Annotated in this window: 43 protein-coding genes and 1 pseudogene; 38 read left to right on the forward strand and 6 right to left on the reverse strand. The window is 42.1% G+C overall.

The window, feature by feature from the left end:
* Positions 1-5: 5 nt before the first annotated feature.
* A protein-coding gene (locus tag T320_RS14390; protein ID WP_156032790.1) for an IS3 family transposase occupies positions 6-1405 on the reverse strand; the annotation gives its coding sequence in 2 pieces (ribosomal slippage) (positions 6-937 and positions 937-1405; 1401 coding nt in all).
* Between the two features lie 187 nt (positions 1406-1592).
* Between T320_RS14390 and T320_RS09195 the strand changes: the two genes are divergently transcribed.
* The 15 genes from T320_RS09195 to trbB all read left to right on the forward strand — a co-directional run bounded on the left by T320_RS09195 (position 1593) and on the right by trbB (position 13502).
* Positions 1593-3092, forward strand: coding sequence for a Y-family DNA polymerase (locus T320_RS09195; protein WP_037355151.1), 1500 nt, complete (start codon positions 1593-1595; stop codon positions 3090-3092).
* The gene (locus T320_RS09200) at positions 3089-3277 is read left to right on the forward strand and encodes a hypothetical protein (protein WP_037355153.1); all 189 of its coding nucleotides are present in this window, start codon (positions 3089-3091) and stop codon (positions 3275-3277) included. The genes T320_RS09195 and T320_RS09200 overlap by 4 nt, the downstream gene beginning before the upstream one ends.
* A gap of 79 nt (positions 3278-3356) precedes the next feature.
* Complete coding sequence (locus T320_RS14645) at positions 3357-3521, forward strand: hypothetical protein (protein ID WP_156032792.1); 165 nt, start codon at positions 3357-3359, stop codon at positions 3519-3521.
* Between the two features lie 13 nt (positions 3522-3534).
* A complete protein-coding gene (locus T320_RS09205; RefSeq protein WP_037355156.1) occupies positions 3535-4098 on the forward strand; it encodes a hypothetical protein in 564 nt (187 codons plus the stop codon).
* A gap of 181 nt (positions 4099-4279) precedes the next feature.
* Positions 4280-4825, forward strand: a complete 546-nt coding sequence (locus T320_RS09210; RefSeq protein WP_037355159.1) for a S26 family signal peptidase — start codon at positions 4280-4282, stop codon at positions 4823-4825.
* 5 nt (positions 4826-4830) lie between these two features.
* Positions 4831-5307 carry a hypothetical protein gene (locus T320_RS09215; RefSeq protein ID WP_037355162.1) on the forward strand — a complete coding sequence of 159 codons (477 nt, stop codon included), beginning with the start codon at positions 4831-4833 and terminating at the stop codon, positions 5305-5307.
* 29 nt (positions 5308-5336) lie between these two features.
* The gene (locus tag T320_RS09220) at positions 5337-5804 is read left to right on the forward strand and encodes a hypothetical protein (protein WP_156032794.1); all 468 of its coding nucleotides are present in this window, start codon (positions 5337-5339) and stop codon (positions 5802-5804) included.
* Between the two features lie 180 nt (positions 5805-5984).
* Entirely contained in the window at positions 5985-6449 is a 465-nt protein-coding gene (locus T320_RS09230; RefSeq protein ID WP_037355168.1) for a hypothetical protein, read from the forward strand.
* Positions 6450-6458: 9 nt separating this feature from the next.
* Complete coding sequence (gene trbF / locus T320_RS09235) at positions 6459-7190, forward strand: conjugal transfer protein TrbF (RefSeq protein WP_197019403.1); 732 nt, start codon at positions 6459-6461, stop codon at positions 7188-7190.
* The gene (locus tag T320_RS14025; protein ID WP_081824810.1) at positions 7187-8218 is read left to right on the forward strand and encodes a TrbG/VirB9 family P-type conjugative transfer protein; all 1032 of its coding nucleotides are present in this window, start codon (positions 7187-7189) and stop codon (positions 8216-8218) included. Before trbF ends, T320_RS14025 begins: the two co-directional genes overlap by 4 nt.
* A gap of 15 nt (positions 8219-8233) precedes the next feature.
* Positions 8234-9547: a TraB/TrbI/VirB10 family type IV secretion system protein gene (locus T320_RS14030; protein WP_051608696.1), complete on the forward strand. Its 1314-nt coding sequence runs from the start codon at positions 8234-8236 to the stop codon at positions 9545-9547.
* 86 nt (positions 9548-9633) lie between these two features.
* Positions 9634-12117, forward strand: a complete 2484-nt coding sequence (locus tag T320_RS14035; protein WP_051608697.1) for a type IV secretory system conjugative DNA transfer family protein — start codon at positions 9634-9636, stop codon at positions 12115-12117.
* Positions 12118-12165: 48 nt separating this feature from the next.
* Positions 12166-12408 carry a hypothetical protein gene (locus tag T320_RS09255; protein WP_037355174.1) on the forward strand — a complete coding sequence of 81 codons (243 nt, stop codon included), beginning with the start codon at positions 12166-12168 and terminating at the stop codon, positions 12406-12408.
* On the forward strand, positions 12405-12551 hold the full coding sequence (locus T320_RS14650; protein WP_156032796.1) for a hypothetical protein: 147 nt from the start codon (positions 12405-12407) through the stop codon (positions 12549-12551). The genes T320_RS09255 and T320_RS14650 overlap by 4 nt, the downstream gene beginning before the upstream one ends.
* A gap of 3 nt (positions 12552-12554) precedes the next feature.
* Positions 12555-13502, forward strand: a complete 948-nt coding sequence (gene trbB, locus T320_RS09260) for a P-type conjugative transfer ATPase TrbB (RefSeq protein ID WP_051608698.1) — start codon at positions 12555-12557, stop codon at positions 13500-13502.
* Positions 13503-13776: 274 nt separating this feature from the next.
* Here trbB and T320_RS09265 read toward each other — a convergent pair whose 3' ends face one another.
* A complete protein-coding gene (locus T320_RS09265; protein ID WP_051608699.1) occupies positions 13777-14307 on the reverse strand; it encodes a GNAT family N-acetyltransferase in 531 nt (176 codons plus the stop codon).
* A gap of 216 nt (positions 14308-14523) precedes the next feature.
* Between T320_RS09265 and T320_RS09270 the strand changes: the two genes are divergently transcribed.
* From T320_RS09270 to T320_RS09330, 14 genes and pseudogenes are all read left to right on the forward strand, one after another.
* Complete coding sequence (locus T320_RS09270; protein WP_037355177.1) at positions 14524-14880, forward strand: TrbC/VirB2 family type IV secretion system protein; 357 nt, start codon at positions 14524-14526, stop codon at positions 14878-14880.
* 17 nt (positions 14881-14897) lie between these two features.
* The gene (locus tag T320_RS09275; RefSeq protein WP_037355179.1) at positions 14898-15164 is read left to right on the forward strand and encodes a VirB3 family type IV secretion system protein; all 267 of its coding nucleotides are present in this window, start codon (positions 14898-14900) and stop codon (positions 15162-15164) included.
* 12 nt (positions 15165-15176) lie between these two features.
* The gene (locus tag T320_RS09280; protein ID WP_037355181.1) at positions 15177-16205 is read left to right on the forward strand and encodes a hypothetical protein; all 1029 of its coding nucleotides are present in this window, start codon (positions 15177-15179) and stop codon (positions 16203-16205) included.
* A gap of 49 nt (positions 16206-16254) precedes the next feature.
* Positions 16255-18720, forward strand: coding sequence for a TraG/VirB4 family ATPase (locus T320_RS09285; protein ID WP_197019404.1), 2466 nt, complete (start codon positions 16255-16257; stop codon positions 18718-18720).
* Positions 18677-19201, forward strand: a complete 525-nt coding sequence (locus T320_RS09290) for a lytic transglycosylase domain-containing protein (protein WP_037355182.1) — start codon at positions 18677-18679, stop codon at positions 19199-19201. The genes T320_RS09285 and T320_RS09290 overlap by 44 nt, the downstream gene beginning before the upstream one ends.
* Before the next feature lie 37 nt (positions 19202-19238).
* On the forward strand, positions 19239-20018 hold the full coding sequence (locus T320_RS09295; protein WP_037355185.1) for a TrbJ/VirB5 family protein: 780 nt from the start codon (positions 19239-19241) through the stop codon (positions 20016-20018).
* The gene (locus T320_RS09300; protein ID WP_037355187.1) at positions 20018-21733 is read left to right on the forward strand and encodes a type IV secretion system protein; all 1716 of its coding nucleotides are present in this window, start codon (positions 20018-20020) and stop codon (positions 21731-21733) included. The genes T320_RS09295 and T320_RS09300 overlap by 1 nt, the downstream gene beginning before the upstream one ends.
* Complete coding sequence (locus tag T320_RS14855) at positions 21730-21996, forward strand: hypothetical protein (RefSeq protein ID WP_197019405.1); 267 nt, start codon at positions 21730-21732, stop codon at positions 21994-21996. Before T320_RS09300 ends, T320_RS14855 begins: the two co-directional genes overlap by 4 nt.
* Before the next feature lie 246 nt (positions 21997-22242).
* Positions 22243-22590: pseudogene (locus T320_RS14975) on the forward strand (M23 family metallopeptidase); the annotation flags it as partial.
* A gap of 36 nt (positions 22591-22626) precedes the next feature.
* The gene (locus T320_RS14980; RefSeq protein ID WP_369793441.1) at positions 22627-23904 is read left to right on the forward strand and encodes a type IV secretion system protein; all 1278 of its coding nucleotides are present in this window, start codon (positions 22627-22629) and stop codon (positions 23902-23904) included.
* On the forward strand, positions 23901-24722 hold the full coding sequence (locus T320_RS09315) for a hypothetical protein (RefSeq protein WP_037355193.1): 822 nt from the start codon (positions 23901-23903) through the stop codon (positions 24720-24722). The genes T320_RS14980 and T320_RS09315 overlap by 4 nt, the downstream gene beginning before the upstream one ends.
* A gap of 119 nt (positions 24723-24841) precedes the next feature.
* Positions 24842-25192: a hypothetical protein gene (locus tag T320_RS09320; RefSeq protein ID WP_037355194.1), complete on the forward strand. Its 351-nt coding sequence runs from the start codon at positions 24842-24844 to the stop codon at positions 25190-25192.
* A gap of 46 nt (positions 25193-25238) precedes the next feature.
* Positions 25239-25760, forward strand: a complete 522-nt coding sequence (locus T320_RS09325) for a hypothetical protein (protein WP_037355197.1) — start codon at positions 25239-25241, stop codon at positions 25758-25760.
* A 176-nt stretch (positions 25761-25936) separates the two neighbouring features.
* Positions 25937-27256 carry an ATP-binding protein gene (locus T320_RS09330; protein WP_037355199.1) on the forward strand — a complete coding sequence of 440 codons (1320 nt, stop codon included), beginning with the start codon at positions 25937-25939 and terminating at the stop codon, positions 27254-27256.
* A 126-nt stretch (positions 27257-27382) separates the two neighbouring features.
* On the opposite strand, the gene T320_RS09335 is transcribed toward T320_RS09330, so the two are convergent.
* The 3 genes from T320_RS09335 to T320_RS09345 all read right to left on the reverse strand — a co-directional run bounded on the left by T320_RS09335 (position 27383) and on the right by T320_RS09345 (position 28973).
* Positions 27383-27931: a hypothetical protein gene (locus T320_RS09335; RefSeq protein WP_197019407.1), complete on the reverse strand. Its 549-nt coding sequence runs from the start codon at positions 27929-27931 to the stop codon at positions 27383-27385.
* A gap of 138 nt (positions 27932-28069) precedes the next feature.
* A complete protein-coding gene (locus T320_RS09340; protein WP_037355203.1) occupies positions 28070-28549 on the reverse strand; it encodes a hypothetical protein in 480 nt (159 codons plus the stop codon).
* 52 nt (positions 28550-28601) lie between these two features.
* Positions 28602-28973, reverse strand: a complete 372-nt coding sequence (locus T320_RS09345) for a single-stranded DNA-binding protein (RefSeq protein ID WP_037355205.1) — start codon at positions 28971-28973, stop codon at positions 28602-28604.
* Between the two features lie 309 nt (positions 28974-29282).
* Between T320_RS09345 and T320_RS14655 the strand changes: the two genes are divergently transcribed.
* The 9 genes from T320_RS14655 (at position 29283) to T320_RS09380 (ending at position 45668) form a co-directional block, all read left to right on the forward strand.
* Complete coding sequence (locus T320_RS14655; RefSeq protein ID WP_156032798.1) at positions 29283-29426, forward strand: hypothetical protein; 144 nt, start codon at positions 29283-29285, stop codon at positions 29424-29426.
* The gene (locus T320_RS09350) at positions 29410-30678 is read left to right on the forward strand and encodes a zincin-like metallopeptidase domain-containing protein (RefSeq protein ID WP_051608703.1); all 1269 of its coding nucleotides are present in this window, start codon (positions 29410-29412) and stop codon (positions 30676-30678) included. The genes T320_RS14655 and T320_RS09350 overlap by 17 nt, the downstream gene beginning before the upstream one ends.
* An 86-nt stretch (positions 30679-30764) precedes the next feature.
* Positions 30765-31220, forward strand: coding sequence for a hypothetical protein (locus T320_RS09355; protein WP_197019408.1), 456 nt, complete (start codon positions 30765-30767; stop codon positions 31218-31220).
* Between the two features lie 2 nt (positions 31221-31222).
* On the forward strand, positions 31223-31390 hold the full coding sequence (locus T320_RS14660) for a hypothetical protein (RefSeq protein ID WP_156032802.1): 168 nt from the start codon (positions 31223-31225) through the stop codon (positions 31388-31390).
* The gene (locus tag T320_RS09360; protein ID WP_037355210.1) at positions 31365-33734 is read left to right on the forward strand and encodes a hypothetical protein; all 2370 of its coding nucleotides are present in this window, start codon (positions 31365-31367) and stop codon (positions 33732-33734) included. Before T320_RS14660 ends, T320_RS09360 begins: the two co-directional genes overlap by 26 nt.
* A 970-nt stretch (positions 33735-34704) precedes the next feature.
* Entirely contained in the window at positions 34705-39384 is a 4680-nt protein-coding gene (locus tag T320_RS09365) for an nSTAND1 domain-containing NTPase (protein ID WP_037355212.1), read from the forward strand.
* 34 nt (positions 39385-39418) lie between these two features.
* The gene (locus T320_RS09370) at positions 39419-41077 is read left to right on the forward strand and encodes an ATP-binding protein (RefSeq protein WP_037355213.1); all 1659 of its coding nucleotides are present in this window, start codon (positions 39419-39421) and stop codon (positions 41075-41077) included.
* A 24-nt stretch (positions 41078-41101) separates the two neighbouring features.
* Complete coding sequence (locus T320_RS09375) at positions 41102-44518, forward strand: RNA dependent RNA polymerase (RefSeq protein ID WP_037355217.1); 3417 nt, start codon at positions 41102-41104, stop codon at positions 44516-44518.
* A 4-nt stretch (positions 44519-44522) separates the two neighbouring features.
* Positions 44523-45668 carry a hypothetical protein gene (locus T320_RS09380; RefSeq protein ID WP_037355219.1) on the forward strand — a complete coding sequence of 382 codons (1146 nt, stop codon included), beginning with the start codon at positions 44523-44525 and terminating at the stop codon, positions 45666-45668.
* 423 nt (positions 45669-46091) lie between these two features.
* On the opposite strand, the gene T320_RS14260 is transcribed toward T320_RS09380, so the two are convergent.
* Positions 46092-46348, reverse strand: a 257-nt coding sequence (locus tag T320_RS14260; protein ID WP_197019409.1) for a transposase, incomplete at its 5' end; no start/stop codon positions are given.

The raw sequence follows: 46348 nt of genomic DNA on the forward strand, positions 1-46348 counted from the left end.
TTTTTTTACGCTGCGGCATGATGTAATCGGTAATCTACTGGGCTGAGCCACCCCAGCTTAGCTTTGATTCTGTGCTTATTGTAATATGTGATGTAATGCCGTATAGCTCGTTCAAGTTCTTCGAAGCTGTGATAGGTATGCCCATAATAGATTTCCTGTTTTAGCAGGCCAAAGAAATTTTCCATCACGCTATTATCCAGGCAGGTGCCTTTGCGAGACATACTTTGAAAAATTCGTTCTTCCTTTAATCGGCCTACATAGCTGCCCATTTGGTAAGCCCATCCCTGGTCGGAATGGAACGTTCGACGATAAGGGCAGTCGCTGGTAATGGAAATTGCCTTATCCAAAGCAGACATAATGCCTTGTGACGATGGCCGTTTGGTGATACTAAAGCTAATGATTTCACGATTATAAAGGTCAAGGAACGGGTCTAGATATGCCTTGCGTGTAAGAATATTCCCGTTGGTGTCCATTTCATAATACTTAAATTCAGTGGTATCTGTTGTGATTTTTTGATGTGGAATACATGTATCGAAGCGGCGACGCAGCCGATTGGGAGCAATACGCCCAATAGTACCTTTGTAGGAACTGTACTTGCGGCTCTTGTGGGAGAAAGCTTTTACCTGTAGCCCTAATTTCTGGACAAGGCGCTGAACCTTCTTGCGATTGACTAAAAGGCCCTCTTTGCGGAGCTTACCCCAGATTCGACGATAACCAAAGTCCTTGTTGTTCTGCCGAATAGCTTTGATTTTTGCTTCTAACTCAGCATCCGGATTTTGGCGGTCGAATCGCTGTTGCCAATACATGTAAGTAGCTTTAGGGAGTTTTATAACTGCAAGGATGTCTTTTAATTTGAATGATCCTCGGAGACTGTGGGCGATCCTTGCTTTCGCTTCTGCGCCTCTTGCTCCAGGCGCAATCTCCTCAGTCCTTTTAAATAAGCCACCTCAATACGTAGCTTGAGATTCTCTTCTTCTAACTGCTTAAGTTTCTCATCTTGATTCATATTGCATTCTGGTGTAATACTGGCTTTATCTGGCATCTTTGGCCGCCTGCCTTTCCGTTGCGGTTTGAGACCTTCTATACCAACAGCACGATAGCGTCGAACCCAGTTAGCTAAAAGGCCCGCAGATTTCAAATTAAGTCGAAGTGCCAATCCTTGGTAAGAAATCTCTGTACTTAAATATAACTCTACAGCATTTACCTTGAATTGGAAAGAATAGATTTCTTTTTTCCTTGACCGTTGAAGGCCATCTTTCCCCATTGCTCGATATTTCCCTACCCACTCTTGAATGAGTCTTTTGGCAGGGATTTCATATTTTTTTGTTAAGGCAGTATAACCTATATCCCCGTTCAAATACTCTTGGACTACTTTACATTTAAATTCTGCACTATATTTTGCCATAAAAAGACCCCCATAAGTTAGATTTCTTGGTCTAACTTATGGGGGTCTCTACAATTGTCAGTAGGGGCGGCTCTTTCTATATTAGATGAATCACAGGGATGCGAAAGCGGAAAGAAAAACATTCTTGCCAGAAGAAATGTTTCGTGTTACACTATATGTAAATAAATTACACATTGGGTGAAAGGCTATGAAGAGAGCAATTTGGATAGCTATTGACCTGAAATCGTTTTACGCGTCCGTTGAGTGCGTCGAAAGGAACCTCGACCCACTGACTACAAATTTGGTGGTAGCGGATGAGAGTCGGACGGAAAAGACAATATGCTTGGCAGCCACTCCCGCTATCAAAAAGTACGGTGTGCCAGGGAGAGCAAGACTCTTTGAAGTGGTGCAGAAGGTAAAAATGGTGAATAGTGGCCGTAGATACTTTGCGCCCGGCAGGAAGCTGACAGGAGAGTCCTGCGATGCAATAGAGCTTGAAAAGAATCCTAATTTGGCCGTTAGCTACATCGTGGCCCCGCCGAGGATGGCACTCTACATGAAATACAGTGCCCGTGTGTATGGCGTGTATCTACAGTATATTGCAAAAGAAGATATACACCCGTATTCTATTGATGAGGTATTTATCCATGCGGGGCCATATCTCGGCACTTACAGAATGTCAGCTCATGAACTGGCCATGAAGATGGTGCGGGAAGTTCTTGAGGAAACTGGTATCACGGCCACGGCAGGGATTGGCACCAATATGTATCTAGCCAAAATTGCCATGGACATTGTGGCAAAACATATGCCGCCGGATAAAGATGGGGTGCGCATAGCCGAACTGGATGAAATGAGCTACCGGCAACGACTCTGGGCGCATACACCCCTCACTGATTTCTGGCGTGTAGGGCCAGGTACCGCAAAAAGGCTTGAGAATATGTGCCTGTATTCGATGGGTGACGTTGCAAGAGAGTCAATGAGTAAAAGGGGAGAAGAAAGGCTCTATAAGGCTTTCGGGATAAATGCTGAGCTGCTAATAGACCATGCGTGGGGTTACGAACCTTGTACTATGGAGGCCGTCAAATCATACCGCCCCATGAGCACTAGCCTGAGCAGCGGGCAGGTTCTGCACGAACCATATACGCATGAGCAGGGGCGCCTCATTGTATGGGAAATGGCCGACCAGCTCGTATTGGATTTGGTGGCCAAAAAGCTTGTGACGAATCAGGTTGTCCTGGATATCGGCTATGACATAGAGAACATTGCCCGTGGCTATACAGGTGAGATACATATAGACCACTATGGCAGAAAAGTCCCCAAGGCGGCTCATGGAACCGTGAGTCTGCCTAAGCATACATCGTCCAGCAAGAAGCTGCTGCGGGAAACACTGGCCTTGTATGACCGCATAACAAATCCTGCGTTGCTGGTGCGTCGTGTCACGGTAACGGTCGGCAGGCTTATCTATGAAGACAGTCTGGAGAACCGTAGGGAGTCCGTGGTAGAGTTCAATCTCTTTGCAGATGTGGAGGCGGAGGCTAAAAAGGAAGAAGCCAACATGCGTGAGGAAAAGCGGGAGAAATCCTTGCAGCACACTATGCTGGCTATTAGAAGCAGGTTTGGGAAGAATGCTATCTTAAAAGCGGCAAATCTTAGGAAAGAGGCTCGCACAATAGCAAGGAACAGCGAGATTGGAGGTCATAGAGCGTGAAGATAACAAGAGACATCCGAGAATATAGAGACATCATAAATGTTCCTCGTCCGGAGCCACAATGCCATCAACGGATGCCGATGGCAAAGCGGGCTGCCCAGTTCAGCCCGTTTGCTGCATTGACTGGTTATGATAAAGTAGTGGCGCAGACCGCGCAGGAACATGAGGCCAAGATAGAATGGTAAAAGTCAAGACTGGTTTATAAATACTTCTCTGATATAATGAGAACCATATGTTGGCACTTTGCGACAGGAGGCGTGGATATTGGATTTAATAACAGAATATCTTCATTTTTACATTAATAATATAGGAAATAAAGCTAATATGGGGTTAGCAGTTTCAAAGTGGGAAGATGACTTATATTTTGTCAATAATTATCGTCTCAATAAGCAAAGGTTATATAAAATCGATAAAATTCGACAAGAATAAAGAGGGATAGTTTATGCTTTTTCGTCCTAAATACAATGAGAAGTTTCCATCATTAAAGTCTATGTATGAGACTGAAAAAGAAGCCATAGAACAGTTTTGTGAGGAGACTGGAATTCAGTGTGTATGGGAAAATGATTCATTAGAAATAAGCAATCAGCCTGAAAATTGGATTATCCAGCAGTCATTAATAGATGGAACGGTTTTGTTGTATCATAAGAATACGAAAAATATCCAGCCGCATCATAAAACATATTATGAAGAGATTGAAGGATACCATTTGCAGCCGATGTTTTATATTTCCATCATATACACATTGTGCTACATATATCTACATCGTTTATGTGTACTGCAAGAACATATACCTTTTGAAGAATTGCCTTCTGTTATGCAAGATTTTATTCAGTACTACGAAAAAGAGAAAGCTAAAATCCCCAAAGAAACCAGCCGTCAAAAAAGGCATCTGCTGCTAAAGATTCGGAAACAGTCTGAAAAAAAGGCTGCTGCTTCATCTGTTCAAGAGTTGCTTAACTCATTGGAAGATGACCCATCTGGAGTATTTAAGAATATGGGGGTATAAATAATCCTCTAATTAATCAATTCGATTCCAAGATAATTTTAAAAACATAATATACAGCACCAGAAGAAATCGCTCATGCGACAGTTTTGGGGGCATATAAAGGCATGAGGCATACAACGATTGCATGTTTGTGTTATTTTTCCTCTCCATCAACAGGGATAATTGATGGGGAGGCTTTTTTGTGTGTATTAAAAGAAAACGTGTAGTGCTGGGGATTTGTTTTGGTTGGCTGTTCATGCTAATAGGGCTTATTAGCATGGAGGGGAGACTGCCACAGTATTTGGTATATAACAGCACGGCAAGTGTGCCTGTAGGCTGGTACCTGTTGCTTACGCCAAATGACATAACAAAGGGAGATATGGTGGTTTTTACATTGCCTGAAAAGATGCAGACGTTGGCAGAAGAAAGAGGCTGGCTTCCCCGGAATACAAAACTGCTAAAACGTGTAGGTGCAATACCTGGTGAAATATATGGTGTAAATCAAAGCCAGCAGTTCTATGTAGGTGGAGTTTATTGTGGTCAGGCAAGCTCTGTGGATGGAAAAGGTCGTAAGATGCCTAGCTTGAGCCATGGTGGTCATGTTGTGGATAAGGATAGCTTTCTGCCGGTAGGCGATAATCCAAAATCCTTTGATGGAAGATATTATGGGACTGTACCACTAAGCTGCGTGGAATATAAAGCCGTAATGATATTGCCGACTGGTTGGCTGATTCGATTATGGAAGTAAGGTGTATGAGATTGGGGAAGATTAGGGCATTAGCAGAATATATAGTTCAGCATAAACCAAAGGCTCTTGGGGCGGTAATCCTACTGGAAATCATAGGGATAGTCGGAATGCTGTGGTTGAATAATAGCATCTCAAATGTGCAGTTGGAGGAAGATTATCAACGCTATATGATAAATCATGACGCAGTTATTACAGAACTGAACCGTGTAGAGCTGGCGCGACAGGAAGATTTAAAACCTGTGGAGGCACTATCTTCTATGCTTATGATCATGCCAGAGCAGGTAAAATGCCGGCATATTACAATCGGAAATTTCCATAACGGCGATTGGATTGTTATGGAAGTAGATGCAGCTGAACGCAATATGTTGGAAAGCTATTTAAGCAGTCTTCGGCGAACACCAAATTTTGCAGCCATGCGTGTAGAAGATTTGGTGAATGGTGTTCGCATAACAGTGCCTATGCCGGAGGGATTTGTGTGGTGATGAGATATTGTGATTGGTGGCTGCATACGATGAAATTCGGTGATGGCCGGAGAAATAGGCTACTTAAAGGTGCTTTGCTGGTAGTGATTTTGCTGGGAATTGTTTTTGTAGTCCAAGTTATGGACTATCGGGCGACAATAGAAAAAAATAATAAGATGGCAATAGAGATGGAGACTTACAGCAAGCTTGCAGCTAAAGTTAACGATTTATCTTGCCGTGCTGTACAGTCAGAACAGGTGCCAATGGTTTTAGGAGATATCATCCAAAAAGGAAAAGACTTTGGCCTTGTAGTTAAAGCCGGTGAGAAAACGTTGTATCAGGATGATACGGCCAGCATATACGAAATTCACCTCAAAGGGAGCTGGAAGAGGACAGCAATGTATCTGGAGAATATGCAGACAAAGGATGCTTTGCTGAGCCTTCGTATGCTGGATATGCAAGGCACAGATGAAAATCTGGAGACGAAGCTGCAGGTAAAGATTTATACAAAAGGGTGATGCGTATGTGGTTGTTCTGTGGCCTGGCCTTTTGGCTGCTGGTTAATGTCGTGATGGTCGCTGTCCTCATCGTGGCTATCCGTAGGATGAAGAGGCTAGAAGACTTGGCACGCCTCAATCTGAAAACACAGTGGGACTTTGAGGCATTATTAATAAATATATTAAAGTCGGGAGGAGAGGATGGTACAAGTGAGCCCAAGGAATAAATGGATAACCGGTATATTATCCGGTACAGGAGTTGGCCTTTTAGCTGGTATTTTGCTGTGTGGTGGGCAAAGTTCTTCATGCAATGAAGATGATTTTTCTGTAGCAGAGGCAAAACCGCTTTGGCAAAACAATCCTGCTCAAGTGGTGGAACTTGCAGACTACAGCCCCTTTGCTTCGGAGAAAAGTGTACAGGGGAAAACGGTCGCCGGAGCGGAGGAGAAAAGGAAAATCATAAATATCCCAGAGAAGCGGCAGATGGCTATGGCAAGGGTATATCCAACCATACCGCAGATTCCAACAAGACATAACACAGTAAATAATAGGCCGGAACAGAATGCCTCACCCAAGCATAGTGAACCAGAGAAGAATCATTACAGCTCAAAAATAGCTTTCATCGGGGGCGAGGGTATTGAAATTAAGAACAGTCAGGGGGAATAGGGATTGGATGTGAGTAAACTATTTCTAGGGTCGCAGGAATTTAACAAGGAAGAGCCGCAAAATCCCTGCGAGTATGGTCGAAAAGTCTGGGATGATATGAACGGTAACGCCCTGAGACAGAATCATAATTTGCGGATTATGTGCATGGGGCTTATGGGGGCTTTGGTGATTGCCACCATTGGCAATGTCTATCAGGCTACGCAAAGTACAGTGGAACCCTATATCATTGAAGTGGACAGCACAACTGGTGCTATAAGGAAGGCCGGAGCTATATCGGAAATGGACTATACGCCGGAGAAGCTGGAAATTGAGTATTTCCTGGGCAAGTTCATTCAAGACACAAGAAGCCTTCCTGTGGATGGGGAGGTCTATAAGCAAAGCTGGTATGAGGCCTATGGCTATATGACTAAGGATGCGGCGGCTGCCATGTCTGCTGAAATGGAAAAGCAGGATAAGGCCGGTGACTTTGGCAAGAAACGAATTAAAGTCACCATCAATTCTATCCTGCCAGTGAATTCGGGCAGTGATTCTTATCAGGCCAACTGGACAGAAGAGATATGGGATTTGACGACAGGTACCCAAAAGACCGTAAAGATGACTGGCATATTTACCGTCACAATAATTCAGGGCAAGGATAAGAAATCATTGATGGAAAATCCATTGGGCATCTATGTGAAGGATTTCAGCTGGTCAGAAGAAAACGTGGCAAAAGACGTAAAAGACAAGGCAGGGGATAAATGATGAATCGTCATAACTGGAAGAAAAACGTATTAGTATGGGGAACGCTGGGCGTGTTAATGCTTCCGGTGGGAGCTTCAGCACAAGATGCTGCAAATGAGTCCAGCACCAGTCAGGAACAGGCTACAGGAGCCACAAAACAGGAGCTGCATGAGAGTCATAAGGAACGACAACTAAGGGAGCGGGTTCAGGAACTGGAGGCTGAACTTGAAGAAAAGGCTCGGGAACATTTGGAACTACTCTCTGAGGTAGATGAACTGAGCTCACGGCAAAAGGCTATTGAGCGTGGCGACAGCCTGTCTCATGGCTATCCTGCTACCAGCAACTATTTGGTGGAACCTGGCTATAACGAAAATCTTGGATATACCCAGGATGCTATCAATGCTCAGGGGGATTCCACCATGGTGTTCAGCTACAGCCCCAGCCAGCTCTATAAAATCTATTGCAAGCTGAACTATCTGACAGACATTGTGCTGAAGGAAGGTGAGCAGATTACCTATGTCGGCGGCGGGGATACAGGCAAATGGATGCTGGATGCCTCGACCGTGGAGGGTACGCCGCATATTTATCTGAAGCCCATAGCCAAGGGAGCTATGACCAATATCATAATCAACACAACACACCATACCTATCAAGTGCTGTGCAGTGAAGGAGACTGGTATAACCCGATTATCAAATGGTCATATGGCAGCGAGAATATCATGAAGAGTATCGCCAGCCAAAAGGCTTTTGATAGGACGGTCAGCGGCGTAGTGCAGTCGCCGGAGAACTTGTCCTTTGATTATCGTATCCGGGGAAATGCAGCATGGAAGCCGGAGCATGTTTTTGATGATGGCCGCAAGACATTTATTCGTTTCAGCAAAAGCTTTAAGAAGCTGCCGGTGCTCTTTGTAAAAGAAAAAGGGCATAAGGAAGCGATGCTGGTCAATTACCATATCAAAGCCAATACTTTGGTGGTGGAGCGTACCTTTAGCGAAGCAGAGCTACGGATGGATGGCGAAAAGATAAGAATTACGAAATCCGGGAAATAATCTGGGGGTGGTGATTTGAGTTCGTTTCAGGATTTGAAGGATGGCCTGTCTAAAAAGATGACAGCCATAAAAGCCAGAGAAGGGAAGTCTGACCTTAACAACCCTTCCATGACTGAGGGGGTAAACGAGAAGGCTTACGGCATAAGAAAAAAGGTTATATATGGGATTGTACTCTTTCTCGTATGTGCGTTCATCGGCTTTTCCTATGCCAGTATGGGTGATGATGCGCCAAAAGAGAAAAAGCAAAACCAGTCGGAACAGGCTGCGGATGCCAAGAATATGGTAAACAGCGACCGGCAGCTGCAGCAGATGAACAACAAAGTGAAAAATCCAAATGGCATGAGTCCTAATGCGGCTCCGCCTATGGATGGCGGCAAAGGCAATAACAATACGGCACAGAATAATTCGCATGGCAATGGAGATCCGGCAGGCGGAAGCCGGAACGCGGATAACAACCAAAGTTATTCGGCTAAATACCCAGTGATTCCCCAGAGAAGTTACAGCAATCCGTACCCTGTTTTGCCACCAGCAAGTCCTGTGCAGGCTACAGCAGTGCAGCCTGCGCCTAAACAGGTAAAGGATAAGGATGAGTATGGTGCTGCGATTGCTTTTGCAGATGGCACCTATGGAAAAGGGAATAGCTCCGTTGAACGGCCAACGGGCACATCAGTGAGCGATACTGCAGGTAATAATAGCAATCTTAAACAAATGGCTGCGGATAACCGGGCCGTAACTGCATATACGGAGCCAACGCCTGATAGCTTGCAGGCGGGTACGGTAATTCCGGCAGTGTTGCTTACTGGAATCAATACCGATGTTGGTGGTCAGGTGATGGCGCAAATTGAAAGTGATGTATATGACTCCTTAACAGGCACCAGACGCCTGATTCCTGCGGGAAGCAGGCTGGTTGGAAGTATTGCCCAGGGGGCAAAAGAAGGACAGAACCGTGTAGCTGTTACATGGCAGACGCTCATACTGCCATCTGGAGGAAGCTATATGCTGGGCGGCTCTATGATAGCTGCAGATTTAGCCGGTTATGGGGGCATACCCGGAAGGGTGAATAATCATAGTGGCAGTCTCTTAAGAAGCGGATTTTTTACTTCAGCAGTGGCAGCATTAGGAGCTATTGCCAGCGGTAATACATCTACGACAGCAAATACGTATACTGCAGGCCAGCTGGCTGCACAAGGGGCTATGAGCAACCTTATGAATACGGCGTCGGCGCTTATTCAAAAGGGGATAAATAATTCTGGCATTACGATTACAGTGGAAGCCGGACGAGAGTTTATGGTCTATGTAACTATGCCAATCCAATTTAATCCATACTGATGAATAAAGCTGCCATATGAGTGTCGGGGTGCGTAAGGCACCCCTTTTTTACTAAGAAATAAAGCTGTGTGATGGGAGGGTAAAGATTGAGTACAGCGGTAAATGATATTGATGTAGATGCCAGAAGACATAAAGTCAAGGTGGTATTTATCCTGATGGCTGTATTTGCCCTGCTGGGCATGGAAGCAGCAACAATAAGCATCGCCAATGATTGTGGTTATGATAGTTCTTTAGGGCGCTGTCTGATGCTTGGGGATTACCATATCTATGGATTCTGGAACTACTGGCTCTGGAGCTATAGCAGAATTGGTTCGCTCATACCGGATATTATCCTGCGAGGAGACCGATGGTTCTATGGCTTCATGCTGGCCGGGGGCTTAATGAGCTGTGTTTATATAAAAAATGCCAGAAGGCTGATAACCCACGGATCGGCCCAGTGGGCCAGTGCCAAGGATATTGAAAAAGCAGACCTTACAGGAAATACTGGCGTAATCTTAGGCATCAATCCCTATACCCATAAGCTGATGCGGGATGACAGTTCGGCACATATATTGCTGCTTGCTCCCACGCGCAGCGGAAAAGGTGTATGCGTAATTATTCCTACCTGCCTCACCTGGACACATTCAATTTTTGTCACGGATGTTAAGGGAGAGAACTGGATAAAAAGTGCCGGGTATCGGAAAAAGTACATGGGACAGAAATGCATCAAGTTTGAGCCGCTTAATAATGATGGCAGTTCTGCCAGATGGAATCCCCTGTCCGAAATCCGCATGGAAACACCTTATGAGGGAAGTGACGTGGATACCATAAGCGGTATTCTCGTCAACCCAAAAGGTGAAAATAAGGATGGGGATTACTGGCCACAGGCAGGCAAAGCCCTGCTTAAGGCAGCGATAATCCATCACTTATACTGGTTTAAGAGGGAAAAAAGGCCGCTGCCGAATCTGACCAATATCCTGTCCTCGGTATCAAACCTCACAGAACTACTGGCATCCATGGGGTCTTATGCCCATATTACGGTGGAGGAATTCTTCAGAAGTCCCAATGTGTTTCAAATCTGCTATGGGGAAAACTATATCACGGATTTTTCCAGTTACAATACGGCACTTTCTGAACTTGCCGGTCGGGAGATACGGCTGACTTCCGTAGATGAGCTGAAATCTGAATTGAAAAAATATCCATTCAAGGGAGCAAGGGAGGAACGTCTGGAAAAGAAGATTACCCAGCTGGAGGATAGCCTATCCCAACTGGAGGCTGAGGAAGAGAAGATAAGCGCCCAGCAGGAAGAAGCCGATATGGCTTATGAAGAAGCTGACTTAAAGGCCGATGAAGGAAAGGCGCGGGCCTTGGAGCTTCAGGAAAAGCTTGCCAGAGGAGAAATAGCTGAGGCTGATTCCATAGCTGCTGATAATGAGGCGGGTAAACTCATAAAAGAAGCCATGCATTGCAAGGCAATGGCCGAGAAGGCTGAGCGTATGATGAAACAGCTTGCTCTGAGAAAGGCTGACCTAATGGAACAGATAGATGTTCTTAGGCAAAAGCTGGCCGGGGAAGAAACTAGCGACAGCGTGGATGGCACGGAAGAAAACCATAACAGTACTGGCGGGGAAAAGATTGATTTCAAGGACGGTGGCAAGCCGTGGTATAAGCTCTTGGTACATCCAAAGGTTCTGGAATGTGCCCAAAGCCTTCTTCCAAAGGTTAAAAGTGCCGGCGGCGAAATCAGCGGTATCCAGTCTACGGCAGCAACTTGCCTGAATCTTTATCAAGACCCGATTGTGCAGGAAAATACCAGTACCTCGGATTTTCTGGTCGAAGATTTGCTCAATCCTGCCCAGGCAGTATCTTTCTTTCTGGTAATCCCGCCTAATGACTTGGAACGGCTGACACCATTGGTGCGGCTGTTGATAAATATGATGCTCAACAGACTTATTCGGGATATGAAGGATGAGCATACTGCAGGTGTGAAAAGGCAGCGACTGCTTATGATGCTGGACGAATTTGCGCAATTTGGCCGGTTTGAAACCATAGAGACGGCAATGGCGGTATGTGCCAGCTACGGGATTAAGATGTGTATCGTTACCCAGACCATAACCCAGCTGTACAAAAGTTATACCAAAGACCAGGCGATAATGGGCAACTGCCATACCCAAGTTATTTTTACGCCCAATCAGGACGGCGGTGTAACGGCCAAAAACATTTCAGAGGCCTTGGGCAATGAAACCATCATTAGTGAGAATAAGAACGATGGTGGAGGCGGACTTTTCAAGGGCAGCACATCAAAATCGGGAATTGGCAGAAGGCTTAAGATGCCGGAGGAAATTGCCAGAATTCCTTTTGAGCGGGAGATTGTCATGTGTGCAAGGCATAACCCCATCTATGGGGAAAAATTGCTCTACTACAAAGACCATCGTTTTAAGGAGCGGGCAGCTATACCTCCGCCGGTCTATAGCGATACGGTACGGAAGGTAGCAACATTCCGCGATATTGAGACCATGACAAGGCCGATTATGCAAGAGATGCGCTTGGCTCAAGAAAAGGTTCGATTGGCTAAGGAAATCACAGAGTAGATTTTGTGGTGGGGTAATTTGTCGGTTTAGGAAGCAAAGGAGATAGCTATGCTTACAGAGGCAGTGAAGATTGTGTTCGATTCGAGATATCCAGATAAGATTCAGTATGAGCTGGTCAAGACAGAGATGGATATGCTGACACCAGCTAATGAGTTTAGCGCAGACGAACTGGAGGGGGCGATAGATTATTTTATCGACCATACGGATAATGACGAACTTAGGGCAAAATTTATTAAGGCCAAGGAAAAGCTCCCGGAATATCTTGCCTTGAAGAAAGCAGGAAAAGTATGAAGATAATTGGCAAAAAAGAACGCAGGGCGCGAAAGATTGCAAGCATTGAGAGTAAGCTCCGGGAACGCGGGATGCGGGTGCTCAGCGGCAAGAAAAAAGATAAAGTACATACGAGAAATTTTGCTGGCGGCAAGGGGGCATAAGTTGTGGCCAAAAAACAGGAAGCTATAAAAAGAGCCCTGGGTACACTGGAATATACCCTGGGCTTTGAGATTATGAATTTTTTGCAGGACAAGGACGTGAACGAGATTATTGTTAATCCCGATACAAAAATATGGGTGGATACCTTCTCCCAAGGGCGCGTGCTGACCGACTATACCTTGGATTCCGGGAAATCAGAGCAGATTATCTATCAGGTGGCGGATTTAACCAATACGGTTTGTTCGGCCAGTAAACCGACATTGGGAGCTGAACTTCCCGATGGCAGCAGATTTCAAGGATTCCTGCCGGATGTGGTAACAGCACCAAGCTTTATCATCCGCAAGCATACGGAACGTAAGCTCACGCTCGTAGATTATGTGAATGATGGTGTGCTTACCCCAAGGCAAAGGGATATTATCCTTGAAGCAATCCGGGACAGGAAAAACATCATTGCAGCAGGAGGAACCAAGACGGGGAAAACCACGTTCCTTAATGCAATACTGGCAGAGATATCTAAGAGCGATGACCGGATTGTGCTGCTGGAAGATACGCGGGAGCTAAAATGCGCGGCCAGAAATTATTTATCACTGAAGGTTACGGAAAACTGCAGCATGAACGATTTGCTCCATGATACTCTGCGGGCCACCCCGGATAGGATTGTAGTTGGAGAGGTTAGGGGCGATGAGGCATTGGCGCTCCTTGATGCGTGGAACACCGGTCATGATGGTGGCTGCTCAACGGTACACAGCAGTTCTGCCATGCTGACGCTTAGGCGGTTGGAACAGCTGGTTTCAAGGGTGTCGGTAACGCCACAGCAAGAAACTATTGCCGGGGCTGTGGATGTGATTGTTTATCTGCGGCGCAAAGGCACTGGACGAATCGTTGAAGAAATTCTGAGCATTGATGGATATGATGGGGAGAAAGGTCGCTACATTACCCACGAACTAAAATGATATTTCAAAATACTACTTTGGTAGTCGGGGGGCGTAATTGCTACCTTTGAGGGATTGTTTTCACTATCATCAAGAAGTAGAATAGCATTTTCACTTGGGGAAGTGATAACACATACATACACTTTCAAGAGTGGGGAAGCTCGCAGGTAAAGGAAATACGAATATAAAAACGCAGGTCGATGGCCTGCGTTTTTGCGTGTAAAAGAAAAAGTTGTAGGAGATATAGGTTAATTTAATCTGCTTTTGGAAGCGTATTATTCATGCTTCCAATATTCTAGGGAAGTTTTTTTTCAAAACGGAACATGCCTTCAGGGAACTGGTCGCCAGAAGGTTCATTTGTATCACGAGGGTCAGGATGATGACTGTTGAAGAATTCAACGATATGGAATCCGCAGCGGTTGACGTAAAAGTGGATGTTGCGTTTTTCAAAGTAAGGAGTTACCGTCTCCCAGACCTTGACGGCAGGATACATTCGTTCTATTTCACACCAGGCTGCATAACCGATTCCTTTGCTGTGAGCTTTAGGGGAAACAAACAGAATCTCCAGTTCCCCATGGCAGCCTTCTACTTTTACAATAATGCCGCCGACAGGCTGACCATCCTGCATGATGCGGTAGGCAGTGCCATTATCTATGGATTCCTCGATAGTGGCGAGGGAGATGATTTCATCATCTTCCTCAAAGTGATTGTCGCGGAGTCCGAATTCTATCATGGCTCCATAGTTGAAGGCTTCCTGATTATCACGGATGAACTGTTCCCTGTCATCTGCTTGCAGGGGGAGAAGTGATATCTTCATATTTTTCATGGTAATCACCTTGATTTCAGATTATATTTTACAGGTATATTATACTGACGGGGAAAATGAACTGTCCATAAAAGGATATTAACAAAGACAAAGAATTGACATCTCTAATGCTACGAACTTGCAAGTTGCATGTTTGTGGCATTTTTTTTTGCATGTAAAACCTAAAATGAGACGAGAAGAAGTGTTTTTCCTATATCTATGATGGGAGGAAGCAAGATGAATGCGAAGTATTTTGGGAAAAAGATGCTCAATAATGGCTGGCAGTTGGTTAATAAAAATAAGGGGATGCTGATGGGCATGGGGCTGATGGCGATTTCCAGCCAGTGCATGGCATCTACCACTATGCCATGGGATAGTGGTATCGATAGCTTGAAAGCCAATCTTACAGGGCCGCTGCCGCGTGCTGGTGCGGTTATTTCTATTGCAACGGGTGGTGCCCTGTATGCTCTGGGGCAAAGTGATATTTCACGGATGGCCATGAAAGGAGCCTTTGGTACTGCCATTGCATGCGGAGCTGCGACACTGGCCGGACTTTTTGGGGCAGACAATGTTTCCGGTTGTTTGTTTTTCTGATGTGAGGAGCGAGTTCATTGTCGAATGATAAAAAGCGGATGGAGTTTAAGTTGCCGTTGTTTAGTGCCCTCACAGAGCCAGTACTTCTTATGGGCGCACCGCCTTTTATGATTGTATTCAACATCTGTGTTGCCGGGGTTTTTGTATTGTCGTTTCATTTTTTCTGGGTTATTCCATTAAATATTGCCATCCATGCTGCAACGATTTATGTAACCAAGCAAGATGCAGATGCATTTGAATGCTTGAGAAGTTATATGCAGCAAGGCCGGACATATAACGTTTGATGGAGGTTAAATATGCTGGAAGATTATCGGCAGGATTACAGTAAGGTTTATTCCTGGCTATCTTGGGGCGGTCTTATATTGCCGGAAGTGGTAAGAAATAAGGATGGTTCATTGATGGGATTTATCCGCTATGGAAATTCGAGTGAAGAAACCGTGGAGGGTTTGCACTTAAATTTTCCTAAAGGCTGGAGCATATGGCTGGATCAGCACCATTTCCTTGGCGATGATTCAAACACCCTTTGCCTTTCGTGGAATCCAATCCACAAAAACAGGAACAGTTCTGCAGATAATCTCTATGAAGGCATTTGCAGAGGAGAAGAGGGTGATGCGGAGTATTTTCGTAAGGTGCTGCAGAGCATTGGAACTCAGATAGCTTCCTGTAAGGCTGGCAGTCATGTGCTGGAGCTGGAAGAAGTGCTCTCATACCTGAAAAGTACCTTGCATATGCAGGCCTGTGAACTTGCCATGCCTAAAATTCCTCTTTATCTGGATGCTGTGTTATCAAGGGATATGGCATTTAAGGTCTATTCTCCGGATGGCCCGGACAAAAACCGTCTAACCATCCGGGACAGAGAAATTGTGGTTGCAAGCATTAAGGAAAACCTATCTCAGAACACTTTGGATATGGTTCTAAGAGCATTTCGCCAAATGAACTACAGGTTTTGCCGACGGGTTTTGTTTATGCCAGAAGATAACCTTCAGCATGAACTAAGAAAGCTGACACAGAGCTGGTGCCCACAAAGACAGACCATTCGGGATTATATGCTGGCCAAGCAAAAAGGGAATGGCGGCATGATAAGCAACACACTGGTATTTGCTTTAGATAAAGATAACTTAAATGATTACCGGCAGTATATCCGTGAAATAATGGAGGCCGTAGAAATTCCTTTTGTGCTGGAGAGTTATAACAACAAGCCATGCTGGTGGGGAACTCTTCCGGGGATGTTCCGGGCTAACGGCAGGATACTTCCCAGTCATGTAAGAGACTGGCAGGATTTTTTATGCTTGAAAAGCAGGGGTGAAGTACGTGTACAGGCTTGATTTATTCAGGCGTAAAGGCAAAAGCATTGCCTCCCTGATGCCTTACGGAATGATTATAGACGTTAAAGGCACAGGAGTGGTCATCAATAAAAATGGCTCCTTTATGACCGTATGGAAATACAGAGGCCCTGATTTGGACAGCGCATTGCAGGAACATCTGGCAATTATTACAGCACAGCTCAATAGCGCCTTGATGGTGCTTGGCTCTGGGTGGGTTATCTATATGGAGGCGCAGCGTCTGCCGGATGCCACTTATGACAAAGATGTATGTTTTCCCGATGCGGTTACAAAACTCATCGATGATGTACGGCGGGATAATTTTACTTCTGGGAGGTTCTTTCGTTCCGAGTATTATTTTTCCCTTTGCTGGCTGCCTCCAAGCGACAATGAAGGCCGTCTAAAGTCGATGCTCATAGAAGGTCATGATGAGCATACGGTTACGGTGGAAGAGAACCTGCAAGACTTTATGGAAATGGCAGACAGCCTTTGCCGGATATTTAAGGAGCTGGAAATTCCTGCAAAACTCTTAGATGAAAAAGGGCTGGCTACCTATTTGCATAGCTGCGTATCCGATAACAGGCGGGTAATCAAGCCGCCTAAGGATGAATTCTGTGACAGCTATCTCTATGATGCGGACCTAATCGGTGGCAACGCTCCAAAGCTTGGGGAAAAACATCTGAAGATTGTGGTGCCGAAGGCTTATCCCAAATCCAGTGTGTTCGGGATGCTTAATAACCTGAACCGGCTGAATTTCCCTTATCGCTGGGTGACAAGATTCTATCTGCTGGATAAAACAGAAGCAATCTCGAAGCTGGATACCCGAAAGACACGCTGGAAGGGAAAGATGGAGTATTTTTCTTCCACGGTGAAGAGGCTTATCTTCAATTCACCGCCGCAGGCCAGCGATATCAATGAGAATGCCGTTGAAAAGGTAGAAGAAGTGCAGGAGGCGCTGAGAAGTGTAGATGCTGGAGACGTTGGCTATGGCTATTATTCCACGGAAGTAATAATCGCGGAGGCGAACTACGAAAGAGCCTGCTTGTATGCCAAGGCCGTGGAAGATGTTTTTAAGAGCCAGATGATGAAGCCAAAGATAGAAGATGTCGGTTCTGTGGATGCATGGCTAGGCAGCCTGCCGGGAAACTTCCATCACTATTGCCGCCGCATTTATGCATCTACGGGTAATCTGATCCACATGATGCCCTTATCGGATATATGGTCAGGGCAGAAACGCAATGAGCATTTATCGGGGCCGGCACTTATCTATACCCGCAGCGATGGGGCAACACCATTCCGCATGAATCTTCATGTAGGGGATGTTGGCCATACTTTGATTGTCGGCCCAACCGGTGCAGGCAAGAGCGTCCAGCTCAATATGATTTCCGCGCAGTTCCGCAAATATAAGAATGCTCAGGTATTCATCTTCGATAAAGGTGGTTCCAGCCGTATCCTTACGGAAGCTGTTGGCGGCAGGTATTTTGAACTGGCCAGCAGCAGGAATGGTCTATCCTTCCAGCCGCTGGCAGGGATAGATGACGATGATGAACGTATGTGGGCAGTAGGCTGGATAACGGATTATCTGGAGTCCGTACATGTAGAAGTCACGCCGGAGATGAGCAAATACATATCCGAGGCCTTATCTTCCATGAAGGCACTTCCTAAAGAGCATCGGACTATGCTTACCTTATGCACCAGTATCCAGAATCAGGAACTGAAGACAGCATTGAGGCCTCTTACAATCGAAGGAGATTACGGCAGCATCTTTGATGCCTCAGCAGATGATTTGGATTTTTCTTCATGGCAGGTTTTTGAGATGGAAAGCCTTATGAATAACACGCCAAAGATAGTTGGGACTACTCTTCTTTATATTTTCCATCGGATTGAAGAGGAGATAAAAATGGATGACCGTCCCTGCCTGCTAGTACTGGATGAATCTTGGGTATTCCTGGATAATCCTCAGTTCGCATCCAAAATCAGGGAGTGGCTGAAAGTGCTCCGTAAATCCAATACAGCGGTGGTATTTGCAACGCAGAGCCTTGCAGATATTGTGGCCAGCCCCATTGTGGCAACCATTCTGGAATCCTGTCCAACGCGTATTTTCCTGCCCAATAAAGATGCATTGGATGATACGCGCACAGGCAGCGATAAGCCCAGTATGAAAGAGATGTACCAGTCTTTTGGCCTCAATGAGCAGCAGATTATGATGCTGGCTAAGGCCATTCCAAAGCGGGAGTATTATTATACCTCCCCGTTAGGAAACCGGATTTATTCGCTGGATTTAAGTCCAATGGAACTAGCATTTGTTGGTGTAAAGACAGAGGATATCCGTATGGCTGAAAGAATCATAGCCGAGCGTGGACGGCAGGACTTTGCTGTAGACTGGCTTCGGTATAAAGGCTTGGAAAAATATGCAAGTCGGCTGGAAAACATTATGACAGAGGGAGGCGAGCTATCTGCTAAAGAAAATCCTTATGATGCTATTGGGGCTGATGCTTTTGCTGGGCAAAGCATCTAATCCTGCTTTTGCCTATGACGATAAGACCATAGTTTATGGCGAGGTCGCAGGAAGGATAGGGACAACAGAGGAAGCAGCATGGCTTACGGATGCGATTATGTATGCCGGAGCTTTATATGGAGTAGATCCCTTATTACTGGCTGCGGTCATGGAAGCGGAAAGCGGCTTTTCGGCAGGTGCGTATTCGGGGGCTGGAGCATATGGCTATATGCAGCTAATGCCTGATACAGCATCAGGTATTGGAGTAGATAGGTATAATCCCTTGGAAAACATATTGGGGGGAGCTGCTTACCTGCGCCAACAGATAGATAATTTTGCCGGAGATGGCGAATATGGTGTGACTGAAGCTGTAGCGGCATACAATGCGGGAGGTGGTGCCGTAGAACGCTATGGCGGTGTGCCACCATACGCAGAAACGGTAAACTATGTGGCTAAGATTGCGAACATCTATGAAAAGCTCCTACAGGAGACGGCATTTTAAGATTGGGGACACCTTGCGATGATGGGGAGGGAAGAACATGCTGAAGAGCAAAGCAAAAAAAGGTGCAGCTTGCTTATTGGCTATGGCAAGCTTTATGTGTCTGGCACCAAAGGCAGAGGCTGCGGTATTGGTATACGATGCGCAAAATGTGGAGCAGGCCATAAGGACAGCCATCACAACAGCAAACATATTGAGTAACGAGGAAAAGCAGCTGCTCCTGCAGATTCTGAATATGAAGAGGCTAGATGCATCTATCCTTACGAAGTATCTGGAAAAAATGATTGCCTTGGAGCGATATCCGCTGGATGAGCGGGAGGCCCAGATTGGCGTTTTGTCCCCTAAATCCACTACCGATTCATTCTGGCAAAAGAACTTCCGCAACATTGAGGCCGTTATTAATGGCAAAATGACCGTGATGGATGCCTATTATGCCGGTCAGGCTGCTTACAAGGCGGAAGCGGATACCAATAATGATACGGTAAAAAATGCAAGGCTGACACAGGATTTGACCGAGGACTTATCCAAGCAGGCCATGACAGCCCTTGAAGCTTCCCAAAATGCGGAAGGCAATCTGCAGGCTGTGCAGGCGGGAAATCAGGTTATGGGGGTAGGGGTTATGTCGCTTATTCAGGGCAATAACCTGCTATCCAGCATGACCGCTGCCCAGGCCGTGAAGAATCAAAGGGAACTGCAGGAAGAAGTCACTGCAAAGCGTATTAACGAAAGCACGGCTGAAAAGCTTAGCAAGGCTACGCAGAATTGTGGCCTTACGGCAATGAGTTACGAGGAATTTCGGCAAAAGATGGGTGAGTACTGATGAAAAAGCTTGGCTGGGCATGGATGCTCCTGATTATGGCGTGGCTTATCCTGCCGGATATTGCAATAGCAGCCGATTCTAGTGCCCTGGCATGGCGTACCCCTCTGGAAGCACTCAGGGATAACATCACCGATAAGGTGGTACCGGCGGTACTGAATATCATGATTGCCGTCACGGGCATCATGATTATGTTTGGGGATAGCAATCACAGGCGTATGCTGAATATCGTTTTGGGAACGGCCATGGCAGCGCAGATATACTACGCCCTAAAAGCATTTGGATTGGGAGAAATCCTTAATCCGGCGGTATCTGTTGTCGTAAATCCGGTAGACCTGACATCGATTAAAATAACCGATAATGTCGAAGATTTTAACCCCTTAAGTGGCTTCATGCGCCAGTTTATCCATATCGTAGATAACGGCTCAACTGTACTTGTAGGTTACGCTTTAGAGCTTATGGGCTTTTTGGTGGTTATTGATGTGGCTGTTGCTCTTGTACTGGGGCTTGCTAATGAAGATAAGATTCGCTATATCACAGTAATTGTATTGAAAGTTGGTTTCTTTATGTTTCTCATCGAAAACTGGGTAGGCGGAAATTACCAGATATGCCATGCCATTATGTCCAGCTTTGAAAAATTGGGCTTTCTGGCTTCCGGTACTGGGAACATGTACCTGCCGGACAGCATAGTAAAAAATGGTATGCAATCCTTCAGTGCGATTTGGAGCAATATTTCTCTTTTAGGTATGTCCAGCCTGGGTGCATTAATTGGGGATTTGGTTATTGCCTTTACGGTACTTTTTGCCACATTCTATACCGGGTTGGAAATGTTCATGGTCAGAATTTGTTTTTGGACGGTTTCTTTGATATCCGTTGTATTATTGCCATTTGCCATGTACGAGCGAACAAGTTTTCTGGCCGAAAAAGCCATAGGTGCTGTATTTGCACTAGGGGTTAAAGTGGCGGTAATTGCCTTTCTTACGGCAGTGACCTGTCCGCTACTGGCTACATTTTCCAAGCAAATAAGTGACCAAGCGGCTGCCAATAATGATTTGCTGGAGCTTAGTGCGCTCTTACAGTTAACATTGGCTTGTCTGATGATAGCCTTAATGGTGAAGAAAATCCCAGAGCTGGCGCAGGGACTAATTTCCGGTAATCCATCGCTTACCTCCGGCGATTTTTACGATGCAATGCCCAATCCTATTAGAGGAACTTCCAGAGCCATGGCCTTTGCAGGCAGTGCCTATGGTACCTATAAGATGGCTACAAATATGGAAGGCGGCGGCACCGCAAGAAAAGCTGATGGAGATACCTCGTGGCTGTCCCAGACGACAGGCACTTTAAGGAATATGGCCTCCATTGAATGGAACCGCTATAATCCTTTCCTGGCTGAAGAACGTGAAGCTGAGCAGGGAATCCGTTATATGTACAGCATGAGAGCCAACAGCCGGGATATTGATGATACGGCGCATGGCCGAAATGATGTGTATGATGAGCAGGGAAATCTCTCTCATAACCATTTATATGCTGCAACCAACGAGCACAACGGCGCTCATAACCGGGATGGTTCGATGGTTAAAGATGGCAGGGGGACAAACCTTACCCATGGCTGGACTCCGGCACCTAAGACGGATGAGCAGATGGATAGGAACTCAGCAGAGAAAATCGATGCCATATATGACAACTTTAACCGGAAATTCAACAACAAACGAAGATGAGCATAAGAGACAAAAAAGAAGTGATGCGGAAAGGCATCACTTCTTTACTAGGAGGAAATATAAAAATTGAGGGATTAACGGACGTATTTTGGATCATAACCAAGGCAGTGGCCATGTTCATCCCACTGCCAGCCGTAGCCTTCTCCACGGGAACAATGAGGGCTGAAGGGGGGCTTGCCCCAGAGGTTATAAAAGAGAAAATCAATCGTGTCAAAGATGGCATAGCGGATAAGATGAAAAAGGAAAATGCCACCGAAAAATAAGAGTGCCAGCAAAGCTATGACCAGAATCGAGATAAAAAGAATTTTCATGTCGCTCGCCTCTAGTAGTTAATCAAAATAAATGCTATGCTCTTAGCTATTTTATCACATGGAAAAAGGGAAGTGTTGCTCAGGATGTTAATAAAGTGGTTAATAATTTTGGTGCTGATGGTTGCAGGGCATTTCGGCACCGCCGGGGCAGCACCGGCCTATCATTCCATGATGAATCCTGTGGAAGGAGAACTGGAAGTTACCTCCGATTTTGGCTGGCGCACCCATCCCATATACGGGACGCAGAAATTTCATTCAGGAATAGATTTTGGCTATGACTATGGTATGCCCGTCCATGCTGCAAGCAGTGGTACAGTTACAACGGCTGGCTGGGTAAGCGGCTATGGATATCTGGTAGCGATTGATCATGGCAGCAGCATTGAAACTCTTTATGGCCATAATGAGATGCTGACGGTCACTGCCGGCCAGACGGTACAGATGGGCGATGTTATAGCCTATGCCGGCTCTACGGGTAATTCTACCGGCCCTCATTGTCATTTTGAGGTCAGGCTTAACGGTGAGCCGGTAAATCCATGGGATTGGCTTTCCGGCACTCCGCCATCTGGAGCCGGAGGCATGATGATGGATGAAGATATAGTGGCAGTAAATTACGATGCCTATTATGACTTTTGTAAGCCCATCCGTGAAATGACGGAAAAGATAGCCGAAGTATGTACCAAAGGTCTCAGGATAATACAGGATAACCTTCGGTGGCTGTTCTGGGCGCTCATGACCATAGATATTGCCCTCCAAGGCTTGGGGATGCTGCTGGGAGAGGATAGGAATGCCATCTACATCAGCAGGTGGCTGGCCTCCAAGTGCATATTCTATGGTTTCCTGACCTATCTCTTTTGGCACTGGGGCGATTTAGCCAATATCCTGAGGGATTACTTTGTTACGATGGGGGCATTTGCCACGGGCAATGATTATGCAACAGCAGGAAAGATTTTATCTGACCCGGCTGCAATTGTGGAAATCGGAGCAAGATATGTAGGCCCCATCTTTGAATATCTGGGTACTATGTGGGGAATAAGCATAATGTTCCATTTGCCCACGGTGATTATCTGCTTGCTGACCATCATCTGCGTGTTGGCATGCTTCTTCTATATTGGCATCATGATAGCTATGGCCTATATTGAGTTTTACTGCACCGCATTATTTAGTCTGCTGGGCTTTAGCTTCACGCCGTTTCAGGGAACAAGAAGTTTTGGTGCTACGGCTATAACTGGCCTCGTGATGAGCACCATAAAACTCATGGTGATGACGGTTACTGCGTTGCTGCTTGTGGTGGCGTTAAAAGATTCCGTGCCCAAGGATTATTTTGATACATCCGTGCAATCCGTGGCTGCAGGCGGCAATTTCCAGTCGGTAGAAGAGTTTGCCGCAGCAATCCGTCAGGTTGAGACAGGAGGCTGCGAAGATCCCTATCATACGCCGTCAGCAGATGGATATGGCTATGGAGCTTATCAGATAAGCTATAGCAACTGGGAAAGCTGGTGCGCTGAAGCTGGGATTAACCCTGCACCGGATATGCCATGGCCGCCGGAAGTACAGGATGTGGTGGCCAAGCATAAGATGCAGGTACTCTATGAACAATATGGCAATTGGCATGATGTGGCTATTGTCTGGAATGCAGGTTCCGTTGTTTCCTGGGATGAAGCTTACTGGCAAAAAGTTATAAATAGTGGCGGCACGAGAATAGAAAAGACAATTAAGCTTACGGTTCTCCTAAAAATGATGCTGGTGGCACTTGCCGCTATGATATTTGGTCACGAGGACTGTAAGGTGATTATGGAGCTGTTTGCGGGTTATGGTTTCCGCTTCAAACGGCAGGGAATGATAAGGGGGTTCCGGTTATGAAGATAGCTCACGTTGTGGCAGCTGGTGTTATGGTTATGTTTCTGGGTTTCGGAGCAGTATCTGAAGCATATTCTGTTCCTGGCGTAGACAGGCCCTATGACCCGGCCAACTATTACAGCATAGACAGCATATCTTACGAAGACAGTGCGCCCTCACCGTTTGCGCTGCGCGAGATTATGCAGGGAAACGTCTATGACTATACGCGGCATATCAAGAGCATCCTCTTTGGCGATAAGTTTGAGGGATGGCTGGCAAACCTGATGGACAGCAATATGCGCTGGCTAAGGGATATGCTGGGGCTGGGAAATAGGGGGAGTTCTGTTTTAGCTGAAATTGAAAATGGCAATAAAGACTTTGGCATCCCGGACTGGCTACAGGGAGATAATTATTTTGTGAATTACAACAGCAAATGGCTGAGAACCGGCTATGACAGCAATGATAAGTATGGCTGGATGGCCAAGATATTTGCCGAAGGGATTGAAAATGCCCGGAAAAACCAAGGGGATTTGGAAGAGCGGATGGGAACACTGAATGACATCCTCGAAAATTCGCGGGTGGCAGAGGGCAATATGGAAGCTATGCAGTCCGAAACACAAATGCAAGGCCTTATGGATAGCGAAATCACAAGGCGCAGCAGGCTGCTTGCTAACCATGCTCAGGTACAGGCCGCAGGCGACCAGCTGCGGCTGGATAAAGAGCGGCGGGCAATGCTCGCGGAAGACCGGGTGATGACATTCAAAATCATGGACAGGAACAATATGACGGAGCAGGATAGTGCGGTAGGCATAAAAGAAGGCAGTGGCTTTAAGAATTTTTAAGGGGAGCTGAAATGCTGCCGGGGATATTCTTGAAAATATTTTTCCCATATGCAGGATTCAGGCATAGAAGGTAGAAACTTCAATCGAAGAGGTAGTATGCGTGATTGGAGGAAAAACGTATGGATAAAGCCACGATTAAGGAAAAAGTCGAAGCGATGATTTCAGCTCCCAGCTGCTGTGCTGAGCTGAAGACGGCAGGCGAACGGTATCTAAAAGCCATCGGTACGCCCGAGGAGAAAGATGAGGCCAAGAAGCTATTAGACGAGATAAAAATGGATGTATGCACCATTGACCAAGTAATTGAGCTTTTTACATCGGCCAAGGGAGAAGAGCTGTTTGGCAAAGAACAAGCTGCAGCGATTGCCTCCCATGCTAAAGAAGTAAAAGCAAAAGGCGGAGTGTATTGTGATTGTCCGGCTTGTGCTCCAGGAGTAGAACTAATGGACGCAGCCGCAGATATACTAAAGTAAATTACCCAGCAAACATGTCAGGAAATTGAGGATGGGAGGAATTACGTTGAAACGAATAGTATTAACTGTTTTTAGTTTGCTGTTATTGTCCTTGGCATCTGTAGCGAATGCAAACTATCCTACTTACCTTAATGGCGATAGAAATCTAATATTATGTGATGGTCACATGGGCGTAGCATGGTATGTTGACCGCACAACGCTAAATGTAGAAAAATATGCGCCACCGCAGTATATTATCAGCGTAAATATCGTAACAGCAACGAGTGCCTATGGTAATGAACAGGATTTTTACAGTGGGGGCAAAGGCAAAATAACAGAGGTACGCAGAGCAAGGTTCTTTTATAATTGGGATTTAAGGGAAATGTATGTTGATTCTACCGGCAAAGATGGTTGGCGATTCTTGCCACCGCTGGGAAGCTGGGCTGAAACCGGCGTATCTATGCCAGCTGGTGAAACCGCATTTTATCTTGCCTATAAGATGAAATTCTACGGGAGTAAAAAATTCTATGATTCTTTCCTAAAGAAGTCGATTTGTCCATATGGTGATGAGTTCTATGCAAGAATCTAAATAAGCGTAATATAGGGACTGCGTATAAGGCAGTCCTTTTTGCTGTTATATCTAAAAAAGTTCCTTGAGAAAATGTGATATCTAACGAAAACTCGTTATGAAAAATGTAATAGTACATTAAAAGTCGCTTGAAAAAATGTATTTTAATGATAATATATAGACAGGAGGTGGTATCAGTGCTGAAACGAAAAATTACAGATAAGCTGCTGCAATGGAAGCAGCAGGAAGATAGATTGCCCCTGATTATCAAGGGGTGCAGGCAGTGTGGCAAGACACGTGCAGTGCTGGATTTTGCCGGTAATAACTACGAGCACGTTGTTTACCTGAATTTTTTTGAGAACTCCAGCTATGGAGCTATCTTCAAGGATAACCTGGAGGTAGACTTCCTGACGATGATGATGACAGCCCAGGTAAAGAACGCTATTTTTGAAGCAGGCAAAACGGTAATAATTCTGGATGAGATACAGGAGTGTCCTGAGGCACGCACAGCCTTGAAGTTCTTCAAACTGGACGGACGCTATGACGTAATTGCCACAGGTTCACTTTTAGGCGTTAAAGGTTACGGGGAGCCCAAATCTGTTCCAGTTGGCTACGAAACGATGCTGACCATGGTACCGATGGATTTTGAGGAATTTCTCTGGGCCAATGGCATTGACGAAAAGCTGATAGCTTTACTGAAGGACTGTGTGGCTGAAGAAAAGCCGGTACCTGAAGCATTACACGCAAAGATGCGAATGCTCCTTCTCCAGTATGTGGTTGTTGGGGGAATGCCTGCGGTGGTACAAAATTTTGTTGACCACCACAATATGGCTCAGGTGCTTCAGATGCAGAGAGACATCACCATGTCTTATGAAGACGACATGATGAAATATGCTCCTGACCGTGACAAGGTTCGTATCAGGAAGTGCTACCGCTCGATTCCCAAGCAGCTGGCCAAGGAAAACAAGAAGTTCCAGTATTCTGTGGTGGAGCGAGGCGCAAGAAGCAAGGATTATGATAGCTGCTTGTCCTGGATAGAGGATGCGGGGATTCTGCACCACTGCTATAACCTTTCTATTCCGGAACTGCCGTTGGACGGCAATTCAGAGGAGGATATATTCAAAGTTTACATGGCAGATACCGGGCTTTTCATCAGTATGCTGGAAGATGGTACTCAGGCAGATATTCTGCAGGGGAACCTGCTGGGCTACAAAGGGGCCATATTTGAAAATCTTGTGGCAGACTTCTTTGGCAAGATGGGACGCAAGTTGTATTATTTCCGTAAAGACTCGGGGCTGGAGATAGATTTTGTCATCAAGTACAAAGGAAAGGCAACATTGGTAGAAGTAAAGGCCACCAACGGGAATGCTAAGAGCATGAAGCAGGTCTTGGCCAATCCTGACAGATACCATGTGGAGCAGGCCATAAAACTGGCAGACGCCCAAGTAGGAAGAAATGGACAAGTGTTGACGCTGCCATTATATATGGGAGCTTTTATTACAGCGGTAACAGCATAACCGATGCAAATCTTTGTTTTGAAATTTCCCCCTGTAATATCTGTAATTCTTTGTAATGGTCTGTAATCAGTAGCGACGTTTTAAGCCCTGCCGAAAGAAGCAGGGCTTTTTCCATATGACGAAAAACTAATCCTGTTCGGATGCGCTGTAATACTCCCATTTATGGACGCTGGTGCCGTTATCATCACCAAAATCAAGGTCGTCTAGTCTTGCTATAAGGTCAGCGGTGCTGTCATCACTGCCGTCTGGGAATGCTTTTAGTAATTCGTCCCGAAGCCTATCCTCGGAAATCTCATCCTCGAAAAATTCCTCACCGAATATGGTTCCACGCACTTCCGCAGGAATTGTCTCTCGTGAACCTATCCATGTGTCCACAACATAATTATCTACATAATCTGGGTCATTGCTTTGGTAAATACCCATACCGCATTCCTCGGAAGCGTAGAAGAGCTGTACACTAGGAGATATTTTCTCGATGATTGCCAGCCACATGGCAATCATGGGACACCAGGCGGTTTCAGTGTATATAACGATTTCACAGTTACCGCTGTCGTCATCGCAGGGTTCGGGAGGTCCTGGCCAGTCGGTGATTTGACCACGACAGCGGAATCTTTCACTATCCAGCCCTGCACGGTCTAGGAATGTACCTAAAAAGGTATTCTTGTCAAAGTGCATAGGCTCTCGTTCAAATGGAATATCAAATTGCTCAGCTATGAAGTTGTAGAGCTTTCTGACTGCTTTATAATCTCCCGTGAATTTGATTCTGCTGTAGCACCAGTTTGGCATAAGTATCATTCCTTTCTAAAATTAACATCAAGCGGCTTTTATTGGCATAATGCCTAAATGCTTGGCATACTTAGGTAAATGGGTATAACGGCTGCTATTCATCAGCTTGTCGTGAAGGTCTTTGTCTGAAAGACCATACCAGCGGCCACGGCCTTTTGTAAATGCTTCTATGGCATTGAGACCGGCACCAGTCAGTGCCTTTACTTCAAAGAGGTTGGAACCATCATGGTGGGTGGTGCGGATGAATAGGTGACCATTTTCATCATAGATTTCTACATCATCCGCACATTCCATGAGTTCGGATAACAGCAGGTCAAGGATACCTGTCTTCCCGGCAGGAAAGGTGCCGTTCCATCTGCCGACTGTGCCCTGCATGATTACCTGTCCTTCACAGGGTAGCTTGCGGAAAAAATCAAGCAGCAGCTTCCTTTCCGTGTTCCAGACTTCGCAGCCATCATCGGGATTATCCAGATAATCCCAGCTGTTAAAAATAGTGATTTTACTCATAGCGCTTTCCTCCTTGCGCCCCCTGCATATTGCAGGGGGCATATTATATTGCTTATTTTTTGGGGGCTTTTTTAGAAGTCTTGACATCAGATTTAGCCTTGGGGCTTAGAAAATCAATTTTCTTGACCACAATGCCAATATCAAAACGGCGGTTGCCGTTCTTGTCTGTCCAGCGTTTAGGCTGAATCCTGCCATAGATACCGACTTTAGAACCTTTCCGCAGGTTTTCTGACATAGCCTCGGCTATTTTATTAAATGCGGTAACAGGCAAATAGTCCGGGGGAGGTTTTTGGGAAGATTTTTTGGATTTGATTCTGTTTACCGCTACGAAAACATTGGCGACCATCGTGAGGCGGTTATTCTTTTCGTAGATGTTGAAATTTACATCGCTGGCCAGATTGCCGATTATACATACCTTATTCATACTGTCCTCCTTTGTGGGAGCTTTATGCCTGCCCCCGCGCGAAAATTTCTTTTTTTGACAGCCATGAAATACAGCCGGAGGGAGCGGGGGGCAAGGACACGCGTCAGCGTGGCGAAGCCTTCCTTGCCCCGCACGAGCGGAGGCTGTATCATGTGCAGGCAAAAAAAGAGCTGTAATTTTGCTGTTCTGTAATCCCTGTAATGCTTTTGTAATGGTTTGAAATGTCTATTGCGATTCTGTGTTATTTAGCCGCGCTGCGGGCAAGTAAACTGATGGTAGATAAGTCTGTAAACGCAAGGGGGAGAGAATATGCATGATAAGCCTGAAGGACTGGATAGGGAACTGTACGGACATTTATGCCCGGAGCTGGAATGGATGTCGGATGAAGAAAAAGAAGAGCTGCTAAGCGGTGAAATGGAAAAGGAGATGACAGAAGATGGCATGGCAAAGTGATAAGCTAAAAGACGCGCATAAGGAAATGGTCGAAAAGATTATTGCCGATATGGAAGCCGGAAAAGTGTTCTTCTGGGACTCCCAGCATTTTGGCCGGCCACCGCGAAATGTCAGCTCGGAGATAAAAAACGGCGTGGAGACCAGACGATACCATGGGAAGAATAATCTCATCCTCAGCGTGGCTGCTATGCAAAATGGCTATACGGATAGCCGATGGGGGACCTATGAGGCCATAAAAAAAGAAGGTGGCCAGGTAAAGAAGGGCGAGAAGGCCACCTTGATAGAGCTTTGGATATGGGATAAGCCTGTACGGCATAAAAACAGTAAGACGGGTAAATGGGAAACGGTTTATAAAAAAGATGAGAACGGCCATTACCTGCTGGACTTTAACGGGAAGAAAATCCCCAAAACGGTTCATTTGGATGTCCCAATCGTTAAGGGGATACCGGTATTTAATGCAGAACAGGCCACCGGGCTTCCGCCGGAGCATGAGATAACGATAAATGTTGCTGACCGGCAGGAAAAAATGGAGCGTATCATTGCTGGCAGCGAGGCTCCTGTTTACAATGACCAGACGGACAGGAATTACTACACGCCTGCCCAAGATGAGATCCATGTGATGAAAGCAGAGGATTTCAAGCATATGTCCGGCTACTATGCAACGGTAATCCATGAGATTGCCCATAGTACCGGCGCGGAAAAAAGACTCAACCGTGATGGCATAGTAAAGGGAGACGGTTTCGGCTCACCAAGCTATGCCAAAGAAGAGCTGGTGGCAGAAATGTCCTCGCTGTTTGTGGCGCAGGAATTTGATTTGAAATTTGATGATGCCCATTACGAGAATCATGCAGCATATCTGCAAAGCTGGATTGCGGTGCTGAAGGATAATCCGGATGAGCTGTATAAGGCGGCAGAACAGGCGGAAAAGGCTGTGACCTACATCAAGGAGCATATGCTCGATAAGAAAAAAAGGCAGGCTGTAGCTGAGGAACAGGGTGAGTATAAGTACTATCTTGACCAGAGGCCCGTGGATATCGGAGCAGTGCCAAACGGTTTCAGCCGGTTCGATGAAGAAGATAAGGGCGGCAGATATGGCGCCATATACTACAAGGGTAAGCTCACGGATAAGCAGGTAAAAGACTATGAACTGCGTCCGGCTGTTCAGGAAAAGGCCGTAGTAAGAAAACTTACCCCAAAAGAGAAACTGGCAGCTGATTTGAAGGAAGAAAAAACAGTTGCTATGGCGAGGTGATAGGCATGGATATCCCGTTCCAGCGGAAAGGCGGCCCTTATACGCTAGAAAAGCATGAGGAACCCCTATCGGTTAGCTATTGCGTTATGGAAGAAAGGCAGCCTGTGGAGACATTCACGCATCGGATGCAGCCAGGCTATGATGAGGAGGAACGAAGCTTTTCCTATGTGGCAGCCCTGGATTATGTGGCAGAACAACTGGCCGAAAAGGCGAAGGATATGCTGGATGTAAGGGCCTATCAGCAGGAATATTACGCCCCGGAAAAGCAAGGGCTTAGCGTGTGGCTGAAGGTTCCACCGGAAGATTTGGCTAAGCAGACTGGCCAGAAACTGGCAGATACGAAGGAGCTGGAGGACATTTTTGCTGACCGAGGGATGCCCGTGCGTATGGATAAGAAATATATGGAGGAATCCAAATTCCACCTAAACGCTGAGTTGCTTTGTGATAGAAACATAGCCCTCCAGAACACATTGGAACCGAGGGAGAAATTACTGAAGGATATGGAGATAACTACAGCCAAGGGGATAGCAAGAGGAGAATAGCAGTGAAGGCAAAAGATTATTTGGATGATGACTACATCATGAGAAAACTGGCCGATGATATGGGCTTTGATTATGAGGAAAATGAACGTCTGCAGGCAGAAGCAGAGCGGCTGGAAAAAGAGCCCGCAGAAGAGGTGAAGGAAGATGGCGACCTACCGCGATATATTTGATACCAGAGACCGATTAAATCCTAAAATCGTGGATAGACTGCGCAGGTATGGCAATCTGGAGCCTCCCGGTGTATATGGAAGGCCTTATAACGGCGGGGCAAAACATGGCCATGAATATCCTCTGTCGCGGGCAAATTACCTGCGGTTAGTAACCATGCAGGATGAGGAACACCAATATAAAGACCCGCGCTGGGTCTGGCAGGAAACCGCTAAGAAAAACGGCTGGGTACTGAAACCAACGGCCAGAGCGGCAGCCATTGAGGTCTATCGGAAGGGCGAAGACGGCAAGGTGGTTCCTGACCTGTGGAAATTCTACAATGTGGAGGACTTCAAGAATTATCCATATAAGACGCTGGAGATAAAAGGGGACAGGCCGGAGGATTTCCGGCAGGCCATTGGTATCCTGAAGGATAATGGCATTGATGTGTCATGGAAGGCTGGCAGCGAACAAATCTTTGCTGCGGTAAAGCAATATGCCAAAGAACGCGGGGAAGATGAGTTTTCAGCCCCTATGACGGCGCATTTGTTCCTAAAGACAAATTACCTGAGCTATGATTACCAGAAGCACCCGCTCTATACCGAAGCTCAGCTGGATAAACTGGCCAACAACAACAAAATCATCTTTGCGGCAATCAAAAGGGCACAGAACCTCTATGATAAGCTGGAAAGCATACAGGAAAAGGTACAGCGGCAGGAGCAGGCGATAACGGAAGCTGTCCGGGCAAAGGAAGTAGACATTAAGCAGGAGCCAGTCCGTAAAAATGGTCTGTTTCAGGATTTGTATGTGGATTTTGCATGGAGCGAGACGCCCATCCGGAATGAGAAGGGCGAAGTCTATAAGGACGGCATACACTTAAATGGTGAGGATGCCTATAAATTCCTGGCTGCCTTTAACGCCATGGATAAAGATGTCTTCAACGATAAGCTCCGGGGCGTTATGGGCTATAACAAGGTCAAAATGGCAGTTTCCTACGGGAAGTACCACGAAACGGAGTACAAGATTCGGGAACTGGGCAAACTGAACTTTAAAAATGAAGCCAGTCTTGCTAAAGGGCTGGAGCGGCATTTCAATGAATACAGAACAGCGCTTATCGAAATGCCTGAGCTTAGGCAGAACATCCTGCGGAAGAATCAGGGCCTTACCGATGAACAGATACGGGAAAGCAGTAAAGAGGCCATTGACTTTTGCAGCCGGGAGCTGCAGCAAATGAAGATGGAGGAAAAGCTGTATCTGGAACTGCATCCGGAGATTCAGGCCATAAATGCAAAAAAGGCCAATACCTATCTGTATGTGGCTAAGAAAGAGGATTTTAAGCGGTTCCCTTCGGCGTTTATCCTTGGGACGCATATGAATCCGGATACTAACGATTTGCAGGTGGCTGAAAAAGTGGGAGATTATCATACGTTCCGGGCTGGTCTCGGATTAAAAAGTGATGAGGTTGCCTTTGAATCAGCAAGGCCGCTAAATAAGGGCAGCGCAGTAAAGCTGCCGGTGTATATGGCACTTACCATAGAGGATCAGGTGGCTTTTGTAAATATGCTGGGCAAGCTGAAGCTGGAAGTAGAAAATACCGGCCCTGTTATGGAAGGACATGCGCCATCCAAGATGACTTACAGCGGAATATCTGCCATAGATGCTGTGGCAAAGTTCAAACAGCAGGATTTGGATGCGGCGCGGTCAGTCAGGGAAAATGGATTTATTGACCGGAAAACGGTAGAACAGCAGCACCTTACTCTTAGCTACGATAAGGAAACATTGGCGGATATTGTCTTTGAAGAAGGCTGCAGCAGACTGACAGGGGATGCACTGGGACTGAAAAAGGCAGCAGAGGCAAGCGAAGAGCTGCAGGCAGTCCTAGAGTGTGCCATCAAGATGAAGGGCGGCGCAGATTCCCCCGATATACGCGCCCTGCTAAATGATGAGCCTGTAGAACTCCCCAACTTTGAGGAAAGAAAAAACAAGGTACTTGCCGATAAGCCCAATAGCCATGCCTTGAACAAGGACTTATACAGGTACTATGAAAAGGCTGCCTTGCAGGATTTCATGGCCGATACCAAAGAGAAGGTTATGGCCGGCATGGTAAAGCTTATGGAGGATGCAGGCCTAAGAGCCGTGAAGATAGCCAATATAGTAAGGACAAATCCCGACTTTAAGCCTGAACTATTACCCGAAAGAAACAGCAAGCTGACCATGGAGAAACAGGCAGATAAGGCAAAAAGACAGGAACAAAAAAATCTCCTCAAAGCCGCCGTAAAAGAGGCAAAGAAGCTCTCGCCCAAGGAACACCTGCTTCAGTGCGTAGATAATGCCAAGGGGCAGACCAAGCAACGTAAGTTGATATAATAAGACATAAGTAATGAAGGAACATTTGTTCTTTGAAAATATCAAACATTTGGATGAAACAATAGTATATAATAAAAACGGAGGAGTGTTGACATGGGAACAGGTTTTGCGGGTAATCAAACGTAGATTGCAGTGCTTGCCGTATCAGTTGCAGTCTAAGCGGGAGCATTACTGGAAATGTAGGTAAGAAAAGAGCTGATAGGATAGGGAAGATTTTTTGCCAGAGGAATAAATTAATATTATAACTGAGGAAGAAAAGAAGAATGCAGGTTCACCTTATTGGTATCGAATTTTTCAAGAAAACTCAATGTGCAGCTCGCAAAAGTAATAATTTGAATACTGGTGAAGTAATCAACATTGCAGTATGCCAAAGACTTTCTTGCAAATTCCGTAAAAAATAATAGAGATATAAAATAGCCCCGCATGGCATGATTATAATACAGTCAGCCAATGCGGGGATTGTTTTGCTGAAATAATAGAGACATAAAGGTGGTTGTAACGATGAATATAACAGCTGATACTAATGTACGACTCGTATCCATCTAACCAAGATAGAGTATGTACTAATGTAAAATGAGTGATGAATCTTTCAAACACGGAGCAGGAATTGTTAAGATAAATAGTTAAGATAAATAGTTAAGTCCTATTTCAAAGGATAGGACGATGAAGAATATCCTGTATGGATATCAATGGAGAAGCATAGATAAGAAGAATGTTGACGAGAGATGAAATAGGTTTTATAAAAGAAGACTGCAAAAGTACTTCGATGTTCATTTAGAAGGAATAAGAGGTAAGATGTAGAATTAGTAAATAACAATAGAAAATGAGGGTTGCTAAACTCTACATGACATAAAATTGGAAAACATAACTGACAAAAAAACAATAGAAATGATATCTGATAATTTCAGATAATATGATATGAATTAATTTTACCAAACCTATAGTATTTTAGAATGGAAGGTGAAGAAAAATGATAGATATCAAAGATAACTTACAAAATAATGCAATTGAAGGTAAAAATGTTTCTATACTTTTGAAAAAAGAAGCAAAGCTTTTGGGACATATAGAGTTTTGTACAGATGAGGGGATTATATTTGAATGTGTTATTCCTTATGATGAAATTGAGACATATAATGTATTGTCAGAAGATATAAAAATTGAAACAAAATACAACGATATTATAGAGAAATACGATGATATAAATCCTAGGCAAGGTGAAACAATTGCTGTGTGTCAAAAGAACAGTGATTTGTTGATTGGACGTTATGTCGGAAATGATGATGTTAGTATAAGGATAGAAAAGAAAGGAAAAATTATTGTAATAGAAAAAGATATAATTGAACACCTATATTTATGTGGGGTAATTACGTCATATAATATCTTGAATAAGAGTGGAATAATTAATAATAGATATAAGTTTAATAAAGCTATGATAGATTCGGATTCGAATATATTTAAGAAATTGGGGAAAGATAATCAACGTGGGAAAAATATGTATATGTGTTTGTATGAAATTAAGATGGATAATAATAATAAACCGTTGATTACTTCGTTGGAAGATTTTGAAGAGTTTAAGGATCAAATAGATTGGGAACAGGGAGAAATAACGGCAGTTCCCAATAAAAGTTCTTATTTTACAGTAGAAGATGATATAAGATGCTATTACAGTAGTGTGGATGATGAAACTCTGATTAATTATCGTAAGGATATGGATTTGCAAAATCAAGACGTTATTTTTAGAAAAGTATTTCATCGAGGTGATATAGAAAAAAGAAAAAGAAATTTTATTCCTAAAAGCATTATAGAGATTAAAAGTAAATACCAAATTGGAATAATAAAAAGAGAGCGGATTACAAATACAATTACAATTGCATGTGGGAATAATGAATACAAGTATCAAGGAGAAGAATTGCCAGAAAACACATATGTAGTTGTTGTGCTTGGTGTAAATGATAAAGGTGAAGAATATATTGAAAGAATCGCAGCTTATAATGAAGATGTGAGTAAAATAAAATTGCCAACATATAAGGATGAAATTCAAAAGAAGAGAGCTGATTTAATTAATAATTTAAAAAGTGCGGAACAGAGAGAGGATTACAAGGAAGCATTTTTTGTTGGTGAAAAAATGCTAGAAGATAACCTCTGTACACCTGATGCGGCTTTTTCGGATATGTTAAAATCATATATAAAAGCAAAAAGAAGCAATTTAGATCATGATTCATTAAAAGAAATGAAACAAGTATTTGAAGGCTATGACTATTTATTAGCAGAGAATTTACGGCGTGTAATACAGATGCAATTAGCTTATCTGCAGGGTGATTATGAGACCGCTAGAAAAAATGCAAATATTATTATTCATGAGTCAAGTCAATATAAAGCAGAAATACTACTTCAAGCAAAAAGTGTAATAAGTGGTGTTAGACAGTTTCCCAAGGACGAGTTGGAGTGTTGGATTATTAATAGTGACAATAAAGGGTTGGTCGGAACAATTGACGCTTTTGATAGCAATACGGATACAGGACGTATTTCTGTTGATACAAAACAATACATGTTTTATTGGAAGGATATTAAACAACTAAAAATTGATGATAAGTATAATTTAAGTGAAAAATATTTCGATTTTAATAATTATCGATATATTGTATCTTTTGATGAGAAATCGGAAAACGTGTCACAGGATGGTGTGGCAAGAGCTGTCAAAATTGATATCGAGGGTGTACTTCCAATGCGTATTTCATCAGTTAAGAAAACGCTTATGGGAGATGATTTTGATGCAGAGTTAGAAACAATAAATAAGTTACCAGGAAATGAGCTGCTGAAATTGAAGTTGCAACAATATTCATTAGATGAGATAAAAGAGTACTTATCACCAGAAGAACAAGAGCGGATCCAAAATGGTATTTATCAAGGGATTCCAAGAAAACGTATAGATATAGTAAAAGCATTAGATAATCTTCATGACAAAAATGAAAGAGATGAAAAATATTTTCTAAAAGCAATAAACAGTATAGATAAATCTAAGTTGTTACTTTCAATAGCTAAAATAATTGCGCAGTATTTACAATCTGATGACCATGAAAAGTTTGGCCATCGTGAAGAACTCGATAATAATGCAATGAACCGAAGATTATATGAATATGCATATGATTATATTGCTGGATATTATACTGATGCTGGGAAAAGGAATATTCCTGCCGGTGAAATGGCATACTATGCGGCTAGCATAATATCGGCGTCAAGTTGGAGTAAAGAATATAAAGAACGAGTAGCAAAAATGTGTATTGCACGTTATTATCAAGATGAATGGACAGAGAGTTGGGAGCAAAGTGGACAAAACCCCGAAAAATTTTCTGAATTTCTATACAATAATTGCACGGATGTAGTTGGACTTTTTCGTATGATACTGAGTTTTAATGAAGATATATTTGATGAATTAATAAGGCTTCCACAGTATGAAGGTATGATAAAGGTGCTGTGGGAGAATGTGGAAAAAGTTCAAGAGATTTCAGGGGATAGCCCAAAGCGTCAATTAGAAAACTTTTATGATGGTTGGAATAAAATTAAACAGTATTATACCAATATATCAATAACGGGCAGTGTTAGAAAAGATGCTAAAATGTTTCTTGATATATTAGATGAAACGGGGACGGATTTTAAAAGCTATTTATTTGATGAGGAAAATAAAGTTATTGATTGTTTAAGAGAAGAATTGGAGGAATTGCTCGATAATACCGATAATGAATCGCCTATGGTTCAGCATATAAAATGCTCAGAGATATATTGTGAATTAACCAAGCTTTTAAATATGATTAATAAATCACCAACAAAATTTAGTTATGAATCATTAAGGCCTTTTATTAGTACTATAAGAGAAAATATTGCGGGATATATTGAAAAAATGTATCAAGATTATGCTCCGGTTTTATCGGTGGAGCACTATAGTTTAACAGAAGGGAATACTAAAGAAGTACTTTGCTTGACAAATGCTAAGGGCAAACTTCGTGCAGAAAAGATTCATATTGAGATTTCAGCAAATGATAATAATTCTGGCTTTACAATTGACAAAAAGGAAAAACAGATTCCGGAGTTCGATTTTAAGGCTGATCCTGGAGAGGCAATAGAAATAATTGTTCCGATAGAAAAAATGCCATTAAATGTATTACAAGAGGAAATCTGTGTTCAGGTGTCATATAGATGCCTATCGAAATTTGATAGAGAGACGGGGAAGGGGATATGGCAAGATGTTAAGCAGCCTCTGAGGTATCATATTACAATCCCTCTATGTAATGATTCTAAATATTTGATTCAAAAACATGAAAATCCATACCATAAATATGCTGGAGGAACCGCTATGGAGCCGAAGGATAAGGATATGTTCTTCGGACGAGATGAAATAATTGAAACGATATTTAGAGAAGTAATGTGTGAGGATCTTATCTCGGTGAATAGAGGAAGAATGACTGCGTTTTATGGACAGAAACGTTCCGGGAAGACATCTATTATGAATTTCTTGAAAGCAAGAATCGAAAATGCAAACCCAAAGGCAATTGTATTAACTATTAATGCTCAAAGTGTTTCTGCAGATGAAAATAAGAAAGAACTATATATGCAAAATATTATGGGGTTGATTTTTTCGAGTTTTAAGAAGTGTGTGAATAACCCTAAATATAAAGCACTTAGGATGGAGTTGAAAAATTCAAAGTTGGAGTTTCCAGATAAAAAAGATTTTGTTGGCAATCCTAATGCGGATATAACATTTTTGGAATTCTTTGGAGAATATAATGAAGAATTTGGTGACGAATATCCTATTGTGATAATGGTTGACGAATTTACGCAAGTTTATGTAAATTTAAAAGAAAAGAAAATTAAAAGTGATTTTGTAAATCAATGGCGTGCTCTTGTGACTGAGAGTAAATTTGCAAATGTTCTAGTAGGCCAGGATTTTATGCCAAAGTTTTTTGAAGACATAAGTATTGCCCAAGCTGTAAATGGATTGGCAATAACTAGTATGTATGAAATTGGCTATTTAGATAGAAATGAAGCATATAAGATGATGGAAAAGCCGATTGTAATGGAAAATGGATGCAGTCGTTTTCAAGGTGCATTAGGCGAAAAGGCTAAAGAGAAGATTTTTAGTCTAACAGGTGGAAGTGCGTTTTATTTGATGAAGTTTATGAGTGGATTGGTTGAATATATGAAAGAATATAGCTATTCTTTAATCACTCCAAGCTTGGTGGATAAAGTAGTAGAAGACTATATTTTTGTAGCTAAAGTTAATCCGATTGAAAAGAAAGAGTTTGATCCGATTTTTAATGAGTACAGTAGTAGTTTGGTGTTACGTGATAAGCCAAAGGATACTCATACGTTACAAGGCCAAGAGGAAATTGCAAAACGAGTTTTTGAATTATTTAAAGAGATAGCTAGATGTATTCTTAAGCGAGATGATGGGGTTTGTAGTATAAATGATATCGTATGGGATGATACAACGGAACGTGACGACATTATTACTACATTATGCGATAGAAGGATTCTAGTAGATAAGAATGGTAATGATATAATTGGAAAAGAAATTAATGGTTTGGAATTTAAGGTTAAAGTGGGTTTGTTTATAGAGTTCTTAAACAAACGTGTTTTAAATCATGAACATTGATATTATGATCGAAGCCAAATATGGAGGGAGGATAATGATGTTTAAATTTGTTGATATGCATCCTGTTACAGGAGATATGCAGTCATATATTTTAAGAGAAGGAGAATTTGATTATCTATATAGAAATATTTTTGAGGTAATTGATAAAGATAAAGGTAAGGTGAATTATTCAATTACTGGAATAAACCGCATAGGGAAGACATCGCTAATAAAAGAATTGTGTAGAAAATTTGATGAAGAAAAGCATCCTAATACACTTGTGCTATTTACCTCGTTGGAAGGTGTTAGAAATTTTTGGACGTATTGGCGTGGAAAAGTGATATTGCCGCTAATTAAACTGATTGATATGGATGAAATTAAAACTATTGATGATGACTATTTTGAACAGATAATTGAAATTAAAGATTATTTTGAAGATGACGTGGTGCTTCAAAAACTATTTGCCAAGGATTACGATGTTGTTGAACATGAAGCAGCAAAAGAAAAACTAGAAATATTGTTATCATTACTCGGATATTGCGGTAAAAGTGTTCTGTTGATAATTGATGAATTTGATTTATCGGTAAAAGTTTTTGGGGAAAATGATGATTTTTTTGATTGGTTTAGAGGATTGTTGCAGGATGAAAGTCATCCGCTCTCTGCTGTTACTATATCTAGACGAAGCATATATTACATTGAAACTACAGCTTTTGGAGGTTCTACTTTAAGTGGTACCTTTAAACCATTTTGGGTTTTTGGATATAAAAACAGCGAGTTGAGGAGCTTTTTTAAGATACTTGAATGTAATGGCTATAAATTGTCTGATAAAGAAAAAAGGGATGTTGTTTATTATTGTGGTCGTTCACCGTATTATTTAGCAATTATGGGGAACGCAATACTAGAAACAAATAATAGTAGTTCTGAGATAGATATTGGAAGACTGTTTTATAATGAACGTAGGTATTATAGTAGTTTCAGTCATGTTGTTGATATTTTAAAAAAAGAAGAACTATATGATACTATGTTGCAGTTGTTTGTTGGACCGCAATATAATTTAGATCGGGAAAAGATATCCAGCTTAATAGGTAATGGATATTGTATGGAAAAATATGATTTACATACAAATTCCTTTGGAGATGAATATCATGACATGTACGGAACATATGAAGAAGATTATAGCTATTTAACGGTTTGTAATAGTTTTATTGACTATTTAGCATTAAGAAAAAAACATGATGTTGAAAATATTTTTCCTCAATTATCTAAAGCAGAAAATATGTTGAGATTATTAGTTAAAAATCATATGAAGAAATGTTATGGAGAGGTTTGGAAAGAAAAATTATCATCGATTGTTTTTAATGAATTACTTGCGAACGATAAAATGCGGAGTAAAACATTACATCGAGATTACGATCGTTATTTAAATCAACGTCAAAATGCAGATGATCCAAATGAAACAGATGATAGCATACTTAATGTAATTAGTATTTATGAATTAGGAGCAATAATTAGACGTGGTTGGGATGAGTTCTATAAAGGAATATTTCCTTCTTATTTAAGTTGGAAAGAGTTTGAAAAAGGGATTGTTTTACTAAATAAGGTTAGAAATCCTGTTGCTCATGGTAATATAAAGATTGTGCCTCATGATGAAATTAGTAGAGCTAGAGGGTTTTCGGAAACTATATATAGCGCACTGAAAGATAATATTAATTAGTGACTTATAAAGGAGGCGTTATTTATGAGTGATAATATAACCAGACAATATCAGTTGTTTACCTTAGATGCTGAAAAAATTATAAATAATTCCTATAGAGTAATAAAGGATAAATATAATAATTATACGGTGGAGTATAAGTGTAATTTTGTTGAAGGTGAGTTAAAACGAGAGATTATTAAAAATACTGATACTTTTACAGGTAATGCTCTTTTATATCAGATCGTAAAAGTTTTAGGGAAAAGAGAAGATGATGAATTATGTTTAAATCATTGTTTGATATTTGTTGATTTTAGCGAAATCTTTAGTAAAAGGAATAGCATTGATAATATAGATGATAAAACATGTCCTACTAAATATGATATTGAGAAGGAAGCGGGATTGTCGTTTCGTCTTAGTCGCTTGTTTGAAGATGGTATTTACTTGTCTTTTGATGGTAATGATTGGAAGCGTTTTGTACCTTTTGATAAAAGCAATAGCATGGCGAGACAAAGTAGAATATCCTTTATTGACTATACAATTAAAGAAGAATTGGAAAATAGATTGCTTCTGGATATAGATTTTTCATCGATTGAACTTTGTCCTAGTAAGTATTATGCTTACAGGGGATTATATATGAGTTCAGGGAGTCGTATTGAACAAAATGATAAATTTTGTTTAAATGAAGAGACCGTCATAGTATTACCTGATGAAAAAATTTCTTCTAAAATGAATCCTAATATAACTACAGTGTTTACTGAAAAAGAAGTAATAAACAGTGGTACAGAAGATGAAGAAATTGTTTTTGGTAATAAGGAAGAAAAAATTGAATTCAATTATTTTGATGGAGAAGGATTAATATGTCCTGAGTATGCTAGATATATTAGCGAAATACTTCAATCAAATTATGATTATAAGCGTCCATCCCATTCGTTCCAAGTTCGTATGCCATTCACAAAAGGTATGCTTCATGAAGTCGATTATAATAAATTTTTTTCAGATACTATTGGGGTAAATGATTCACTATGGGTAGTAGATTATTTAGGTAAGAAAAGAAATGTTCGTAAAGCTAAAATTCTATTAACTGCAAGTATGTTTAAATGTCATAAATGGATAAAGGAATGGGCAGGAAAAAACAATATTGATGATCCTGTAGCATATTTTTTCAATAAATTTTCCCAATATGAACATGCACTGTATGTGACTGGGACAGATGCAAGATTATCTAATAATGGTAAGGTTAAAATGAATTATCAGTTTTTGAGCACATTAGACATTCCTTCGGATAGTTTTGCTTCAATAGTAAATGATAAAAAAACAAAGATAGAATCTTTTAGAAATGCTTATTCGGGAGATGCTGCGACTTTTAATTTCGATAAGTTGATTAATGAGGAATATAATTTAACATCATATTGCGGTGATAATTCTTTTGAAGACGATATTATGGATATAGAAGACGATGTTGATGAAAGAAAAAAATGTTTACATGCTTTAAGATTGAATCCTGCATTTGTTAATGATTATAAAGTTAAGGAAATACTTGCAGAGATAATAAGAACGAGTGAGAGAGATATTTGCATTGGTCATTTTGAGATATCCGGAGAACAACGCTATTTGTCACGTGACCTTTTACGCTTTATGATAGCTGTTCTATATCGTTCATATATAGGTGAGGAATCAATCAGAGAGATTATAAAATCTAAATGGGAAAATATTAACAAGTATCTTCTTTATCGTTCTTCCAGACATTTTTATATGCCGGTTGATAAATTATCATTAAAAGCAGATAAATATTATGCATTTTTTCGTAGTCCCCATTTATCGCGTCATGAGCAATGTGTCCTTCGTCCGTTCCTTGGGTGCGAGATGTATGATAGGTATTTCTCTCATCTTAAAGGTGTGGTGATGGTTTCGTATGATTCATTTGTGCCTATGATGCTTGGAGGAGCAGATTTTGACGGTGATTTGGTGAAAATTATTTCTGATAGAAGAATAGTCTCTGCTGTACAAAGCGGCGTATATAACTATGAAAATAAAGAATATGTTCGTAAGAATGAGTTTCCAGTTATTAAAATTCCTGATCGAATTGGAAAAACAACATTTGCCCCTAAAAGAGTTCCATATGAAGTGATTAAAAATACATTTTCAAATCAAATTGGACAAATTTCTAATCTTGCTATAAAGATAGCTAAAAATGAATACGGTAAAGAACCATCAGAACAATATAAAAATAAATGTGCAGAATGTACTATTGTTACAGGTCTAGAGATAGATGCTGCTAAGACTGGTGTGCACCCCAAAAATAATATTAATAAATTAAAATCGCTAGGTTTAAAAACACATGTTTTTCTTGATACAAAAGTTAAAATGTCCAAACTGGCAAAAGAACGATTGTTTACGCCTTATATTAAACAAATGCCTAATGGAACATTATCGTTATATCGAGAAAATCCGAATAATTCTCGCACTATAAATCCTATTCTTGAAAATATATCTGTATATAGCGTAGATGATGAAGTTTCGAATCTGGAACGTCTGCCAGGTATCTATTTAGAATACATTTATAACTATAAATGTAAAAAAGAATCTGGTTATAAGACAAGGAAAAGGAAATCCGAAGCCGATTGTTTTAAATTTCAATATGATGAAACATGGAAAGAAAAGTTAGATACTAAAAAGAAAGATTCAATTAGATCGTTAATGTACGCATACCAAGAGATACGTTCTCGTGATTATAATCTTAAAAAATTTCGACATATGAATAAAGACAGCAACTATTGGGGGTATATATATAGAATTTTACAAATTCAGTATGATAGTTTTCATCAATTGCTTCCATGTAAACTAGAGGTGGAAGAGGCATGCTCGATAACATATAAGAGTTTGTATCAAGGGATTGAAAGCGCTTCAGTTCTGAAAGAAATTTTTGGCCGAATGAAAGATAAACGGTGGCATTTTACTGCAAGGGAGAATAGAGCATCAGTTCTTGCAGAAATATTGGGTGATAATATTAATTGTACTGAACCGATAATTGAGTTATTATCCAATTTTCGGAACAGCGGTTATATGTTGCTATTTTATATGTTGAAAGAAATACAAAGTAAAATGAATGAGAATATTGATATTGATGATTATACTAAACTCTATGGAAAAACATCTAAAATAGATTGCAGATTTCAAAATCAATATAAACACTTTCTTAAACAACTAGAGTCGATTTATTCATATCATTTAAAACAAAACTCCGAAAGGCCTCTTTGGCATACACCGGTTATTAGACAATGCCGAGAAATAATTGCCAAAATTTTAGGAGAGTGGAATTCATCAGAAGCATTAAAATATGTGTTTTCTTGTCCGAAGGCAGATAGAAGAAACTTTCTTTGGAATATTTTCACTGAAAAAGAACTTTCTAAAGAGATTATATTTGCTTCTAATGAAGAAAAGATTTTTGAGGAGGAATGAGTTAATGTTAGATGAATTTAGAGAATATGAACAGTATACTGGAGATTATGCTGATAAAAAAAATGAATTAATATGTCGCTTAAAGTTTTCGAATCTTGTAAAAAATGATTTTTGTGGTTTAAATAGAGCTATGACGATTATCGCTCGATATAATATTTTTCATAAGAACAATGGAGGGGGATTATTTAACGAAGATGAAATACGTAATAGTTTATCCTTGTGGTGCGATAATTGGTTGACTGGATATATCCGTCATATGTTTTTTGAACGAGATTGTAATGAGCTTGTTAAGGAACTTAAGGAATCTGAGGACTCAAGAAATGATTTATTATTATTTGCTAATAATATACTCCAAACAAATGATATTGATTCTATGATAACTATTTTAAATGAATATAGCTATATTTACAATTCAGGATATTTGGATGTAAAAAATGATAAAAAGATTAATGATATAGTTGGTAGGATTAAGTATTCCGTCGATGCCTTGGTGAAACTTAGTGAAAAAAAACGATATTTTAGTAAAAGGATGTTTAATTTTTTTGATGGTGAACATGAAAGAGGAGTTCGGAGGGATAAAGCAAGGAGAAATAGTATTCATATGATTTCATACGATCGTATTATCGCTAATGCACTAGATCAAGGGCAATTACATCGTTACTACCTAGTTTGTAAATCTGATTCAGTACCATTTAATTTAATTAGGAAAACCACTCCAAAAACAAACGAAAAAAAACTGATTGATACCGATATGGATCTGATTCTAAAAATGACTGCTTCCTATCTTTTACAAAAAAACGGTTGTGATGAGCAATGTTCGCCTGATTATGTTGTGATTTCATTGACAGATATTTCTAATTGGATGATAAAAAAAGATAAACCAAGTAATTTTGAACTGGATAAATATAGATTTTTAAATACGGGAGAACGTCTTTTTGATAAAAGGGTAATTTCTAGCGGGCTTAATGATAAAGGTTCGGACAATAAAACGGGGAATTTGGCCAAAACATATATTAATCATAAGTGGATTGAACAGTTTTATCTTATTGATGAAAAAGAGATTGATAATCCTGAACATAACGGTCGAATTTTTTTTAGTGATTATCCTGGGGAGATGTTATTTAAAAGACAAAATATTAAGTATTCCTAAGCTGAAATCTATACAATGTCCCTCAATTAATTTGAGAGGGACATTGTATATACTCTTTTGTTATCTTCATTAGAGTTATTTAGAATGTATATTTCAGAGAGCTTTAGATTTTATTAATTATCCTTGATACATACATCTGTATGTATTAAATTTTTACCATTGAATGGGTGGGAGAGGAAATGGTAGTGGAAATGGTACTGGAAGTATATACGATAATATTGATTCTACTGAGATGATAAAACATTTAGTCATTGGCGAGCCTTCCTTTCTTTTAGCCCTTCGCTATGAATTGTACGAGTTTATCGCTATCTTATTTTTATTACTTTGAAATAGGGTCTAAATCGGAAAGAGTTTGGTTTAGCGTTTGAGGGTGTGAATAAAAGTCTGTAAATAGGTCTTCTATGACTTTAGCATTTATGTATTTTACGGTTGTAATCTGTCAGGGTACATAATGGTCAACTCGCCCCTTACCTTACCCCAGTTCCGAATTGGCATAGTCCATTTCTTGGTAGCCTCAAACGTTGCCAGATACAATGCCTTCAGCAATGCCTGCTGGCTGGGGAAAACACTTCGCTGGCTGTTCAGACGGCGATATGAGGAATTCAGGCTCTCAATGGCGTTGGTCGTGTAAAAGGCTGTACGGACGTCTGTTGAGAACTTGAATATCGGCGTTATTACAT

It is taken from the genome of Selenomonas sp. FC4001, from assembly GCF_000701565.1.
GTDB classification, from domain to species: Bacteria; Bacillota; Negativicutes; order Selenomonadales; family Selenomonadaceae; genus Selenomonas_A; species Selenomonas_A ruminantium_B.

Coding starts and splice junctions, on each gene's coding strand:
- T320_RS09195 (WP_037355151.1), top strand. CDS start 1,593: ATGAAGAGAGCAATTTGGATAGCTATTGACCTGAAATCGTTTTACGCG.
- T320_RS09205 (WP_037355156.1), top strand. CDS start 3,535: ATGCTTTTTCGTCCTAAATACAATGAGAAGTTTCCATCATTAAAGTCT.
- T320_RS09215 (WP_037355162.1), top strand. CDS start 4,831: ATGAGATTGGGGAAGATTAGGGCATTAGCAGAATATATAGTTCAGCAT.
- T320_RS09220 (WP_156032794.1), top strand. CDS start 5,337: ATGAAATTCGGTGATGGCCGGAGAAATAGGCTACTTAAAGGTGCTTTG.
- T320_RS09230 (WP_037355168.1), top strand. CDS start 5,985: ATGGTACAAGTGAGCCCAAGGAATAAATGGATAACCGGTATATTATCC.
- T320_RS14025 (WP_081824810.1), top strand. CDS start 7,187: ATGATGAATCGTCATAACTGGAAGAAAAACGTATTAGTATGGGGAACG.
- T320_RS09255 (WP_037355174.1), top strand. CDS start 12,166: ATGCTTACAGAGGCAGTGAAGATTGTGTTCGATTCGAGATATCCAGAT.
- T320_RS14650 (WP_156032796.1), top strand. CDS start 12,405: ATGAAGATAATTGGCAAAAAAGAACGCAGGGCGCGAAAGATTGCAAGC.
- T320_RS09265 (WP_051608699.1), bottom strand. CDS start 14,307: ATGAAAAATATGAAGATATCACTTCTCCCCCTGCAAGCAGATGACAGG.
- T320_RS09270 (WP_037355177.1), top strand. CDS start 14,524: ATGAATGCGAAGTATTTTGGGAAAAAGATGCTCAATAATGGCTGGCAG.
- T320_RS09280 (WP_037355181.1), top strand. CDS start 15,177: ATGCTGGAAGATTATCGGCAGGATTACAGTAAGGTTTATTCCTGGCTA.
- T320_RS09285 (WP_197019404.1), top strand. CDS start 16,255: ATGATTATAGACGTTAAAGGCACAGGAGTGGTCATCAATAAAAATGGC.
- T320_RS09290 (WP_037355182.1), top strand. CDS start 18,677: ATGATGCTATTGGGGCTGATGCTTTTGCTGGGCAAAGCATCTAATCCT.
- T320_RS09295 (WP_037355185.1), top strand. CDS start 19,239: ATGCTGAAGAGCAAAGCAAAAAAAGGTGCAGCTTGCTTATTGGCTATG.
- T320_RS09300 (WP_037355187.1), top strand. CDS start 20,018: ATGAAAAAGCTTGGCTGGGCATGGATGCTCCTGATTATGGCGTGGCTT.
- T320_RS14855 (WP_197019405.1), top strand. CDS start 21,730: ATGAGCATAAGAGACAAAAAAGAAGTGATGCGGAAAGGCATCACTTCT.
- T320_RS14980 (WP_369793441.1), top strand. CDS start 22,627: ATGGATGAAGATATAGTGGCAGTAAATTACGATGCCTATTATGACTTT.
- T320_RS09315 (WP_037355193.1), top strand. CDS start 23,901: ATGAAGATAGCTCACGTTGTGGCAGCTGGTGTTATGGTTATGTTTCTG.
- T320_RS09320 (WP_037355194.1), top strand. CDS start 24,842: ATGGATAAAGCCACGATTAAGGAAAAAGTCGAAGCGATGATTTCAGCT.
- T320_RS09335 (WP_197019407.1), bottom strand. CDS start 27,931: ATGCACTTTGACAAGAATACCTTTTTAGGTACATTCCTAGACCGTGCA.
- T320_RS09340 (WP_037355203.1), bottom strand. CDS start 28,549: ATGAGTAAAATCACTATTTTTAACAGCTGGGATTATCTGGATAATCCC.
- T320_RS09345 (WP_037355205.1), bottom strand. CDS start 28,973: ATGAATAAGGTATGTATAATCGGCAATCTGGCCAGCGATGTAAATTTC.
- T320_RS14655 (WP_156032798.1), top strand. CDS start 29,283: ATGCATGATAAGCCTGAAGGACTGGATAGGGAACTGTACGGACATTTA.
- T320_RS09350 (WP_051608703.1), top strand. CDS start 29,410: ATGGCATGGCAAAGTGATAAGCTAAAAGACGCGCATAAGGAAATGGTC.
- T320_RS09355 (WP_197019408.1), top strand. CDS start 30,765: ATGGAAGAAAGGCAGCCTGTGGAGACATTCACGCATCGGATGCAGCCA.
- T320_RS09360 (WP_037355210.1), top strand. CDS start 31,365: ATGGCGACCTACCGCGATATATTTGATACCAGAGACCGATTAAATCCT.
- T320_RS09365 (WP_037355212.1), top strand. CDS start 34,705: ATGATAGATATCAAAGATAACTTACAAAATAATGCAATTGAAGGTAAA.
- T320_RS09370 (WP_037355213.1), top strand. CDS start 39,419: ATGATGTTTAAATTTGTTGATATGCATCCTGTTACAGGAGATATGCAG.
- T320_RS09375 (WP_037355217.1), top strand. CDS start 41,102: ATGAGTGATAATATAACCAGACAATATCAGTTGTTTACCTTAGATGCT.
- T320_RS09380 (WP_037355219.1), top strand. CDS start 44,523: ATGTTAGATGAATTTAGAGAATATGAACAGTATACTGGAGATTATGCT.